Genomic DNA, 57,084 nt, shown 5'->3' on the forward strand with positions numbered 1-57,084 from the left:
CGCATTGGGTCTGCTGAGCTGGGCAGGTTTCCTCGGCTGTACGGCTTACTTTGCCTGTCCGCAAGGTGGGTTAAAAGGGCTGCTTATTTCGACCTGTACGGTCATGAGCGGCGTGGTGTGGGCGCTGGTGATTATTCACGGTAGCGCGCTGGCGCCGCAGCTGGAAGTGGTTAGCTATATCATGACCGGCGTCGTGGCGTTTTTGATGTGTATCCAGGCGCGCCAGCTGATTCTCTCTTTTGTGCCGGGTACTTTTATCGGCGCGTGTGCGACGTTTGCCGCCGGCGGCGACTGGCGTTTAGTTGTGCCTTCACTCGCGCTGGGCCTGGTATTTGGCTATGCCATGAAAAATAGCGGCCTGTGGCTGGCGACCCGGGCGGAGAAAAATAAATCTCTGGCTAATCAAAGTCGCGAATCTTTTTAACCTATCCCACTTTTTTATCACCAAAGAGCCCGTCGGGCTCTTTGGCTGTTTTTTCTGCCAAGTATTACCTCATCATAAATCTTCCCGCCATTTTGTTTTTCCTTATATATCCGCAACTTTAACTGTACCGGGAGTTAGTGAATCGATTTTGTTAGCACATTTAAACAAATGATATTTTTTGTTTTAAAATTGTTAATATAATTAAAGTGAAGTAAAAAAATATAACTCGTCGCACTCATGGATGGCTGGTGCTCTTCAGTAGCTATACCGATATGCAGAGGAGTTTTATAATGAAAACAATTAGATATGCTTCGCTTGCAGCCCTGTTTATATTACCCTCGTTTATTAGCCCTGCGATCGCCGAACAGACCGTGGCTGGCGTCGTCCATTTTTACGGACGGGTGGTGGAAGCACCTTGCCAGCTCGATGCAATCAATAATCAGGTTATTATGGATTGCCCGCGGGCGGAGACGATTAAAATTTCCGCTCAGCAGCTTGAGAAAGGGAATATCCGCAACGAAAATATCCGTTCTGCGCAATTACGCTATATTAATCCGCAACGGACCCTCGCCATTCTGGATGTTGATTATCGGTAACCCTCTGCCCCCGGGCTTTCGCCCCGGGGGCTATCGTGCCATATTATCCTCCTGTATTCCTTTCAAGACGTATGCCGACAGGAGGAGAAATGGCTGTTCAACCTGAAGTGGTTCTCGGCGATATTACCAGGCTTGAGGTCGATGTTATCGTCAACGCGGCTAATCCGTCGCTGCTTGGCGGCGGCGGGGTGGACGGGGCGATTCACCGCGCGGCAGGGCCGGAACTGCTGGCTGCCTGTAAAGTTGTGCGGCAACAGCAGGGAGAGTGTCCGCCGGGTCATGCGGTGATTACGGCGGCAGGAAATCTGCCCGCCAGCGCGGTGATTCACGCCGTAGGGCCGGTCTGGCACGGCGGTGACAGGCAGGAGGCGGAATTACTGGCTGACGTTTACAAAAATAGCCTGCTGCTGGCCTCGGCAAATAATTACCGATCCATCGCATTTCCTGCTATCAGCACCGGCGTATATGGTTACCCTAAACAGGCTGCCGCGGAGATAGCCGTGCGGACGGTAACTGCCTTTCTCACTCGCTACAATCCGCTGGAGCGCGTTTATTTCGTTTGTTTTGATAGCGAAACCGCCGGCATCTATACCCAATTACTCGAGGCGAGTCGCGCGCAACTCGGCCATCAGAATAAGATATGATAGTTTCCTGCGAAGGCGGGAAACTATCATAACGGGAGAGTCATCGGTGACTGAAGGGAAGGTTCTACAAAAACAACGGCTTCGCCGGATGGAAATTGTTGCCGCGGCACAAAAATGTTTCGCGGAAAAGGGCCTGCATGGCGCCTCCGTAGCGGATATTGCGCGTCAGGCTGGCCTTAGCGTAGGCCAGCTATATCGCGTTTTCGCCAGCAAAGAAGAGATCATCGAAGTTATCGTCAGCGAGATCGTGAATGCCAGAGTGGGTGAAATGGTTGCCGGGAATCATGATTTAGCCCGCATGGCTTCAGTTTTAGCCGGCGTGCTCCCCGCGACCGAGTCTACGAAAAACGATAATTATCTGCTGATGGAAATTAACGCCGAGGCGTCCCGAAATCCGCGCCTGCGTGAAATTATGATCCAGGCCGATCGTCGCCTGAAAGAGGAGGGCGGACGGCTTACCCGCCACTACCATCCTGAGATGACCGCGGAGCAAATTAGCGTCGCCTGCGAATTTATCGCGATATTAACGGAAGGGGCGGCATACCGTTGCGACCTGGCGACGGCCCCGACGGTAGATAAAGAGGCGATGGAGAGCCTGTACCGCGATGTCTTTCAGCTGTTGTTTGCGCAAAAATAGCGCTGCTATGTGCATTCCACACAGCAGCTCCCTGTTTTAACTGGCGGAAATTTGCGGCTTAGCCGTCTTTTGCTGGAATTTTCCGGAAAAAAGAAAGCGCAACAGCGGTATCCGCAGATGAATTTCATACAGCACCAGTGCAATCCCGACAACAAAAACCAGCCCGGTGATAAATCCAAGGGTATTTGATTGAATGACCGGGGTTATCCATGCCCCGTAGAGCAGGGTCAGAGGGTGGTGCACCAGGTAGATAAATAGCGATGCGTTGACGAAGTAGGTCACCCGCGCGGACTGGAAATTTAACAAACGGTGGCCAAGCGAAAAGACCACGTTGACCATCCATAGCCCCAGCACCATCGTAATCACGTACTCCGTTTCGTACATCCAGCCATCGCCCGAGCCGTACTGCTGATTCAGTCGGTAGGCGATAAATCCCAGTAAAGCCGCCACAAAGCACCACGGCGAGGGAGTCGTGAACATCGTCTTCAGCCGCGCGTTAATAAACGTCTGGGCGCCCAGGATAAAGAAAGGCAGGTAGAACAGCGTTTGCATCACGATAAAGTTGAACAGACCGTTGCTGAGAATGGGTGGATAGAGGATAAAAATAGTGCGGCGGATGACCGCGTACAGCACGCCCAGAGCGAGAAAAATCATCGACAGCTGGCCTAATGTGACGGTGTCACCAAAGGTGGGCGCAGCGGCAGAACGTGGTCGCGTCAGCCATTTGAACATCACCACGCCCAGCGACGTCAGGACCACCAGCACCAACAAAAACCACAGATGAGAGATCAGCTCCCAGGCGAGGGTGTTGAACTTGTCATAGCCTGACAGCGTATGCCAGTTATCCGCTTTACCGTTGACGTACTGCAGCATAATAAACTGCGGCAGGGTCAGGAGCGGGATCGCCGTTAACATGGGAATGCCGACGCGCTCAACGCGTACTTTCCACCATTTTTTCAGCGGATAGCGCAGAAAAAGCATGTAGGAAAAATAGCCGGAAATCACAAAGAAGACCTGCATGCGAAAGGCATGGATGAAGTCGTTAAATAACGTCAGCCACCACGAGGGCTCGGCGCTGTTAACATGCCAGCTGTGGCTGGAGTAAATGAGCGAAATGTGAAAAGGGATGCCCAATAGCATCAGCCAGGCGCGGATGCTATCGAAAAAATATTCACGCTGTACCGGAGTATTATTCATACAATATCACTACATTCTCAGACAATTCGTCTTATCACTCAACGTGATAACGTTTAAATTCTCTGCAACCCTACATGAACTCTGGTTAACTGTCTCCAGGATAAGCACGCAAAGTGCAAACGGGGCAGTAACTGTGTATTCCCTGTGCCGCGATGCCGAACAATGCAGGGATTATGTTGTCGGAATGCCTGAGTTTCCATTAAAATAGATCGGATCGATTTAAGCACACAAAGGGGGAAGTGCTTACTTATATGAAACATAAACCACAGATGATGAAAATGCGTTGGTTAAGCGCAGCCGTAATGTTGTCCCTGTGTACTTCATCTGCATGGGCATTCAGCATTGATGACGTCGCAAAAGAGGCACAAACGTTAGCCGGCAAAGGCTTTGAAGCGCCTAAAAGTAACCTGCCCTCTGCCTTCCGCGACATGAAGTATGCGGACTATCAGCAAATTCAGTTTAATCACGACAAAGCCTATTGGAATAATCTGAAAAGCCCGTTCAAGCTCGAGTTCTATCACCAGGGAATGTATTTCGATACGCCGGTCACCATTAATGAAGTGACGGCAACCAGCGTACGTAAAATTAAATATAGCCCGGACTATTTTAATTTTGGCAACGTTCAGCACGATAAAGACACGGTTAAAGACCTCGGTTTTGCGGGCTTTAAGGTTCTGTATCCGATCAACAGCAAAGACAAGAACGATGAGATCGTCAGCATGCTCGGAGCCAGCTATTTCCGCGTGCTCGGTCAGGGCCAGGTATATGGGCTTTCTGCCCGCGGACTGGCTATCGATACCGCGCTGCCGTCCGGAGAAGAGTTCCCGCGCTTCCGTGAGTTCTGGATTGAGCGTCCTAAAGCCACCGATAAACGCCTGACGATTTATGCGCTGCTTGATTCCCCGCGCGCAACCGGCGCCTATCGCTTTGTGATCATGCCCGGTCGCGATACCGTGGTGGACGTGCAGTCTAAGGTCTATCTGCGTGACAAAGTCGGTAAACTGGGCGTGGCGCCGTTAACCAGCATGTTCCTGTTCGGGCCGCATCAGCCGTCTCCGACCACCAACTACCGCCCGGCGCTGCACGACTCCAACGGGCTGTCCATTCTTGCCGGTAACGGTGAGTGGATCTGGCGTCCGCTCAATAACCCGAAACACCTGGCCGTCAGCAGCTACGCAATGGAAAACCCGCAGGGGTTTGGCCTGCTGCAGCGCGGCCGTCAGTTCTCGCGTTTTGAAGACCTCGACGACCGCTACGATCTGCGCCCAAGCGCGTGGATTACGCCGAAAGGTGATTGGGGCAAAGGGAAAATCGAACTGGTCGAGATCCCAACCAACGATGAAACCAACGATAACATCGTCACCTACTGGACGCCGGATCAGCTGCCGGAACCCGGCAAAGAGATGAACTTCAAATACACCATCACTTTCAGCCGTGACGAAGACAAACTGCATGCGCCGGATAACGCTTACGTTATGCAGACCCGCCGTTCTACCGGCGACGTCAAGCAATCGAACCTGATCCGCCAGCCTGATGGCACCATTGCCTTTATTGTCGATTTCACCGGCGCCGAGATGAAAAAGCTGCCCGCAGATACGCCAGTGACTGCCCAGGCCAGCATCGGCGATAACGCTGAAATCGTCGAAAATACCGTGCGCTACAACCCAGTAACGAAAGGCTGGCGTATGATCCTGCGCGTCAAAGTGAAAGATCCTAAGAAAACCACGGATATGCGCGCAGCCCTGGTCAATACCGACCAGACGCTGAGCGAAACCTGGAGCTATCAGCTGCCTGCCAATGAATAAGATAACGAAGTACATCGACGCATTGCCGCTGTCGGATGCAGAAAAACGCGCGTTACCTGACGCAAGTCTGCAGGCCGTACATCAAGCACTGGACGCTGAACATCACGTTTACCACCGCGAAGACGACTCCCCGCTGGGGTCGGTAAAATCGCGGCTGGAGCACAGCTGGCCAGATTCACTGGCCGGTAACCAGCTGGTTAAGGATGACGAAGGGCGCACTCAGCTCAACGCCATGCCGAAAGCAAAACGCTCCTCCATGTTTCCGGACCCCTGGCGGACTAACCCGGTCGGGCGCTTCTGGGATCGGCTGCGCGGACGCGACGTGACGCCGCGCTATCTTTCTCGCCTGAGCCAGGAAGAGCAGGAGAGCGAGCAGAAATGGCGTACCGTCGGCTCTATCCGCCGCTACATTCTTCTGCTGCTGACGCTGGCGCAGACCGTGGTGGCGACGTGGTACATGAAAACCATTTTGCCCTACCAGGGCTGGGCGCTGATTAACCCGGCGGATATGGTGGGGCAGAACCTGTGGATCTCCTTTATGCAGCTGCTGCCCTATGTGCTGCAGTCGGGGATCCTGATCCTGTTCGCCGTGCTTTTTTGCTGGGTCTCAGCGGGATTCTGGACCGCGCTGATGGGCTTCCTGCAGCTGCTCATCGGGCGTGATAAGTACAGTATCTCAGCCTCGACCGTCGGGAATGAGCCGTTGAACCCGGAGCATCGCACGGCGCTGATCATGCCGATCTGCAACGAAGACGTTGACCGCGTATTCGCCGGCCTGCGTGCGACCTGGGAGTCGGTAAAGGCCAGCGGCAACGCCGAGCACTTTGATGTCTATATCCTGAGCGATAGCTACAACCCGGATATCTGCGTGGCAGAGCAAAAGGCGTGGATGGAGCTCATTGCCGAAGTGCAGGGCGAAGGGCAGATCTTCTATCGCCGCCGCCGCCGCCGCGTGAAGCGCAAAAGCGGTAACATTGATGACTTCTGCCGCCGTTGGGGTAGCCAGTATAGCTACATGGTGGTGCTGGATGCCGACTCCGTCATGAGCGGTGAGTGCCTGAGCGGCCTGGTGCGCCTGATGGAAGCGAACCCGAATGCCGGCATCATCCAGTCATCGCCTCGCGCGTCGGGCATGGATACGCTGTATGCTCGCTGTCAGCAATTTGCCACCCGCGTCTACGGCCCGCTGTTTACCGCCGGGCTGCACTTCTGGCAGCTGGGCGAATCGCACTACTGGGGACACAACGCCATTATCCGGGTGAAACCGTTTATTGAGCACTGTGCCCTCGCGCCGCTGCCGGGTGAGGGTAACTTCGCGGGTTCCATTCTGTCGCACGACTTCGTCGAAGCCGCATTGATGCGTCGCGCCGGATGGGGGGTCTGGATTGCTTACGATCTCCCCGGATCTTATGAAGAGCTGCCGCCGAACCTGCTGGACGAGCTGAAGCGCGATCGCCGCTGGTGTCAGGGAAACCTGATGAACTTCCGCCTGTTCCTGGTTAAAGGGATGCACCCGGTTCACCGCGCGGTGTTCCTGACCGGCGTGATGTCATACCTGTCGGCGCCGCTGTGGTTTATGTTCCTTGCGCTCTCAACTGCCCTGCAGGTGGTGCATGCGTTGACCGAACCGCAGTACTTTCTGCAGCCGCGGCAGCTGTTCCCGGTCTGGCCGCAGTGGCGTCCGGAGCTGGCCATTGCCCTGTTTGCTTCCACCATGGTGCTGCTGTTTCTGCCGAAGCTGCTGAGTATTATCCTGGTGTGGTGTAAAGGGCCAAAAGAGTACGGCGGATTTATCCGCGTGACCCTTTCTCTGCTGCTGGAGGTGCTCTTTTCGGTGCTGCTGGCGCCGGTGCGTATGCTGTTCCATACCGTATTTGTGGTCAGCGCGTTCCTCGGCTGGGAAGTGGTGTGGAACTCGCCGCAGCGTGATGACGACTCTACCCCGTGGGGCGAAGCGTTTATGCGTCACGGCTCGCAGATGCTGTTGGGTCTGGTCTGGGCGGTGGGCATGGCATGGCTGGATCTGCGCTTCCTGTTCTGGCTGGCGCCGATTGTGGTGTCGCTGATTCTGTCGCCGTTCGTGTCGGCCATTTCCAGCCGCGCCACCATCGGCCTGCGCACTAAACGCTGGAAGCTGTTCCTGATCCCGGAAGAGTACTCCCCGCCGCAGGTGCTTAAAGATACTGACGCTTACCTGACGCTTAACCGTCAGCGTTCGCTGGACGACGGCTTTATGCATGCGGTATTTAACCCGTCGTTTAACGCGCTGGCAACGGCGATGGCCACCGCGCGCCACCGTCACGGGCATATTCTGGATATCGCTCGCGAACGTCACGTTGAGCAGGCGCTGAACGAGACGCCGGATAAACTAAACCGCGATCGTCGTCTGGTATTGCTGAGCGACCCGGTCACGATGTCACGCTTGCACTATCGCGTGTGGGCCGCGCCGGAGAAATACTCTTCGTGGGTCGGCGCCTATCAGCAGCTGACGTTGAATCCGCTGGCGTTAAAAACGAAGTAAGCCGTACGTTAAGGAAAATACCGGCAATGGCGCCGGTATTTTTTTACCTGAAAATCGAGGTTGTTGATGAGAGTTTTACTGGTTATCGCAATGACGCTGTTTCTCAGCGGCTGCGGGAGTATTATCAGCCGCACAGTGCCTGGCCAGGGCCATGGAAACCAGTACTATCCCGGCGTTCAGTGGGATGTTCGTGATTCAGCATGGCGCTATATCACTATTCTCGATCTGCCCTTTTCGCTGGTGTTTGATACGCTACTGCTGCCGCTTGACGCCAGCCATGGCCCCTATAACTAATTAGCGTTCATCCCATTCATCGGCGGCAGCCTGGCCCTCCTCGGTATCGAGAGAGGGTTCAAGCTGAAACTCGCCTTCATCCCATTCGTGCAGCGTGTTTTCTTCCAGCCACTCCTGGCGAAGCTCAATCTCATCATAATCACCGTCAAAGACGCTCTGCGCAGCCTGACCGCTGAGGACCGGCAGACATTCGCCCTGTTCATCCTCGTCGGCGAAAAATTCGGCCTGCCAGGCAATATCACCGTCCTGGAGTACGTACTTCTGGATATTTAACTGCTCAATGCTGGCGCTCTCTTCGTCGCTATCGGGATTATTAGCCAGAAACTCCTCGCGGGCTGCATCGATTGCTTCTTCAAGCGTGGCATAGAACATCGAATCCTTTGGCATGGCTAACCTCCTAAGATGAATAGAAATGAACACGATTCAATCTATAGAAGGCGGTTGGCAATGCGTCAAGGAGGTGAACGCCACACGGACATTAATTTACCGAATGCGTGCCGGAACCCGGATTGTCCGTTGCCCGGGGGCGGCGGGAGCGACCGAGGGTCAAGGTCGAGTAGACCGCATTGAACAGCACCACACCGGCGGTGACTAAAAAGACTGCCCGGAAGCCGTAGTTGGCGGAAACCGATGCGCCGATGAGCGGACCCGTGACGTTGCCGATATCGCGGAACGACTGGTTATAGCTGAATATTCTGCCCGAGATTTGGCTGGTGGAGTTGTACACCAGCAGCGTTTGCACTGCCGGCAGCAGCGCGCCGTCGGCGGCACCTAACAGGAAGCGCAGGATACCCAGCTGCAGCGGCGTCTGGACGAACGACATGGGAATCAGGAGCAGGACAGAAATCACCAGCGCGACGATCAGGATTTTTTCCGGACCGATACGGTCGCCGAGTTTACCGAGGCGAGGGGCGCTAAGCAGGGCGGCAATACCGGGGACTGAAGCTATCATGCCGCTGATAAACGCAATATTACTGACGTTGCCGGCGAGATCGCGCACGTAAAGCGTCAAAATCGGCGCGATGGAACCGGTAGCCACCTGGATAATCAGCGATGTCACAAACAGACTCAGCACCAGTTTCGGATTTTTAAGCGACGTGAAAACGTCTTTCGCGCTGAGCATCTCTTTTTTACTGACGGCGACAAAGTTCTCGCGGATGAGAAAAAGGGTAAATAAGAAACAAATAAACAGCACGCCTGCCGTCATAAAGAAGACGGTACGCAATCCCCAGTGATCGGCCAGGAAACCGCCGGCCAGCGGCCCCAGCAGCGCGCCGCTGACCGCCCCGGTAGAGAGGGTCCCCAGCGCCCAGCCGCTCTTATGACGGGGAATTTGCGTCGCTATCAGCGCATTGGCGTTAGGAATAAATCCGCCGAGCAGACCTAACAGCGCGCGCAGGATCAGAAACTGCCAGATATTCTGCGCCAGGCCCATCAGCAGCATAACGATTGCCATACCGAGGGCCGAGCGCAGCAGCATAATTTTGCGTCCTTTGCGGTCCGCGAGACCGCCCCAGAAGGGAGAGGCCACGGCGGAAAATAAAAAGGTAATGCTGAAAACCAGCCCTGACCACATATTGAGGGCGCTATGGCCGGTTACGCCGAGTTGTTCGACGTAGAGCGGGAGGAACGGCATCACCAGGCTAAAGGCGGCGCCGGTTAAAAAGCAGCCGAGCCAGGTGACGGTGAGATTACGTTTCCAGTTAATGGGGGTATCAGCAGAGGGCATAGGTTTCCACTGGCCTGCCGCGCAGGTCAAATAATTGAAAATATGAGCCTGCTAATTATGCGCCTGAGAAATGGTTGCCGCAATGGAGGAGAGCTTTTAAAGCTAAAGGAGGGCCCTGAACGGCGGGGCTTACCCCGCATCCGGATTCAGATGCGGGGTCATTGCGCGAGCGCGCGCCGGGAGGCGCTAGTAACGAGAAGGAACGCCTTCAGGACGCGTTTTAAAGCGGCGATGCATCCACATATACTGTTCCGGCGCCATCAATATGCACTTCTCTACCACTTTGTTCATCCAGACGGCGGTAGTCTCCGCATCGTCCAGCGGCGGATCGCACTCCGGCGGCAGGATAATCAGCTCATAGCCTTTACCGTCCGGTTTACGGCGCGGCACGAACGGCACAACGCAGGCTTTAGACATCTTTGCCAGCATCCAGGTGCCCGAGGTGGTCGCGGCCTGGTCAACGGCGAAAAACGGCACAAATACGCTGGCGGCCGGGCCATAGTCGTGATCCGGCGCATACCAGATCACTTCACCCTTTTTCAGCGCGCGGATCATGCCTTTCAGATCTTTACGATCGATCATGTCTTTGTTGGAGCGCAGGCGTCCCCATGTCTGCAGCCAGTCGATAACCGGGTTATCGTTTGGACGATAAACGCCAATGCCCGGCTCGTTGATACCGAACATGCGCGCGCCCATCTCCAGCGTGAGGAAATGAATGCCAATCAGCAAAATGCCGCGCTTTTGCGCCTGAACATCACGGATATGCTCGACGCCGATGGAGTCAGTCCAGCGCGCAATACGCTTCGTCGGCCAGAACCAGGCCATGCCGGTTTCCATTAACCCCATGCCGACGGATTCAAAGTTTGCCACGACCATGCGGTGACGCTCTTGCTCGCTCTTATCGGGAAAACAGAGCTCCAGATTCCGGTTGGCTATTTTGGCCCGGCGCTTCATTAGCCGCATGGCGAGGCGGCCAAGACCGGTTCCGAGGCGATAAATCAGCGGATAAGGCAGCTGAACAACCAACCAGAGCAGGCCGATCCCGAGCCAAAGCAACCAGTAACGCGGGTGCAGCAACGCTGCGGAAAATTTAGGTAAATGGGTCATCTCATACCTGTTTAATTAAGCAACGTGTTCTATTATCGCATTTTTTTATGCCTCAGCCAAAATACCGGCCGCAGATGGCATTTAATGTTAACGCAAGCAAATATGGGTGAGAAAAATGTAGCGCAAAATGTGGGGATGTAAATTAAGCGTGTTTGCTATATGATGCCCGCCGTTTATTTTACTCATTGACTATGCCGAGCAGGTACACCATGCCAGTGTTACATAACCGCATTTCAAATGAGACGTTAAAGGCGCAAATGTTGGCTGAGACCGAGCCGCGCACGACGATCTCGTTTTATAAATATTTCACTATTATCGACCCAAAAGCCACGCGCGATGCGCTGTGGATTGCGTTGACTAAGCTGAACGTCTTTGGCCGAATTTATCTGGCTCACGAAGGTATTAACGCGCAAATTAGCGTTCCGCAAAGCCGGGTCGATGCGCTGCGCGAATTCTTATACGCTTTTGATCCTGCCCTGAATGGTCTGCGCCTGAATATCGCCCTCGATGATGACGGTAAATCCTTCTGGGTTCTGCGTCTCAAGGTACGCGATCGGATCGTCGCGGATGGGATTGACGATCCGACGTTTGATGCATCGGACGTGGGCGATTATTTAAAGGCTGCGGAAGTCAACGCGATGCTGGACGACCCGGATGCGGTCTTTATTGATATGCGTAACCATTACGAATATGAGGTCGGCCATTTCGAGAATGCGCTGGAGATCCCGGCGGATACGTTTCGCGACCAGCTGCCGAAGGCCGTTGAGATGATGCAGGAACATAAAGATAAAAATATCGTGATGTACTGCACCGGCGGTATCCGCTGCGAAAAAGCCAGCGCGTGGATGAAGCACAATGGGTTCACTAAGGTCTCGCATATTGAGGGCGGGATTATCGAGTACGCGCGACGCGCGCGCGAACAGGGGCTGCCGGTTCGCTTTATCGGTAAGAACTTTGTCTTCGATGAGCGTATGGGAGAGCGTATCTCAGATGATGTTATCGCCCATTGCCATCAGTGCGGCGCCCCCTGCGACAGCCATACCAACTGCCTGAACGATGGTTGCCACCTGCTGTTTATTCAGTGTCCTGCCTGCGCGGAGAAATTCGCCGGCTGCTGTAGCGAAGCCTGCATGGAAGAGCATAAGCTGCCGGAAGAGGAGCAGCGAAAACTGCGCGCCGGCCGCGAGAATGGCAATAAGATCTTTAATAAATCTCGCGGTCGGTTGAATACGAAGCTGGGGATCCCGGATCCTGAGCCTTCAGAAAAACCATAGCCAGATAAGATCGATAAACGCCAGCAGAAGCCACAGCGCCAGATAAATCATAAAATGTTCGCGGACGTTGTTAACCAGTAATTCGAACAGGCGACGCATCATCTCTCTCATCATTCACGGCCTCAAGCGAGGCCGTTTCTTTAGCGTGGTTGTCAGGTTGTACGGCGGGCGCTTATTTCTTAAACCGCGCCAGTGAAAACGGGGATATATCAAACCCAAAGGGTTCTTCAAGCGCAAACCGTGTGGCCAGTTCACCGAGTACCGGTGCGAACTTAAAGCCGTGCCCGCTCAGGCCGGTAATCAATAGCGTATCCGGCTGGCCGGGCAGCGTATCAATGATAAAGTCCTCGTCGGCGGTGTTGTCATAGGTACAGGATGCGCCATGCAGGCAGCCGCCGATACCGGGCAACACATTACGCAAGAAGCTAAAAGCTTCAGAGCCGTCCGTTGCAACGGCACCAAACGGCTTACGCTCTTCCGGCGTGGAAATAGGCTGCCCGCCGTTATGCTTGCCGATTTTCAATTCGTTATCTTCTGCCGGGAAACCGTAAAACTGATCGCCATTCGCTAACTCACCGGTAAACGCCGGGAAATTATTTTTGCTGCTGTAGCGGCCATCCGCCTGAAACCAGGCGAAAATTTTACGTACCGGCTGGACAGGGAGTTCTGGCATCAGCCGGGTAACCCAGGTACCGGCGCTAACCAGCAGTTTTTTGCCGCTGTACTCACCATCAATCGTCTCGACGGTTACGCCGTTCGGCGCGTGGTGAATGGCCGATACCGGGCAGTTGAAGAGCTGTGCGGCGCCCGCTTCGCGTGCCAGACGGATCCAGCTTTCAACGGCCAGTTCGCTGCGCAGTATGCCGGATGCGGGTTCAAATATCGCCCGATAATCATCAGGAATACGAATTTCCGGCCAGCGAGTCATCACCGTCTGCGCATCCATTTCTTCGATATTGAGCTGGAACTCGCGCGCGCTGCTGGCAACATTGCGCAGAAAGTCGGAACCGGCAGGCCCGAGGTTAATCACTCCTGTACGTTCAAAGACGGCTTCACCGCTGGCGGCGGCAAACTCATCCCATAGCTGTTGCGCGCGCAGTACCAGGGGGACATATCTTTCGCCTTCGCCGTAGGCGTGACGAATGAGGCGGGTGCTGCCGTGATGGCTGCCTTCCTGATGCGGCGGCTGATGGGCATCAATCATCAGTACGTTGAGCCCTGCCTGCCGCGCATAATAGCCTGCGGCAGCGCCGACCGAGCCGCTACCGATAATGATAAGATCGTATTGCATGGTGAGTTCCAGGTTATTGCTTTATTAGCAGGGTAATTAACAACCTGCTGTTATACAAGCCCGAAAATAATTCAGGCACCCGAGGGTGCCTGTTAAGTGAATATTCTGACATTAGCGCTAAATTTTAATGCCTTCGATACTCATTTTCCTGGTATTCGCCAGATTCAATCTTCGCAATACCTGCTTCCAGAATCGAAATAAACTGACGTGCGACGTCCGTCGTTAGCCATAGCGTCTGGCCAATCTCTGCGTCTCTACTGCTTTCTTGAGCGGGGTTTTGGTAGTGCAGGCGCAACATCAGCGCATCGTAACTATCAACGGTGCTGATGTCCCATCCGACGAGGGGATGGGTCTGGATGACTTCATTATTCTTTTCCATCATAACCCCTTATTCATATGTTAAAAGACAACAGTTCTCGAGGTTTAATGCGTGTTTTTTGAAGCAAGTTAATTATATCAGTAGTCAAGAATAAACTCGAGAAATTAAATGAAATAGAGACACATACGCGCCCATGTGCTGATTTTTTAGGCAAATCAGGGAGGGTTATTTGTTATTTATGAAGGTGCTAAGGAAAAGCAATAGGGGAGAGTCTGACTATGAAAAAAATAAAAAAGCCGGGGCGACCCGGCAAAAAATTGCACAATGAGGGAGCAAATTTAATTGACTAGTCGCGGACAAACCAGTCGTCAGCGCTTTCCCAGGTTTCTTGCAGGATTTCGCTAATCCGGTCTTTGTCTTCTTTCAGGCCGCCGATAACCGACAGATTGTTATTAGCTGCGTACCGAACCGTTACCTGACTTGAGGTAGAGGGAAACTGCTGTTCGATACGACGCGAGAGTTCATTGTTCAGCGCATCTAAGGCGCCGTTGGGTAAGGCTGTTGATTTGGCGATAGAGACTTCAATACGCATAATTGCCCCCTGGATAATGTACTGTTTATTTATACAGTACACTTTGAAGATTTACAACAGGGGGCGGGCTATTTATTTTTTCATCGTCCAGCGCACGGTTTCCCCGGCAAGGAACGGCACCAGCGCGTCGCCTGGCAGGGCGATACTCTCGACCACCTGGCTCTCTTCGCGCACCAGCTCCACGTAGCCCTCATTGACCGGCAGGCCATAGAAGCGGGGGCCGTTAAGCGAACAGAAGGCTTCAAAGTGTTGCAGGGCGTTCATCTCCTCAAATACCGTGGCGTAGCTGCCCAGCGCGGTCGGCGCGTTAAAACAGCCTGCGCATCCGCAGCTGGCTTCCTTACGATGGCGGGCATGGGGAGCGGAATCCGTGCCGAGGAAAGCGCGGTCAAAACCGCTGGCAACCAGTTCGCGCAGCGCCTGCTGGTGAATATTGCGTTTCAGGATCGGCAGGCAATAAAGGTGGGGACGCACGCCGCCAACCAGCATATGGTTGCGGTTGAACATCAGGTGCTGCGGGGTGATGGTGGCCGCCAGCAGCTCGTTACCGTCGCGTACGTATTCAGCGGCATCTTTGGTCGTGATGTGTTCGAAGACCACCTTCAGGCCTGGCAGGCGCTGACGCAGCGGCTCCATGACCGTTTCAATAAAGCGAGCTTCCCGGTCAAAAATATCGATATCAGCATGGGTGACCTCACCGTGAACCAGCAGAGGCATCCCCAGCTTTTCCATGCGTTCCAGCACCGGCATAATGGCATCCGTACTGGTGACGCCGTGGCTGGAGTTGGTGGTGGCGTTGGCCGGATAGAGCTTGGCGGCAGTGAATACGCCTTCGTTAAATCCGCGCTCCAGCTCAGCCGGGTCGAGCGTATCCGTCAGATAGCAGGTCATCAGCGGCGTAAAATCATGGCCCGCAGGGATCGCATCAACGATACGCTGGCGATAGGCGAGGGCGGCTTCGACGGTAGTGACAGGCGGTACCAGGTTCGGCATCACGATCGCCCGGCCATAAAATTCACTGGTATAAGGCACGACGGTTTTTAACATATCGTCATCGCGCAGATGGATATGCCAGTCGTCAGGGCGGCGGATTTTCAATACCTGGGATTGTGCTGTCATGGAAGGCTCCGGCTAATAGGTTCAGTCATCAGGGCTGTTTTTGCCGGGCACTAAGGATAAGCGTAAACGTTTTCCTTTGCATCAACTTCCGTAAAAAATCGGGCGCTTCAGCGCCCGAGCTATCAGTTGGTGAACGGGATAATAATCTCGCCGGGCTTCACTTCAATCCCTTTAGCATACTTTTTCGCCAGCGCTTCACCGGTGCTGGCATCCTCGCGCAGGACGTAGGCAGGCTGCTGATTGAAGTAGCTACGCAGGGACTGATTCAGGTAAGGGATCAGCGTCTGTACGACAGACTGGAGCTTTTCCGGCTGAACTTTCGCATCGACGACTTCCATCTCCTGCAAGAAAATGGCCCCCTTTTCTTTATTGAAAGCCGGCAGCGCTTTGAGCTTCAGATCGATGGTCGCTTTCTGGTTCCCGAAAAGTGAATTCAGATCTAAATTGGCCACGCCGCTTAACGTGACTTTGTTTGGTTCTTCACGGCCAATAGCGCTGGTAAGATTTTGCAGTTCAATATGGGCATCCGCTACGCCTGGCAGGCCAATATCCTTAGCGAAGTGGTTACGTTTCTGCAGCGCCTGATTGATTTCCTGCTCGCTCACGGAATATTGCGTGAGCTGATTACAGGCGCTAAGCAGGCCGCTAACGATAAGTGCGGCTGCGATAAACATCTTTTTCATTGGATTCCTTAATGTCATGCCATGGGTTCATCCTGACACAAAGCAGCATGGCCCGCCAGCGCAGGAGGTGCTAGCGGAAAAGACTGAAAAAGAGGCGTTCGGCAGCGAAGGGCCAAACCATCCGCTGCCTTGAGGTTAAATAGCCATTGAGGAAAGCAGGTTGATCTGCGTCTGTTTGGCCATGTTGTCACGATAGGCGGCCACCCGACTCGGCCAGTTCACGCCGGCAACCAGCGTCAGATTCCTCAGCAGAGGAAAGAGCTGAATATCATCTTCAGAGAGTTCTCCGTTGACGGCGTTTGGCTGGACAATCAGTTTATCCAGCGCCCGCAGATCGTCGCTGATGTTCTTCACCAGACCGGGAGAATGGGCAAGATGGTCGGCAAAGCTGCCGATAGCCGCCTCTTTCTTTTTCACAAAATAGGCGCGCGCCTCTGGCGTGGCGAATTCATCAAACGCGGATTTGGCAAAGCGGGGGATCAGCAGGCGGTTCGCGTAGCCGTTGACCTTCCGCAGCCAGGTTTCCACCGCCGGATTACGCGGGCCGGTAAGGAGCGGTTTGCCGTCCAGCTTATCGACATAGTGCACGATATCCATGCTTTCCGGCATATAGCGGCTATCGTCTTTTTGCAGGATTGGCGCCATTTTCTGGCCGATCATTCGGGTGGGGGTTAATTCATCATCGTTCAGGAGCACAATCAGTTCGACGGGGATATTTTTCAGGCCGAAAATCATGCGGGCTTTAAGGCAGAACGGGCAGTGATCGTAGATATATAACTTCACGTTTCTCCTCCATTGTTGCTGAACATCCTCAATTCAGTATGGAGGAGAAACGAAGGCCCGGCAAATCAGGTTCGCGGCTCCAGCATTCCAGAGGCCGAACGTTTTGGACTGAACTGCCACCACAGCGCAATAAACGTCGCGAGGCCGATAATGCCCAGCATCAGCCACGGCAGTTCAGGCTGACCGACGGCCTTACCGGCATCGAACAGCCAGCCGCCGCCTGCGTAGCCGAAAGCGCCGCCGAAGGCCAGGCCTAACCGGCTAAAGCCCATATAGCTGCCGCGCGCTCTGGCATCCGCCAGCGACGCCCCCAGCGTTTCACGCGCGGGTTCAGCGATGATTGACCCCATATAAAATACGCAGATCAGCGTAAACAGCTGCTGCAAATTGCTGCTCAGGCCAATTGGCATCATCGCGAGCGTCATGATCAGCAGGCCGGCCATCAGGCGCTGCTCCAGGCGAAAACGCTTTTCGCTCCAGCGGGCAATCGGATACAGCAGCGTTAGCGAAATGGTCGCTTCAATGGCGTACATCCATTTGACCGCCGCCGGAGAACCCGCAATATCATTAACCATAATCGGCAGCATCAGCATCACCTGCACCGCCAGCATGTAATACCCGGTCAGCGTCAGCACATAGGTGACAAAGCGTTTGTCGCGCAGCACGCGCCCCAGTCCTTCACGAACCGGCGTTTTGACCGTCGACAGCTTCCATGCGGGAAGATACCAGGCGTTGAATGCCGCACAGGCGATAAACAGCGCCGCCCCGGCGCTGCACACCAGGCGAAAATCATATTGCAGCAGCCAGCTGCCCAGCAGCGCGCCGATCACCGCTCCTGCGCTGTCCTGCATCATCAGGATAGAGAAGAAACGTCCGCGCTGGTGCGGGCGTACCAGCTTGACCACCAGCGCCGCCCGCGGGGGATCGAACAGCGTGCCGCCGAGGCCTGAAAGAATACAGGAGAGCCACAGCACCCAGGGTTCATGAGCGACGGCCATCGCTGCGAAGCCGGCCGCGCGCATCAGCATACCGGTAACGATCATCGGCTTGGCGCCAAAACGGTCGGCAATGGCGCCGCCAAATATTCCTAAGCCTTGCTGCACCAGCTGACGCAGGCCGAGCGCAATCCCGACCATCAGCGCAGCCCACCCCATCTGGTCGACAAAGCGAATGGAGATAAGCGGGAACACAACGAAAAAGCCGAGTACGACCAGCATGTTATCGACTAACAGGAAATATTTACCCAGGCTCCTTGCCTGCGATACGCGGGACATTTCCCCTCCAGGGAAAAATAAGAATAAGCTCTGACATTTTGCGGGGTTAATGGCTATTTTCCCAGCGCGCTCGCGACAATATTTTTTTATCAAAATGCAAGAACGATAGAGGCTATTCATCGAAAAGCAGAGATGGTGCAGAAAATGGTATGTTGCTGTTTTCACACCGCCGTGCAGGACAGGTATAGTAAAGTCAGCAAGTATTGCGTCAGGGGAACAGGAGAGGGGAATGTTTGGCTATCGCAGTAACGTACCGAAGGTGCGTTTGACGACGGACCGGCTGGTGGTTCGGCTGGTGCACGATCGTGACGCCTGGCGTCTGGCCGATTATTACGCGGAAAATAAAGGGTTCTTAAAACCCTGGGAACCGGTGCGCGATGACAGCCACTGTTATCCTTCCGGCTGGCAGGCGCGTTTATCGATGATTTCTGAGTTTCATAAGCAGGGCTCGGCGTTCTATTTTGCTCTGCTTGACCCGGAAGAAAAAGAGATCATCGGCGTGGCGAATTTTTCGAACGTGGTGCGCGGATCGTTTCATGCCTGCTATCTCGGCTACTCCATCGGGGAGAAATGGCAAGGGCAGGGGCTGATGTATGAAGCGCTGACGTCGGCCATTCGCTATATGCAGCGCACGCAACATATCCATCGCATAATGGCAAACTATATGCCGCATAATCAGCGCAGCGGCGATTTGCTGGCGCGTCTGGGCTTTGAAAAAGAGGGTTACGCCAAAGATTACCTGCTCATTGATGGGCAGTGGCGCGATCACGTACTGACGGCGTTGAAGACACCGGACTGGACCCCGGGTCGCTAAGGAGACATCATGAAATATCAGTTAACCGCGCATGAGGCGCGGGTCATTGGCTGCCTGCTGGAAAAGCAGGTCACCACGCCGGAGCAGTACCCCCTGTCGGTCAACGCGGTGGTCACCGCCTGTAACCAGAAAACAAACCGTGAACCGGTAATGTCGCTCAGCGAAAGTGAAGTTCAGGATCTGCTCGATACGCTAGTCAAGCGCCATTATTTGCGTACGGTCAGCGGTTTCGGCAATCGGGTGACCAAGTATGAACAACGCTTCTGCAACTCTGAATTCGGCGATCTGAAATTCACGCCGGCGGAAGTCGCTATCGTGACCACACTGCTGCTGCGCGGGGCGCAGACGCCTGGCGAACTCCGCGGTCGCGCGCAGCGAATGCATGAATTCAGCGATATGGCCGAGGTTGAAAGCGTCCTCGAAAACCTGGCTTCGCGAGAAGATGGCCCCTACGTTGCGCGTCTGCCGCGGGAGCCTGGCAAGCGTGAAAGCCGCTATATGCATCTGTTCTGCGATGATATGGATTCACTGATTACCGTCGTGGAGGCCGTGTCGCCGCCCGGCGACGATCTTCAGATGCGCGTTGAGGCGCTGGAGGCGGAAGTTGCCGAGCTGAAAGCGCGTCTCGATTCACTGCTGGCTCACCTGGGAGATTAAGCATGTCGGCGAAACTACGTATAGGAGTGGTTGGCCTGGGCGGTATCGCGCAAAAGGCGTGGTTACCGGTGCTGGGGGCCGCCGATGACTGGACGCTACAGGCGGCGTGGTCGCCCGGGAAAGAGAAAGCGCTGCGTATCTGTGAAACCTGGCGTATTCCCTATGCGGATTCTCTGGAACAGCTGGCGGCGCAGTGTGATGCCGTATTCGTGCATACTTCAACGGCTTCACATTATGAAGTGGTTTCCCGCCTGCTCAATGCCGGAGTGCATGTCTGCGTTGATAAACCGCTGGCGGATAAACTCAGCGATGCGGAGGCGCTGGTTGAGCTGGCCGCTCGCCGTCATCTCACGCTAATGGTCGGGTTTAACCGCCGTTTTGCCCCCCTCTATCGCGAGCTGAAGGCCCAGCTCGGGAGCGCTGCGTCGCTGCGGATGGATAAGCACCGTAGCGACAGCGTGGGCCACGATCTGCGCTTCACGCTGTTGGATGACTATCTGCACGTCGTCGATACCGCGCTATGGCTGGCGGGCGATAAAGCGCGTTTAAACGGCGGTACGCTGCACACCACCGCTCAAGGGGAGATGCTGTATGCCGAACACCATTTCAGTTGCGGAATGATGCAGATAACCACCAGTATGCACCGCCGCGCCGGAAGCCAGCGGGAGTGGGTACAGGCGGTGACCGACGGCGGATTATATGAAGTCCGGGACATGCGGGAGTGGCAGGAGGAGCGGGGACGCGGAGTGATCCAGCGCCCGATCCCTGGCTGGCAGACCACCCTTGAGCAGCGTGGATTTACCGGCTGCGCGCGGCATTTTATCGAATGCGTGCAAAATCAGACGGTTCCTGAAACGTCCGGCGAGCAGGCGCTGCTTGCTCAGCGCGTTATAGAGAAACTGTGGCGCGAAGCGATGAGCGAATAATCCGTTGTAACAACTGACAGTAGTAATTCATTATGAACCCGGTAGACTATCGCCACTTTCCAGCGCCCGCATTTGCGGGCGTTTTACTCCAGGGTTGTGGAATAACACGTTAATGAATCTTTTAAAATCACTGGCGGCCGTCAGTTCGATGACCATGTTCTCGCGCGTGCTGGGCTTTGCGCGCGATGCGATTGTGGCGCGTATTTTTGGCGCGGGGATGGCCACCGACGCCTTCTTCGTTGCTTTTAAACTCCCGAACCTTTTACGGCGTATTTTTGCTGAAGGCGCTTTCTCACAGGCTTTTGTGCCGATTCTGGCGGAGTATAAAAGCAAGCAGGGTGAAGATGCGACCCGGGTTTTCGTCGCCTATGTTTCGGGGCTGCTGACGCTGGTGCTGGCGCTGGTCACCGTCGCCGGTTTGCTGGCGGCACCGTGGGTGATTACTATCACCGCGCCGGGATTTGCCAATACGCCCGAAAAGTTCGCCCTGACCACGCAGCTTTTGCGCATCACTTTTCCCTATATTCTGTTGATCTCCCTGGCTTCACTCGTGGGCGCCATCCTGAATACCTGGAACCGCTTTTCGGTGCCTGCTTTTGCCCCGACCTTCCTGAACGTCAGCATGATTGGTTTTGCGCTGTTTGCCGCGCCCTATTTTAATCCGCCGATGCTGGCAATGGCGTGGGCGGTAACGGTTGGCGGTATTTTGCAGCTCGCCTGGCAGCTGCCGCATCTGAAAAAAATCGGCATGCTGGTGCTGCCGCGGGTCAACCTTAAAGATGCTGGCGCAGTGCGGGTGGTAAAACAGATGGGCCCGGCGATTCTCGGCGTCTCCGTCAGCCAAATCTCGCTGATCATTAACACGATTTTTGCCTCATTCCTCGTTTCCGGCTCCGTATCGTGGATGTACTACGCCGATCGTCTGATGGAGTTTCCGTCCGGCGTACTGGGCGTGGCGCTGGGGACCATTTTGCTGCCTTCGCTGTCTAAAAGCTTCGCCAGCGGCAATCACGATGAATATTGCCGTTTGATGGACTGGGGATTACGCCTGTGCTTCCTGCTTGCGCTACCGAGCGCGGTGGCATTAGGGATCCTGGCCAAGCCGCTGACGGTCGCGTTATTCCAGTACGGGAAATTTACCGCTTTTGATGCCGCGATGACCCAGCGCGCGCTGGTGGCATATTCTGTCGGGCTGATGGGGCTCATCGTCGTGAAGGTGCTGGCTCCCGGATTCTATTCGCGGCAGGACATTAAAACGCCGGTGAAAATTGCCATCGTCACGCTGATCATGACGCAGGTGATGAACCTCGCCTTTATTGGCCCCCTGAAGCACGCTGGTCTGTCGTTGTCGATTGGTCTGGCCGCCTGCCTGAACGCCGCGCTGCTCTACTGGCAGCTGCGGAAACAGAAAATTTTTACGCCTCAGCCGGGCTGGTTCCTGTTCCTGCTGCGCCTGGTCATCGCGGTGATTATTATGTCAGCGGCGCTGCTGGGCGTGATGTACCTGATGCCGGAGTGGTCGCAGGGGACGATGCCGTTCCGCCTGCTGCGCTTGATGGTGGTCGTGGTGGCCGGCGTTGTCGCCTATTTCGCGACGCTGCTGCTGCTGGGCTTTCGCGTGAAAGAGTTTGCTCGTCGCACGGTTTGAGTTGTTCTGATGAAAGAAAAGCCGCTCTGCAGGAATTGCACAGCGGCTTTTTTTACCTGACGGTTCGCTCTTTATCTGGCGGTTCGCTGCGTCGATACGACCCTGGCGCTTTCCAGCAGGCGGATCCCAAGGGCAATCGCACCGGTTACGACGGCGAGGGTCACCACGCCGCTCCAGCCTGCGATCACATACAGTTTGCTTCCCAGTACTGAACCCAGCGACATCCCAATAAACACGCCGGTGAACAGCAGCGCATTGAGGCGTCCGCGCGCCTGCGGCTCCAGGCCATACACCAGGTTCTGGTGCGCTACGAGGCTGGATTGCAGCCCCAGGTCAAAACCGACGGCCGAGATGGCAATCAGGATTAGCTGACCATGCGGCGGTAGCGCAGGCAGCAAAAACATCAGGGCAAACGAAACCGTCACCAGCGCCGCGCCCATTTGCGTGACTTTTTCTGCGCCGAACTTGTCGGCCAGGCCGCCGGCCAGCGGTGCGGCAAGCGCCCCGGCAGCCCCTGCAATACCGAAGCCACCGGCTACCGCGCTGCCCATCTGATAGTGCGCCAACAGCATGACCGCAAGCGTAGACCAGAAGGCACTAAAGGCGATAGAGAGGAATCCCTGGGCGAATGCGGCGCGACGCAGTGCCGGATAGCGTTTCCACAGATGCGCCATCGATTTCATCAGCTGCGGGTAGCTGAGGGTTGAGTGAATTTCGAAGCGCGGCAGCACGCGCCACATCACCACGCCAATCATCGCAATGCTGACCGCAGCCGCCTGATACATTACCCGCCAGCCGAATAGCGCCCCCACCAGACCACTAACGGTTCGCGACAGCAGGATCCCCAGCAGCAGGCCGGTCATCACCGTACCCACCATTTTCCCCTGCTTGCCCGCGGGAGCCAGAATCGCGGCTGCCGGTACGATATCCTGCGCCATGGTCGCGGCCATACCGATAAGCAGGCTGACAATCAGCAGGGAGCTTAGCTGACCGGTAAGGCTGCAGAGCAGCAACAGGACGGCCAGCGCGGCGCTTTTCATCAGGATCAGCTTTCTGCGGTCGTGGCGGTCGCCAAGCGGGAGAAGGAAAAGTATGCCCAGCGCGTAGCCGGCCTGGGTCAGGGTCGGAACCAGACCCATACCCTCAACGCTCAAATGGAGGTTAGCCCCCATCAGCGGCAGCAGCGGTTGCGCGTAATAGATTGAGGCGACGCTGAAGCCCGCGCCCAGCGCAAGGATGAAAATGACCCACCCGGCGGTGCGGGAGGTGAGTGGAGTTGGTGTCATGGTGGATTCCTCTTAGAAGCGATGGCGCTATTTTTCCCGTAATCCGGCTGGCGCGGTAGATAGCCCGGTGGTAAAACGGTTATACGCTAAACGTATAGGCAAAATATAAATGAAGAAGCAAGAGCGTATAGATCGTATCGAACTGATGCGTACGTTCATTCGTATCGTGGAGGCCGGCTCTCTCTCCGCCGCCGCGGTACAGATGAATACGACCCAGGCGACGGTAAGTCGACGGCTTCAGTCTCTGGAGGGGCTGCTTGGCGCAAAGCTGATTCTGCGCACGACTCACGCGATGAAGCTGACCGATGACGGTGAGCGCTGTTATCAGCATGCCCGCCAGGTCGTCGATGCCTGGCTGGCGCTGGAGGACGACCTGCGGATCACCGATGACCGGCCGGTGGGGATTTTAAGGGTGCGGGCCCCGCATGCGTTTGGTCAGCAACAGCTGCTGGGGCCGCTGGTGGATTTTTTGCAGCGCTATCCCCAGCTGGCGGTTGAATGGATGCTGAACGATAAGACGGTCGATTTTCTGAGCGATGGTATCGACTGCGCGATTCGCGTGGGGGCTGAGGTGGATCCGGCTACGGTATCGGTACTGCTGGCCGAGGTTCCCCGCAGCGTGGTGGCCTCCCCATCGCTGCTGGCGAACTTGCCGCCGTTAAGCGCGCCGCAGGAGATGTCGTTGCTGCCGTGGATAGCCATCAGCACGTTCTATCAGCATGAGGTGAGGCTGCAGTCGCAGGTGGATGAGCAGCTTATTACCTTTGCCATCGCGCCGTGTCTGAGTACCGATAGCGTGCATGTGGCGCGTAATACCGCGCTGGCGGGGCTGGGCGCGGCGATTGTGTCGAGCTGGGCGGTAGCGGACGATATTGCCGCCGGGCGGCTGGTGGAACTGTTCCCGCAGTGGCGAGCCTCACCGCTGCCGGTACACCTGGTGTATCCCTGGGCGCGCTACTATCCGACGCGGTTGCGTAAGTTTCTCGATCTGATGCGTGAGGTCATGCCGCAGATTGCGGGGATGCAGCGTCCGGAAGGGGAATAAAAAAAGACCGGCGCGGGGGCCGGTCTTGTCGAGGTGACGTTACTCTACGGGCTGCGGACGGGTAGGTCCGGCAGCGGCTTTGTGCGTGGCGCTATGACCGCCAGCAGAACCTTTGCCGTCAAAATCAAAGTTCGGGCGAACCCACTCGCTTTGACGAGGCGCTTCAGGTACGTAGTCTGGCGCTGGGGCGCGGGTCATCGGCGCCGTGGCGTGACGATTGGCGACCTTAACGACCGGCGCAGCCGTGACAACAGGTTGAGTCGCAACGACCGGCTCCGCCGCTGGTGCAGGTTCAACCACCGGTTCGGAAACAACAGGCGCTTCCTCAACAACCACCGCCGTCTCTTCAACCGCCACAGGTTCAGCGACCGCAGCTTCCGGTTCGACAGCTTCTTGCGCAACGACGTCAACGGCTTCTGCGACAACTTCTTCGGCCACGGCTTCATCGGCTTCGGCAATCAGCTGCGGCTGTTCATCAACCGGGGCGGCGATAGCCTCCGGATGCGTGGTTTCTACGACCGGAACTTCAGGTTCGTTAATCACCGCCACAGGCTCGGTAGTGGCCACTGGCTCGACTGCGCTTTCTGCGGCGACAGCCGGGGCAATGACGTCAGAGACAGCCGGCTCAGCGGCAGCCACTGGCGCGACGACGGGCTCAGCCGCAGTGGTTGAGAACTCCTGAACCTGCACGTCTTCCTGCTGCTGGTCCTGAGGGCGAACGACCGGGTAGCGGATCCACACTTTACCAGACGCCATTTCCGGCGATGCGCAGGCTACGGTCAGCGGCATCGGGGATTGCGTCGGGTAACGCTCATCACGGTAGCGACGACGGCGCTGGCCGCTGACGCGCAGGTGACGAGGGGAACGACGTGAACGACGCGGCATACCGTTAGATTCGCGGGCTTCACCGTTCTCATCATGTTCCGCAGTGGTTTCAACAACCGCCGGCAGGTCGACTTTCGCCAGTTCAGTGCGCGGCGCTGCGGCTTCCGGCTGGACGACCGGCGCTTCGGCGACCTGAGGCGCGGCTACCGGCTCGACAGCCTGTTCAGCGGCAGCAGATTCAATACGCACCTTCTGCGCCAGCTGGCGAGGTTTACGACGCGGCATCGTCTGCACGCGCTCTTCCTGCTCGCTCTCCTGAACAACCGGCTCTTCGCGGGTTTGCGCTTTGGCTTCCTGCTGAACCTGACGTTTATCATCGTTACGACGGCGATTACGTTCGCGGCGCGGCTGCTGCTCGTCGCGCGCTTTGCCTTTTTCGCTATCTTCGACCGTTGTCTGGCGGATTTCGCGCGGCTCAGCGTTCTGCTGCTGCTTCTCACGACGGTTGCGGCGGTTTTCTTCACGAGACTCGCGGCCTTCGCTGTTCTCGGCACGACTATCGCGGTTCTCGCGGCTATCGCGATTATCCCGGTTGTCGCGGCGGTCATTGCGATCGCGGCGGTTGTTGGAACGCGGTTTACGACGCTCCTGCTGACGCTCGGATTTCTCTTCCGCTTTTTTCTCAACCTGAACTTCCGCCGGTTTAGTCTCTTCCTCGCTGGAGAACACTTTTTTCAGCGCGCTGAAGAAGCGGGCAACCAGGCCAGGCTGCGCCGGCGCTGCCGCCTTCGGTGCGGATGCGGCAGGCGCAACGGTAGCCGCGGCTCTGGCCGGCTCTTCCTGGGCCGGAGCCGGAGGCGCGTCAGGCATGACAAAAGCAGCCAGCGCCGGTTGTTCCGGGAGTTTACGCTCGGCTGGCTCTTCATCAGAAGGCATGGCCATCTCTTCTTCGTGCAGTTTCGGCAGCAGATAGCTCAGCGTGGAGGTCTCTTCGCCTTTACGCACGCGCAGAACAGAGTAGTGCGGCGTTTCCATCTGGTCGTTTGGCACGATAATAACGCGCACATCGGCCTGACGGGTTTCAATCGCGCTTACCGCGGCACGTTTTTCGTTCAGCAGGTAAGAGGCAATCGGCACCGGTACGATAGCGTGAACTTCTTTGGTGTTCTCTTTCAGCGCTTCTTCTTCGATCAAACGCAGAATAGAAAGCGACAGCGATTCGTTATCGCGCACGGTACCCGTTCCGCTACAGCGCGGGCAGACGTGATGGCTGGACTCCCCGAGCGACGGGCTCAGGCGCTGACGCGACATCTCCAGCAGTCCAAAGCGGGAAATATGGCTGATCTGGATGCGCGCTCTGTCCTGACGGACGGCTTCGCGCAGGCGGTTTTCTACCGCACGCTGGTGGCGAACCGGGGTCATATCGATGAAGTCGATAACGATCAGGCCGCCAAGGTCGCGCAGACGCAGCTGACGAGCGATTTCATCGGCTGCTTCAAGGTTGGTATTAAACGCCGTTTCTTCGATGTCGCCGCCGCGGGTGGCGCGTGCGGAGTTGATATCGATAGCGGTCAGCGCTTCGGTGCTGTCGATAACGATAGAACCGCCGGAAGGCAGACGCACTTCACGCTGGAAAGCGGACTCAATCTGCGATTCGATTTGATAGTGGCTGAACAGCGGGATTTCCCCGGTGTACAGTTTGATTTTGCTGCTGAAATCCGGACGACCCAGCGCCGCAATGTGCTGGCGAGCCAGCTCAAGCACCTTCGGGTTGTCGATAAGGATTTCGCCGATATCCTGACGCAGATAGTCGCGGAAAGCGCGCACGATGACGTTGCTTTCCTGATGGATCAGGAACGGAGCAGGGCGGCTGTCTGCGGCTTTCTGGATGGCTTCCCAGTGCTTCAGGCGGAAGCTTAAGTCCCACTGCAGCGCTTCGGCGGATTTGCCGACGCCAGCGGTGCGAACGATAAGTCCCATGCCGTCCGGCAGCTCAAGGCTGGCCAGCGCTTCTTTGAGTTCGGTGCGATCGTCACCCTCGATGCGGCGTGAAATACCGCCAGCGCGTGGGTTATTCGGCATCAGCACCAGATAGCTACCCGCCAGGCTGATAAAGGTGGTCAGCGCGGCGCCTTTATTGCCACGCTCTTCTTTATCGATCTGGACAATCACTTCCTGGCCTTCACGCAGCACGTCCTTGATGTTTGGACGACCGTGAGAATTGTAGTTGGCAGGGAAGTATTCGCGGGCAATTTCTTTGAGAGGGAGGAAACCATGACGCTCGGCACCATAATCAACAAATGCGGCTTCGAGGCTAGGTTCAATACGAGTGATTTTGCCTTTGTAGATGTTCGCTTTTTTCTGTTCGTGCCCGGGGCTTTCGATATCCAGGTCGTACAGGCGCTGCCCATCAACAAGGGCGACGCGCAACTCTTCCTGCTGAGTTGCGTTGATTAACATTCTTTTCATCGTAACTTACTCATTATTCTTACATTGACGACTAAGCTACGGGCAGAGTAACGCCTTACCGGGGAAAACCGATGGCCTCGTGTCTGTTTCACGTCGCCAACCTCACGGCTGTCGCGCGCTTAAGAGGCGCAGAGTGTCGGTCGCCTGTATTTCAAACGGAAACACAGCGCACTTATCAGGGGAACTGCCTGGGATGTATCACCAGAGAAGATTCCATTTATACCCATCGTTTTTCATGCAGCAGGCGTGGCGGCTTAACCTGCTCACCTTAATCATTTGATCCAGATGAGCGCCGGGATATCCCAGTGTGAACGCCTTCCTGCGACGTGAAATCCATAGAGCCTGTACCGGTAAGGACTGCAACCCGCAGCCCGCTAACTGTCTGAAAGATCAATACGTCTTACGCCATTGCTGCGTTGATGATCGGTCAGACAAAATTGGTCATTCCGCTAATTTCTTGTTCTAACAAGTTTCAGCACGGAATACTGCATCATTATTCCATTGCTAAGCTCGTTATAGCAAGTTGACTTTCACCTTTTATCACCCGGTTACTCACAGTTTTTTCACCCGCGTATACAGATTGTTCTAATAACAAACAAAACGATGATGAAGCGTACTGTGAAATCCGGATGATGATAAATATAAGCATATAAAAATGAGTGGCGCTAATGCGTCGGGCTATTTAGAATCGCGCACCATGAAAACTGAGATCCCAAGCGTAAAAATGGTTGCCATTGCTGATGATGAAGCCGGGCAACGTATCGACAACTTTTTGCGTACGCAGCTGAAGGGCGTACCGAAGAGCATGATTTATCGCATCTTGCGTAAAGGCGAGGTGCGGGTTAACAAAAAGCGCGTGAAGCCGGAATATAAGCTGGAAGCCGGCGACGAAGTGCGCATCCCGCCGGTTCGCGTCTCTGAGAAAGAAGAAGAGGCGGTCTCTCCACACCTGCAAAAAGTAGCCGCGCTGGCCGATGTGATTTTATATGAAGACGATCATATCCTGGTGCTTAACAAGCCTTCCGGAACGGCGGTACACGGCGGCAGCGGATTGAGCTTTGGCGTAATTGAAGGTCTGCGCGCGCTGCGTCCGGAAGCGCGTTTCCTGGAGCTGGTGCATCGCCTGGATCGCGACACCTCCGGCGTGCTGCTGGTCGCCAAAAAGCGCTCCGCGCTGCGTTCCCTGCACGAGCAGCTGCGCGACAAAGGAATGCAGAAGGATTACCTGGCGCTGGTGCGCGGGCAGTGGCAGTCGCATACTAAAGTGGTGCAGGCGCCGCTGCTGAAAAATATTCTGCAGAGCGGTGAGCGCATTGTGCGGGTTAACCAGGAGGGGAAACCGTCGGAGACGCGCTTTAAAGTTGAAGAGCGTTATACCCATGCGACGCTGGTGCGCTGCAGCCCGGTGACCGGTCGTACGCATCAAATCCGCGTGCATACGCAATACGCCGGCCACCCTATTGCTTTTGACGACCGCTACGGCGACCGTGAATTTGATAAGCAGCTGGCGGGCACCGGCCTTAACCGGCTGTTTCTGCATGCGGCGGCGCTGAAGTTTACCCATCCGGGTAGCGGGGAGATTATGCGCATTGAAGCCCCCTTAGATAATCAGCTTAAGCGCTGCCTGCAGGTCTTGCGTAACGCGAAATGACCGCGCTCAGGCTCAGGGTTTGAGCCACCTGGCAAGCCAGGGGAAAACTTCATCCTGCTGTTGTTGATTAAAAACGTGGCCCAGTTCCGGCCACGTTTTTGTTTCCAGCTTATCCTGCGCGTTTTGCGACGCCCACACTTTATGCACTTTTGCGAAGGCGTCGTTAACGGCTTCCGCCGGGAAGAGCTTATCTTGTCCGCCGCTGTAAATAAGCATCGGTTTTGGCGCGGCAATGCTGGCGATATCGGGAATATCGAGGCGTCCGGATAAGCCAGGGTGAAGCATATAAAACGCCGACTGGCCGCGCAAAACGTTGTTGCCAGGCTGCATCAGGCCGTTCCAGGTTCCAAACCAGGAGATAACCGCAGTCGCGGCGACTTTGTCAGACAGGGCGGCCAGCTGCCAGGCGCGAAAACCGCCCATTGAGAAACCCACGACCCCAATGCGTTGACTATCAACCGTTTTTAAAGTGCTGAGGAAATCGACGGTACGCAGATCTTCATAGGCAACTTCACCTGCCAGCGAGCGCCCCAGGTTAAAGTAGTTGCTGGCGAGGGCCTGCTGCTGCTCGTAGACCATCGGCCCTCGGTCCCCCCAACCCGGGCTATCAATGGCGATGACGACATAGCCGCGCTGCGCCAGTTCATCGCCGATAAACCGACCGCTGAAAAATTTATCCGCCCACGCCTCGGCGCTGGCCAGCCGTGCGGCGTCGTTCCACGGACGGATTAGCTTCTCCTTACCGATATCAAACTTTGAGCCATGGTCGTGCAGCAGAACAATTGCCGGGTGAGGGCCGGGGGAATTTGGCGTCAACATCAGCGCGGCAATCCTGTTATCGTCGGTTACGTTGAAGGCCAGCTTCTCGGCGGTATACGCGCCTCGATTTTCTCTTATCAGCGTTTGCGGCGCGAAGGGGAGTGTCGACGCCGGGGTTAGCAGAGACTGCCGAAGCAGCGTACGGGCCTGCTGTCGCCATTGCTCAAAATCACGGTAGTGGCCAGAGAGCCACGAGTCCGGGTAGGTCATCTGCGCTTTCAGCTGCTGCCAGGAGGCGGGGAGATTGCCCTCTACGATGCCCTGGCGCTGCCAGTCATGGGCATTAACGCCGGCGGCGGCCAGCAGGGTGAGGGTCAAAAGCGTAGCGCGGGTTGGCATAGTGGCTCCATTTAAAAATAAAACAACGTTTCATAATGGATTCTAATGGCGCGGGTAAAATAAACTGTGACAGGCGATGCATTAATTAAGTTGGGGTAAACCTGCTCTGCTCCGTTGGGCAGCGGGTAAAACGCGTTGTAAAGCGGCGGCACGCGGCCTCAGGAAGAGACCGCGTGGGATCGGGAGGCCTTTATCATGTTTACGTGAGCAGGGGATTCAACGCTTCCCGGCGCAGCATCTGGCACAGGGCAATGAGCGGCAAACCGACCAGCGCGTTGGGATCTCGCCCCTCAAGCCGTTCGAATAGCGTGATGCCTAAACCTTCGCTTTTAAAGCTTCCGGCGCACTGCAGCGGGTTTTCCTTGCGGATATAGCTCTCAATTTCCTGGTCGCTTAAACGGCGGAAATGAACGTCGAAAGGTTCGCATTCCGTTTGTAGATGACCGTTGGCGGAATTGTACAGCGCCAGGCCGGTATAGAACGTGACGATGGTGCCGCTGGCCTTTCTCAGCTGGCGATGGGCGTTTTCTTCCGTATGCGGTTTGCCGGTAATTTCACCGTCCAGGACACAAACCTGATCGGAGCCTATAATGAGGTGCTTTGGGTAGCGTGCGGCAAGGGCCTGCGCCTTTGCCTGCGCCAGACGCATCACCAGCTGGCGGGCAGGTTCGCCGGGCAGCGGGGTTTCATCAACGTTCGGCGCAGCGCATTCAAAAGGCACCGACAGTTTTTCCAGCAGCATTCGCCGCCACGGCGAGGTTGACGCGAGGATTAGTTCAGACATATTTTTTCATCCACATATAGCGCTTCGCAGAGCATCATTTTAAACTATGCGCCGCAATGTGTGCGAATAAATGGCAAAAGGCAACCTGAGGCTGCCTTTTTCTTTGACTCTATGACGTTACAAAGTTAATATGCGCGCCCTATGCAAAAGGTAAAATTACCCCTGACTCTCGATCCGGTTCGCACGGCTCAAAAACGCTTAGATTACCAAGGTATCTATACCCGTGATCAGGCTGTGCGTGTCGCTGATTCTGTTGTCAGCGTGGACAGCGATGTGGAATGCAGCATGTCGTTCGCTATCGATAACCAGCGTCTTGCCGTTTTAAGCGGCGATGCGACAGTGTCGGTAACCCTCGAATGTCAGCGTTGCGGGAAACCGTTCCCCCATCATGTTCACACAACGTATTGTTTCAGCCCCGTCAGAAATGACGAACAGGCCGAAGCACTGCCGGAAGCGTATGAGCCGATTGAGGTTAACGAATTCGGTGAAATCGATCTGCTGGCGCTGGTTGAAGATGAAATCATCCTCGCCTTGCCCGTAGTTCCGGTGCATGATTCTGAACACTGTGAAGTGTCCGACGCGGACATGGTCTTTGGTGAACTGCCTGAAGAGGCACAAAAACCAAATCCATTTGCCGTATTAGCCAGCTTAAAGCATAAGTAATTGAGGAGTAAGGTCCATGGCCGTACAACAGAATAAACCAACCCGTTCCAAACGTGGCATGCGTCGTTCCCATGACGCGCTGACCGCAGTCACCAGCCTGTCTGTAGACAAAGCTTCTGGTGAAAAACACCTGCGTCACCACATCACTGCCGACGGTTTCTACCGCGGTCGCAAGGTTATCGCTAAGTAATCACGCATTACTCCATGGATTTCGCGTTGCAAGAAGACGCAAGCGAGAGAAGCACCAGGAGCATAGCTCACTATGTGACTGGTGTGAACGAGCGCAGTCAACGCACTTGCCGCGTGAAAGACGAAGAGTAAAAGCGTGATGAAGCTTAGTGAGGATCTCCCCGGGTAACTGGGGAATAACCGAACCGAGCAGCGACGATACCTTGACACGTCTAACCCTGGCGTTAGATGTCATGGGCGGGGATTTTGGCCCTTCCGTGACAGTGCCTGCAGCATTGCAGGCACTGAACTCTAATTCACAACTCACACTTCTTTTAGTCGGCGATCCCGACACTATCGCGCCATTACTTGCCAAAGCTGATTTTGAACAACGTTCACGTCTGCAGGTTATCCCTGCGCAGTCAGTTATTGCCAGTGATGCTCGACCCGCGCAAGCGATTCGCGCCAGTCGCGGTAGCTCAATGCGCATTGCGCTTGAGTTAGTGAAAGAAGGGCGGGCGGAGGCCTGCGTCAGTGCGGGTAATACCGGAGCGCTGATGGGGCTGGCGAAGCTGCTGCTTAAGCCCATTGAGGGGATTGAGCGCCCTGCGCTGGTTACTATGTTGCCGCATCAGCTGAAGGGCAAAACGGTGGTGCTGGATTTAGGCGCTAACGTGGATTGCGATAGCACAATGCTGGTGCAGTTTGCCATCATGGGGGCGGTTCTTGCCGAAGAAGCGATCGGTATTAAGGATCCCCGCGTTGCGCTTCTGAATATCGGCGAAGAAGAGATGAAAGGTCTCAGCAGCATTCGCGACGCGGCGGCGGTTTTGAAGACTCTGCCAACCCTCAACTATATTGGGTATCTGGAAGCCAACGAATTGTTGACGGGCAAGACGGATGTTTTGGTTTGTGATGGATTCACGGGCAACGTCACATTAAAAACGATGGAAGGTGTTGTCAGAATGTTCCTTTCACTGTTGAAATCACAGGGAGAGGGGAAAAAAAGGTCGTGGTGGCTGCTTTTATTAAAGCGTTGGTTACAAAAAAGCCTGTCGAGGCGATTCAGTCACCTCAACCCCGACCAGTATAATGGTGCCTGTCTGTTAGGATTACGCGGTTCCGTGATTAAAAGTCATGGGGCTGCCAATCAGCGCGCTTTTTGCGTCGCGATAGAGCAGGCAGTGCAGGCTGTGCAGCGGCAGGTTCCTCAGCGAATTGCCGCTCGCCTGGAATCTTTATACCCTGCAGGTTTCGAATTGCCTGAAGGCGGCAGAAGCGGAAATTCCCGGCCTCAAACCCGGATGACCGGCAACGACTGACGCCTCGCAGTTTGAGTTAACCCGGTATATTACCCAAGAGTGACTGAGCGTACATGTATACGAAGATTATTGGTACCGGCAGCTATCTGCCTGAGCACGTGCGTACGAACGCTGAACTGGAAAATATGGTCGATACGTCTGACGAGTGGATTGTTACTCGTACCGGTATCCGCGAGCGTCGTATTGCCGCACCGAATGAAACAGTTGCTACGATGGGCCTTGAAGCCGCTAAGAATGCGCTGGACATGGCGGGCGTCAAGCCGGAGCAAATTGGTCTGATTATTGTTGCGACCACCTCCGGTACCCATGCGTTTCCTAGCTCGGCATGCCAGATTCAATCAATGTTGGGTATTAAAGGCTGCCCGGCGTTTGACGTCGCTGCGGCCTGCGCGGGGTTCACCTACGCGCTTAGCGTTGCCGATCAATACGTAAAAAACGGTGCGGTGGATTACGCGCTGGTGATCGGCGCTGACGTGCTGGCGCGCACCTGCGATCCTGCCGATCGCGGAACCATTATTATTTTTGGCGATGGCGCCGGTGCCGTGGTGCTGGGTGCTTCTGAAGAGCCGGGCATCATCTCCACCCATCTGCACGCGGATGGCAGCTACGGCTCGCTGCTGACGCTGCCGAACGCCGATCGCGTCGAACCGGAAAACCCCATCTATCTGACGATGGCGGGTAATGAAGTCTTTAAGGTGGCGGTAACCGAGCTGGCGCACATCGTGGACGAGACTTTAGCTGCGAACAACCTCGAGCGCTCTGCGCTTGACTGGCTGGTGCCGCATCAGGCCAACCTGCGTATTATCAGCGCCACGGCGAAGAAGCTGGGCATGTCGATGGACAACGTGGTCGTCACGCTCGACAGACACGGCAATACGTCGGCGGCATCTGTTCCCTGTGCGCTGGATGAAGCCGTTCGCGATGGCCGCATTCAACGTGGTCAGCTTATTCTGCTGGAAGCCTTCGGTGGTGGTTTCACCTGGGGTTCCGCGCTGGTTCGTTTTTAGGATAAGGATTTAAACATGGCGCAATTTGCTTTTGTGTTCCCGGGACAGGGCTCTCAGAGTGTCGGGATGCTGTCAGATATGGCGGCCGCTTACCCGGTCATTGAAGAGACGTTCCGTGAAGCCTCTGCGGCGTTGGGTTACGATCTGTGGGCGCTTGCACAGCAGGGCCCGGCGGAAGAGTTGAACAAAACCTGGCAGACGCAGCCGGCTCTGCTGACCGCCTCCGTAGCGCTGTATCGCGTCTGGCAGCAGCAGGGCGGTAAAGCGCCCGCTTTGCTGGCGGGCCACAGCCTCGGCGAATACTCTGCGCTGGTATGCGCAGGCGTTATCGATTTTGCTGATGCCGTCCGCCTGGTTGAGATGCGCGGCAGGTTTATGCAGGAAGCGGTACCGGAAGGTACCGGTGCGATGTCCGCGATCATCGGGCTTGACGACGCTGCGATTGCCAAAGCCTGCGAAGAATCTGCTGAAGGGCAGGTGGTTTCTCCGGTAAACTTTAACTCGCCAGGACAGGTGGTTATTGCGGGTAACAAAGAGGCCGTCGAGCGCGCGGGAGCCGCCTGTAAGGCTGCGGGTGCGAAACGTGCCCTGCCGCTGCCGGTCAGCGTACCGTCCCACTGCGCGCTGATGAAGCCGGCGGCGGAAAAACTGGCGGTTGAGCTGCAGAAAATCACCTTTAACGCGCCGACGATTGCGGTGGTAAACAACGTCGACGTGAAAAGTGAAACGGCGCCTGATGCTATCCGTGATGCCCTGGTTCGCCAGCTGTATAGTCCGGTTCAGTGGACCAAAACCGTTGAGTTTATGGCATCACAGGGCGTAGAGCATCTGTATGAAGTTGGTCCGGGTAAAGTCCTCACCGGTCTGACTAAACGTATTGTTGACACCCTGACCGCTTCCGCGCTTAACGAGCCGGCGGCGATGTCTGCGGCGCTTGAGCAATAAAAGAGGAAAACCATGAGTTTTGAAGGAAAAATCGCGCTGGTTACCGGTGCAAGTCGCGGGATTGGCCGCGCAATCGCTGAAACGCTCGTTGCCCGTGGCGCGAAAGTTATCGGTACTGCGACCAGCGAGAGCGGCGCGCAGGCGATCAGCGAATATTTAGGTGCTAACGGTAAAGGTCTGCTGCTGAATGTGACCGATCCTGCATCTATCGAATCTGTTCTGGGAAATATTCGCGCAGAATTTGGTGAAGTTGATATCCTGGTGAACAATGCCGGGATTACTCGTGATAACCTGTTAATGCGCATGAAAGATGATGAGTGGAACGATATTATCGAAACCAACCTGTCATCTGTTTTCCGTCTGTCAAAAGCGGTAATGCGCGCTATGATGAAAAAGCGTCATGGACGTATTATCACTATCGGTTCTGTGGTTGGTACCATGGGAAATGCGGGTCAGGCCAACTACGCTGCGGCGAAAGCGGGTCTGATTGGCTTCAGTAAATCACTGGCTCGCGAAGTTGCGTCCCGCGGTATTACTGTAAACGTTGTTGCTCCGGGCTTTATTGAAACGGACATGACGCGTGCGCTGACCGATGAGCAGCGTGCGGGTACGCTGGCGGCAGTTCCTGCGGGGCGCTTAGGCTCTCCAAATGAAATCGCCAGCGCGGTGGCATTTTTAGCCTCTGACGAAGCGAGTTACATCACCGGTGAAACTCTGCACGTCAACGGCGGAATGTATATGGTCTGACCGAGATTTGTGCAAAACGCTCAGGAACCGCGCAGTCTGTGCGGTTCACCGTAATGTTTTGTACAAAATGATTTGCGTTATGAGGGCAAACAGCCGCAAAATAGCGTAAAATCGTGGTAAGACCTGCCGGGATTTAGTTGCAAATTTTTCAACATTTTATACACTACGAAAACCATCGCGAAAGCGAGTTTTGATAGGAAATTTAAGAGTATGAGCACTATCGAAGAACGCGTTAAGAAAATTATCGGCGAACAGCTGGGCGTTAAGCAGGAAGAAGTTACCAACAATGCTTCCTTCGTTGAAGACCTGGGCGCTGATTCTCTTGACACCGTTGAGCTGGTAATGGCTCTGGAAGAAGAGTTTGATACTGAGATTCCGGACGAAGAAGCTGAGAAAATCACTACTGTTCAGGCTGCCATTGATTACATCAACGGCCACCAGGCGTAAGTGAACATCTCCAGGCGGTCATTCGACCGCCTGAGTTTTATCTATATTTTGTCCCACAAGAATCTATTTTCCCTCCCTGGAGGACAACCGTGTCTAAGCGTCGTGTAGTTGTGACCGGACTGGGCATGTTGTCTCCTGTCGGCAATACCGTAGAGTCTACCTGGAAAGCTCTCCTTGCCGGTCAGAGTGGCATCAGCCTGATCGACCATTTCGATACTAGCGCCTATGCAACGAAATTTGCTGGCTTAGTAAAGGATTTTAACTGTGATGACTTCATCTCGCGCAAAGAACAGCGCAAGATGGACGCCTTCATTCAATATGGAATTGTCGCTGGCATTCAGGCCATGCAGGATTCTGGCCTTGAAGTGACGGAAGAGAATGCTACCCGCATCGGTGCCGCTATTGGTTCCGGTATTGGCGGGCTTGGCCTGATCGAAGAAAACCACAGTTCGCTGGTAAAAGGCGGACCGCGTAAGATCAGCCCGTTCTTTGTTCCTTCCACAATCGTTAACATGGTGGCCGGGCATCTGACCATCATGTTTGGTCTGCGTGGACCAAGCATTTCCATCGCAACCGCCTGCACTTCTGGCGTACACAACATTGGTCACGCCGCGCGCGTTATCGCCTATGGTGATGCTGACGCAATGGTCGCCGGTGGTGCGGAAAAAGCCAGTACCCCGCTGGGCGTAGGCGGCTTTGGTGCAGCGCGCGCGCTGTCCACGCGCAATGACAACCCGCAGGCGGCAAGCCGTCCATGGGATAAAGAGCGTGACGGTTTCGTGCTCGGCGACGGCGCCGGCATGGTCGTGCTGGAAGAGTATGAGCACGCGAAAAAACGCGGCGCGAAAATCTATGCGGAAATCGTCGGCTTTGGTATGAGCAGCGATGCCTACCATATGACTTCGCCACCGGAAGATGGTGCTGGAGCCGCGCTGGCGATGGTGAACGCCATTCGCGATGCTGGCATTGAAGCTAGCCAGATTGGCTACGTCAACGCCCACGGCACCTCTACGCCGGCAGGCGATAAAGCAGAAGCGCAGGCGGTGAAATCCGTCTTCGGTGACGCTGCCAGCCGCGTCATGGTCAGCTCGACTAAGTCAATGACCGGCCACCTGCTGGGCGCCGCGGGCGCAGTAGAGTCTATCTACTCCATCCTCGCGCTGCGCGATGGCGCCGTTCCGCCAACCATCAACCTGGATAACCCGGATGACGGTTGCGATCTGGACTTCGTTCCGCACGAAGCGCGTCAGGTTAGCGATCTGGAGTATACCCTGTGTAACTCCTTCGGCTTCGGCGGCACTAACGGCTCGCTAATCTTTAAAAGGGTGTGATGCGCGCCTGACGCCGCGCCTTTGCTGACGTCAATGCTCATCGAAAAACTGGCCCGCTCGTCGGGCCTTTTTTTATTCAGTTTTCTCCGCTTGTTCAATGTATCTCCTCCTGCGAAACTAACCGGCCAGCGATAAGGAGACTTTTATGTATTTGATAAATGGCGCTGAAAGTGAAACGCTTGCGGTGAACGATCGCAGCGTTCAGTTCGGCGATGGCTGCTTTACCACGGCGCGCATCGTCAGAGGCCGGGTTCAGCTGCTGTCAGCCCATCTGGCCCGCCTGCAGAAGGCCTGTGAACAGCTCTTTATCCCCTACGACGACTGGGCGCTATTAGCGCACGAGATGGCGCATCTGGCGCAGCCCCATCAGGATGGCGTGCTGAAGGTCATCATCACGCGCGGGGCGGGGGGGCGCGGATACAGCGCTGCCGGATGCGTGAATCCCGTGAGAATCCTCAGCGTATCGCCCTGGCCGGAGCACTATCTTCGCTGGCGCGAGGAGGGGATCTCCGTGACGTTGAGCCCTGTCAGGCTGGGACGCAATCCCTCGCTCGCCGGCCTCAAACACCTTAATCGGCTGGAGCAGGTGCTGATTCGTTCTCATCTTGAGCAGACGGACGCCGATGAAGCGCTGGTCCTTGACAGCGACGGGTGGCTTACGGAATGCTGTGCCGCGAACTTATTCTGGCGTAAAGGATCCGACGTCTTTACCCCGCGCCTCGATCGGGCGGGGGTCAACGGTATTATGCGCCAGTACATTCTCGCTAAGCTGGCACCATCGCCGTTTCGCGTTGTCGAAGCCACCATGCGCCCCGAGGCGTTACGCGAAGCCGACGAGGTCCTTGTCTGTAACGCATTAATGCCGCTGGTGCCTGTTCGCCGCTGGAACGATAAACGTTGGTCCACGCGCGAGCTTTATCATTTTTTAGCCCCCTTGTGTGAGCTGTCTGATTAGCCATGAAGAAAATGTTACGTTTCATTCTGCTGTTGGTGGTGGTGCTGGGCATCGCCGCGGGCATCGGTATGTGGAAAGTTCGCCAGCTGGCGGACAGTAAGTTACTGATTAAAGAAGAGACCATCTTTACCCTTGAGGCCGGAACGGGGCGCCTGGCGCTTGGGCAACAACTGTATAGCGATAAAGTCATTAACCGCCCTCGGGTGTTCCAGTGGCTGCTGCGCATCAAGCCTGAGCTTTCCCACTTTAAAGCCGGGACCTATCGCTTCACGCCTGATATGACGGTACGCCAGATGCTGCAGCTGCTGGCCAGCGGTAAAGAGGCGCAGTTTCCGCTGCGCTTCGTTGAAGGTATGCGGGTGAGTGACTACCTGCGTCAGCTGCGCGATGCGCCTTACGTCAAGCATACGCTGGCGGATGATAGCTATGAAACCGTGGCGAAGGCCCTTGAACTGGAACATCCCGATTGGGTCGAAGGCTGGTTCTGGCCGGATACCTGGATGTATACCGCCAATACCAGCGATGTGGCGATCCTTAAGCGCGCGCATCAGAAGATGGTTGCCGCGGTCGATAAAGCCTGGGAAGGGCGGATGGAGAATCTGCCGTATCATGATAAGAATCAGCTGCTGACGATGGCCTCTATCATTGAAAAAGAGACGGCGCTGCCGGAAGAGCGCGACCGCGTCGCATCGGTATTTATCAATCGTTTACGTATCGGCATGCGTCTGCAAACCGATCCCACCGTGATTTACGGGATGGGGGAGAGTTATAATGGCAAATTGACGCGTAAAGATCTGGAAACGCCGACTGCTTACAATACCTATGCCATTAACGGTATGCCGCCCGGACCCATCGCCGTACCGGGCGAGGCCTCGCTGAACGCCGCCGCGCATCCGGCGAAAACGCCGTATCTTTATTTTGTCGCGGACGGCAAGGGCGGGCATACGTTTAATACCAACCTGGCCAGCCATAACCGCTCGGTTCAGGATTATTTGAAAGTACTTAAGGAAAAAAATGCGCAGTAACTATATCGTCATCGAGGGCCTGGAGGGCGCAGGGAAAACCACCGCGCGTGAATGTGTGGTAGAGACGCTAAAACAGCTGGGCGTTAGCGATATGGTGTTTACCCGCGAACCGGGCGGCACCATTCTGGCCGAGAAGCTGCGCAGCCTGGTGCTGGATATTCAGTCCACCGGCGATGAAGTGATTAATGATAAAGCGGAAGTGCTGATGTTTTACGCGGCGCGCGTACAGCTGGTAGAGACGGTGATTAAACCCGCTCTGGCGCGCGGTCAATGGGTCATTGGCGATCGTCACGATCTCTCGACCCAGGCCTATCAGGGCGGCGGTCGCGGTATCGACCAGACGATGCTGGCGACCCTGCGTGACGCGGTACTGGGAGACTTTCGTCCCCATCTGACGCTTTATCTTGATGTGACTCCGGAGGTGGGCCTGAAGCGCGCCCGCGCCCGCGGCGAACTTGACCGAATTGAGCAGGAGTCGCTGGATTTCTTTAATCGAACTCGCGCGCGCTACCTTGAACTGGCGGCGCAGGATCCCACCATCCGTACCGTTGACGCCACCCAGCCGCTGGAGGCCGTCGAGCGCGACATCCGTGCGGTGGTCAATCAGTGGGTTGCGGAGCAACTCCCATGAAATGGTATCCGTGGTTACGCCCGCCCTTTGAACAGCTGGTTGCCAGCTATCAGGCGGGACGGGGCCACCATGCGCTGATGGTCCAGGCGCTGCCGGGCATGGGGAGCGATGCGCTGATTTACGCGCTTTGTCGCTTTCTGATGTGTCGCCAGCCGGAAGGGCATAAAAGCTGCGGTCATTGCCACAGCTGTCAGCTGATGCAGGCCGGTACCCATCCTGATTATTATGCGTTGACCCCGGAAAAGGGGAAGAGCTCGCTCGGGATCGATGCCGTGCGCGAGGTGAGCGAAAAGCTTTATGAGCACGCCCGGCTTGGCGGCGCGAAGGTGGTGTGGATAGGCGATGCCGCTATGCTGACGGATGCGGCGGCAAACGCGCTGCTGAAAACGCTGGAGGAGCCGCCGGAGAATACCTGGTTCTTCCTGGCCTGTCAGGAGCCAGCGCGCCTGCTGGCAACGCTGCGCAGCCGCTGTCGTTTGTATCACCTTGCTCCGCCTTCAGAACGCTACGCGCTGGCGTGGTTAGAGCGGGAAGTGACGATGTCACAAGACGCGCTGCTCGCGGCGCTGCGGCTGAGCGCCAACGCGCCAGCGGCAGCGCTGGATCTGCTGCAGGATTCTCACTGGGCACCGCGCCAGCAGCTTTGTCAGATCCTGGGTAATATTTTAACTCACGGCGACTGGCTGACGCTGTTGCCGATTTTGAACCATGAACAGGCAGCGATTCGCCTGCACTGGCTGGCATCGCTGCTGGTCGATGCGCAAAAAAGGCAGCAGGGGATTACGCTTATCAGCAATCCGGACGCCTGGCCACTGGTCAATCAGCTGGCCGCTGCGCTGCCGGCGGCGCGCCTGCAGGCGATTGCGCGTGACGTCAGCGCCTGCCGCGAACAGCTGTTGAGCGTTGTCGGCATTAATCGCGAACTGCTGCTAACCGAGCGCCTTCTGCGCTGGGAACATTACCTGCAACCCGGGGCGGTTCTTCCCGTATCCCACCTCTGAGAGAGACATCATGTTTTTAGTCGACTCCCATTGCCATCTCGATGGCCTGGATTATCAAACGCTGCATAAAGATGTGGACGATGTACTGGCAAAGGCTTCCGCGCGCGATGTGAAATTTTGCCTGGCCGTGGCGACGACGCTGCCGGGATACCGCGGTATGCGCGAGCTGGTGGGGCAGCGTCACGACGTCGTTTTTTCCTGCGGCGTCCATCCGTTAAACCAGGATGAAGAGTATGACGTTGAAGAGCTGCGCAAACTCGCAGCAGAGGACGGCGTCGTCGCGATGGGCGAGACCGGGCTCGATTATTTCTACACGCCGGAAACAAAAGCGCGTCAGCAGGCGTCGTTTCGCGATCATATCCGTATAGGCCGGGAGCTGAATAAGCCGGTTATTGTTCACACCCGCGATGCCCGCGCCGATACGCTGGAAATTTTACGCGAAGAAAAAGTGACGGATTGCGGTGGCGTACTACACTGTTTCACTGAGGATAGGGAGACAGCGGGTAAGCTGCTGGATATGGGGTTCTATATCTCGTTTTCCGGCATTGTGACGTTCCGTAATGCGGAGCAGCTTCGCGATGCTGCGCGCTATGTACCTCTCGATCGCCTGCTGGTGGAGACCGATTCGCCGTATCTGGCGCCGGTACCGCATCGCGGCAAAGAGAACCAGCCGGCGATGGTCAGGGACGTCGCCGAGTATATGGCGGTCCTCAAGGGCGTATCGCTGGAGCAGCTGGCACAACAGACGACTGAAAATTTCGCGACGCTTTTTCATATTGACCCCTCCCGGCTGCAACCTCTCTGATATTGCTTATTATTTTAAGGCTCGTAATTAATAGCTAAAGCGAGTAAAGTTCACCGCCACAAATGGGGCGGTGAAGGTTTTTTGGCAACATTCAGACACGAGTTATGTAAATCAATGTCAGTTTTTAATGGGTGTCTGATTGAAACGTGATAGCCGTCAAACAATCATCCCGGTAATTATTTTACTCTGTGTAATAAATAAAGGGCGCTTAGATGTCCTGTCCACGGCGCGGTTCTCCCCCCGGGCCAATGCGTGAAAACGTAAAAAAGCACCAAATACTCAGGAGCACTCTCAATTATGTTTAAGAATGCATTTGCTAACCTGCAGAAGGTCGGTAAATCGCTGATGCTGCCGGTATCCGTACTGCCTATCGCAGGTATCCTGCTGGGCGTCGGTTCCGCAAACTTCAGCTGGCTGCCAGCCGTAGTTTCCCACGTCATGGCGGAAGCGGGCGGTTCGGTCTTCGCTAACATGCCGCTGATTTTTGCTATCGGTGTCGCACTTGGCTTCACCAATAACGACGGCGTATCCGCTCTGGCATCGGTCGTCGCTTACGGCATCATGGTGAAAACCATGGCCGTGGTTGCACCTCTGGTTCTGCATTTACCTGCTGAAGAGATTGCGGCTAAACACCTGGCGGATACCGGCGTCCTCGGCGGTATCATCTCCGGTGCTATCGCAGCCTACATGTTCAACCGCTTCTATCGCATTAAGCTGCCTGAGTATCTGGGCTTCTTTGCGGGCAAGCGTTTTGTGCCAATTATCTCCGGCCTGGCAGCGATCTTCACTGGCGTGATCCTGTCCTTTATCTGGCCGCCGATCGGTACCGCAATCCAGACTTTCTCCCAGTGGGCCGCTTACCAGAACCCGGTTGTTGCGTTCGGTATCTACGGCTTCATTGAGCGCTGCCTGGTGCCGTTTGGTCTGCACCACATCTGGAACGTTCCTTTCCAGATGCAGATTGGTGAATACACCAACGCAGCAGGTCAGGTCTTCCACGGTGATATTCCGCGCTATATGGCAGGCGACCCGACTGCGGGCAAACTGTCCGGCGGCTTCCTGTTCAAAATGTACGGTCTGCCGGCCGCCGCTATCGCTATCTGGCACTCTGCTAAACCAGAAAACCGCGCGAAAGTGGGCGGTATCATGATCTCCGCAGCGCTGACCTCGTTCCTGACCGGTATTACCGAGCCGATCGAGTTCTCGTTCATGTTCGTTGCGCCGATCCTGTACATCATCCACGCGATTCTGGCAGGTCTGGCCTTCCCGATCTGTATCCTGCTGGGTATGCGTGACGGTACGTCGTTCTCTCACGGCCTGATCGACTTCATCGTTCTGTCTGGCAACAGCAGCAAGCTGTGGCTGTTCCCGATCGTCGGTATCTGCTACGCGATTGTTTACTACGTGGTGTTCCGCGTGCTGATCAAAGCGCTGGATCTGAAAACCCCGGGTCGTGAAGACGCCACCGAAGACAGCAAAGCTGGCGCGACCAGCGAAATGGCTCCGGCTCTGATTGCCGCGTTCGGCGGTAAAGAGAACATTACTAACCTCGACGCATGTATCACTCGTCTGCGCGTGAGCGTGGCGGATGTGGCGAAAGTTGATCAGGCTGGCCTGAAAAAACTGGGTGCCGCAGGCGTGGTTGTTGCAGGTTCAGGCGTTCAGGCTATTTTCGGTACCAAATCCGATAACCTGAAAACTGAAATGGATGAATACATCCGCAACAGCTAAGTTGTGATATGGGGAGACTAAGGCAGCCTACGGGCTGCCTTTTTTAATGGCCGCAGGCGTTAAAAGCGCGCCCGCGGCTTTCGTCACGTTAAGCAGAGATCAGAACTGATAGCTGGCCGTAATGCTGACGTTGCGCGGTTCGCCGTAGACAATGGAACCATCGACGTTGGTGTCGTAGGTTTTGTCGAACAGGTTATTGACGTTACCCTGCACAGCAAAATTTTTAGTGACCTGGTAGCGAGTGAACACATCCACCAGCGCGTAGCTGCCTTGTTCCGCACGGAACGTCCCGTACGGCGTCGCGGTATCTTTATACACCCGGTTCTGCCAGTTAACGCCGCCGCCGACGGTCAGTTCAGGCATTACCGGCAGACGGTAGCGGGTGAACAGCTTGACGCTGGTACGCGGCAGGTTGGGATTCACCGCATTGCCTTCATTGTCTTCAGCGACAAAACGCGTCGCCCCAAAGGTCATCTGCCAGTTATCGGTAATCGCCCCGTTGATTTCGAACTCCACCCCTTTGCTTACGGTACCGTCGACGGTTTTATAGGCTGCTTCGCCGTTACTGCCGGGGATTTGCCCGCCGGTCGCCTGGCCGAGGTTATCCTGCTCGATGCGGAATAGGGCGAGCGTCGTCGTTAACCGGCTGTCCATCCAGTCCGACTTCAGGCCCACTTCATAGTTGTTTCCGGTAACCGGGGTCAGGTATTTACCGGAACTATCGCGCTTATTCTGCGGCTGGAAGACCGAGGTATAGCTGGTGTAGGCCGACCAGCTGTCGTTGATGTCGTAAACCAGCCCGGCGTACGGGGTGGTATGGTTTTTCTCCATCGTGTAGGTCAGCGTCTCGATGCTCCAGTTGTTATAGCGGACGCCAAGAATCAGATGCAGCGGGTCAAGCAGGGAAAAACGCGTCGCCGCGTACAGCGACTTCATTCGCGTGGTATCGTCCTGCGCCAGGCTCTGCGGGCCCCAGCTGGTTTCCGGGAATGTCGCGCTATTGAAGCTATAGAAGTTACCAACTTCATCGGGGAAGACGTTTGCCCACGAACTGAAATAGCGGTTGTTTTGTTTACTGTAGCTGGTGCCGATCATCAGGTTGTGCTGGCGACCAAACAGGTCGTAGCCGCCGTCGGCGAACAGGTCAACGGCGTCGACTTTACGTTTGCCGCTATTCCAGCCGGTACCGCCGACGTAATCATAGCCCGGGCCGTAGCTGTTATAGGGGCCCACCAGCATTCCGGTCGCTTTGTTGACGTACGCGTCCACGTACATCATCTTGCTGTCGAACGTGATCTCAGAATGGGTGGCATTCAGCGTTGCCTGCCAGGTATCGGCAAAGCGCTGTTTCAGCGTGACGAAGACCTTGTTGATCTCTTTGTCGTTATAGGCCCAGTCGGGCGCGGTGCTGTGGGCGCGGTCATAGTGGTTCTTGCTGCCATCGGTATTCCAGCGAGGCAGGCCACCCCATGTCGGGCTATTCACGTCGATACGCTGATACTCGTAGCCAGCGGATAAAGCGGACGACGTACCGAGATCGGCATCAAGAATGCCGGAGAAGAACGTTTTTTCGCTGTTATAGCGATCCAGCCACGAGTCATTATTTTGATAACCGGCGATAATGCGCGCCCGTACGCTGCCATCGTCAGTCAGCGGGCTTTGCATATCAGCAACGTAGCGCTGCTTATTCCAGCTGCCGTACTCCGCAGAGACATTTCCCTTGAACTCCCGACTGGTCGCGTGCTTGCGGATCATATTGACCGACGCGGCAGGGTTGCCGGTACCGGTCAGCAAGCCGTTGGCGCCGCGTACGACCTCAACCCGTTCGAAGAGGGCCATATCGGAAAGCGCGTCGCCCAGATTCCAGCGAGATTCAAACCAGGTCGGAATGCCATCGACCATATAATTGTCGATCTCAAAACCGCGGGAATAATAGCTGGTGCGGTCTGAGTCCGCCTGGCTGCTGCTGATCCCCATGGTATGGTCCATGACGTCGCCCAGCGTTTGCAGCTGCTGATCCCGCATCCGCTGTTCGGTAATGATACTGACCGATTGCGGGATATCGCGCTGGGCCATCTCCATTTTAGTCCCGGCTGAGGTGGTTCTGACGCTGTAGTCCTGCTCTTGTGTCTCCGAGGCGCTATCTGCGGAACCTTCTACAATAATAGTGTCTTCGGACGTGCCGGCTGCCTGACTGAGGTTGGGAAAGATCGCCAGCGCGATACCCATAGCAAGCAGGGACGGCGCGTTACGCCCATCCCGAAAGTTGGTGGAGAGAGACATCATAAACCCTTGATCGTATGATTGTTGTTATTTGCTGCGGCGCGATAGCCGCGGTAGATCGTCAGTGCACTGCATTTTCTTTGAATACAAATGAGAAATATACGCATTAATATTTAATATGTAAACAAGTGGGAAAACGGCTGTACCCGGGTCTTGTTGACCGGTACCGGGGGGCATACAGCGAAGAAACGCTTAATCCGTCAGCAGCTAAGCGCTTGCTCGCGTAAGAAAAAACGCATTCAGGTTGAAAGAGGGGGAGTAACTCGCTCATACTCTTAGGGGAATCCTGTGCATCCGCGTTTACCTGCAGAGGCAGGCCAGAGCACGGTATAAAAATTATTAAGGAATCAGTCATGGCAGAAGAAACGATTTTCAGCAAAATCATTCGCCGGGAGATCCCGTCGGATGTGGTTTATCAGGATGAGCTCGTGACCGCTTTTCGCGACATCTCTCCGCAGGCGCCAACCCATATTCTGATCGTTCCCAATATCCTGATTCCCACCGTCAACGATGTGACCGCAGAGCACGAGCTTGCCCTGGGACGCATGATGACCGTCGCGGCGAAAATCGCCCGCGATGAGGGGCTTGCCGACGATGGCTATCGCCTGATCGTCAACTGCAATCGCCACGGGGGCCAGGAGGTCTACCATGTCCATATGCACCTGCTGGGCGGCCGTCCGTTAGGCCCGATGCTGGCTCATAAAGGTTAACATTCATGCGCGCAGCCCACTTCGGCGCACTTCTGGCCGTGACGTTACTGGCCGGGTGCAGTTCGCATCCGGAAATTCCGGTCAGCGATCAGCAAAGTCTGGTGATGGAATCAAACGTACTGGCAGCGGGCATCAGCGCTGAAGTACCGACGGTGACCGCATCCGAGATTCAGGCGACGGCGACCACCCGATTGTTCAATGAACGCCAGGTACCGGTGACCGTGCATTATCGCTTTTTCTGGTATGACGCCAGAGGGCTGGAAATGCATCCGCTGGAGTCCGCGCGCAGCATAACGGTGCCTGCGCACTCTTCCGTTACGCTTTATGGCAGCGCCAATATTCTGGGGGCGCACAAGGCCCGACTTTATCTTTATCTGTAAGAGGTAATCGTAATGATTAAACTATGTCGCTATGCATTAGTTACCGCACTGGCGATATTCCTTGCCGGATGCGTGGGCCAACGTCAGGAACCCGCTCCCGTTGAGGAAGCGCAGCCGAAGCCGCAGCAGCCCGTTCAGCCGCAGCCGACTGTGCCGACTATTCCCGTGATACCTACGCAGCCGGGTCCGATTGAACACGGCGAGCAGCCAGCGCAGCCGGCGCCGCGCGTGCGTCATTTTGACTGGAATTCTGCGGTGCAGCCGATGATTGGGCAGATGCTGCAGGCCAGCGGCGTAAATGCGGGCAGCATTTTGCTGGTCGACAGCGTCAATAACCGCACCAACGGCACGTTGAATGCGGGAGAGGCCACCACGGCGCTGCGCAACGCGCTGGAAGGCAATGGAAAATTCACCCTAGTCTCGCAGCAGCAGCTGGGCGTAGCCAAACAGCAGCTTGGCCTGTCGCCGCAGGATAGCCTTGGCAGCCGCAGTAAAGCGATGGGCATTGCGCGTACCGTTGGCGCACAGTACGTGCTCTATTCCAACGCGACCGGCAACGTTAATTCCCCTGAGCTGAAAATGCAGCTAATGCTGGTCCAGACCGGCGAAATTATCTGGTCAGGCAAAGGTGCTGTTCAGCAACAATAAGCTCACGCGCGACGAAGTGCTGTCGCGCTTTTTCCCGCGCTATACGCCTGTCGCCGCGCCGCCCCAAAACGGGCTGAGCGGCGGCAGCTGCATTCTCAGCGATGGTCGGCAAAAGCGGGTGCTGCGCCAGCCGCACGATCCGCATGCGCCGGCCTGCGACTTTCGCCGTCAATATCACGTTCTGTCACGCCTTCCCGATTCGTTAGCGCCCGCGCCGGTGTTTTATTCTCCCGCCTGGATGGTGGTGGAATATTGCTCAGGCGATGTGGTTAACGCATTACCGGAGTGTCCGGCGCTCGCAGGGTTACTGTATCATCTGCACCAGCAGCCGCGCTTTGGCTGGCGTATCGCGCTGCGGCCGCTGCTTGAGCGGTACTGGCAACAGTGCAGCCCCGCGCGGCGCACACCGCAGTGGCTACGCTGGCACAAACGGCTGCTGCGTCGCGGCGAGCCCCGGCCGCTGCGTCTCGCCCCGTTACATATGGATGTCCATGCGGGCAACATCGTTCACGGCGAGGCGGGACTGCGGCTGATTGACTGGGAATATGCGGGCGATGGCGATGTTGCGCTGGAGCTGGCGGCGGTGTGGATCGAGCCCGCCGCGCATCGTCGGCTAGCCGCAGAATACGCGAGGCAGGCGAGCATCGATGAGCTTCAGCTCTGGCGGCAAATTCAGCGCTGGCGTCCGTGGGTGCAACTGCTGATGGCGGGCTGGTACGAGCGACGCTGGCAGCAAACCGGCGACCGACAGTTTATTGCGCTGGCGGATGAGGTATGGCGCCAGTTAGACAAAAAGTAAAAGGATAAGAGAGGTGGATGTGGGCCCGGTAATGTTGGATGTCGAAGGTTTTGAACTGGATGCGGAAGAGCGTGAGATTCTGGCGCATCCTTTGGTTGGCGGGCTGATCCTGTTTACCCGCAACTATCACGATCCGGCGCAGCTGCGTGAGCTGGTCCGCCAGATCCGCGAGGCCTCGCGCAACCATCTGGTGGTGGCGGTAGATCAGGAAGGCGGGCGCGTACAGCGTTTCCGCGAGGGCTTTACCCGCCTTCCCGCGGCGCAATCTTTCGCCGCGCTGCTCGGCATGGAGGAGGGCGGTAAGCTGGCCGCAGAGGCCGGCTGGCTCATGGCCAGCGAAATGATCGCCATGGATATTGATATCAGCTTTGCGCCGGTTCTGGACGTTGGGCATATCAGCGCCGCTATTGGCGAGCGATCCTATCACGACGATCCCGACAAAGCCCTGGCGATAGCTCGTCATTTTATTGACGGCATGCACGCCGCGGGAATGAAAACCACCGGTAAGCACTTTCCCGGACACGGCGCGGTGACGGCCGATTCCCATAAAGAGACGCCGCGCGATCCGCGCGCGGAAGCGGAAATTCGCGCCAGAGATATGGCCATCTTCCGTACGCTGATTGGCGAGCAGCGGCTTGATGCGATCATGCCCGCCCACGTCATCTACAGCGACGTTGACCCGCGTCCGGCCAGCGGATCTGCGCACTGGCTAAAAACGGTTCTGCGCGGTGAGCTGGGATTTGAAGGGGTGATTTTCTCTGACGATCTGTCGATGGAAGGGGCGGCGATTATGGGCAGCTACGCCGAGCGCGGCCAGGCATCGCTGGATGCGGGTTGCGATATGATCCTTGTCTGCAATAATCGTAAGGGTGCGGTCAGCGTGCTGGATAACCTGTCGCCGATCAAAGCAGAACGTGTTACGAAATTGTATCATAAAGGTTCCTTTAGCCGTCAGGCGTTAAGGGATTCCGCCCGCTGGAAGACGATCAGCGCGCAGCTTGAGCAGCTTCACGCGCGCTGGCAAGAGGCGAAATCCGCGTAATAAACCTGAAAGGCGTTGTTGTCTGGTGAGGATGCGATGATTATCTATTTACATGGTTTTGACTCAAACAGCCCCGGTAACCATGAGAAGGTGCTTCAGCTTCAGTTTATTGACCCCGATGTTCGGTTGATTAGCTACAGCACGCGGCATCCCAAACATGATATGCAGCACTTATTAAAAGAGGTCGATAAGATGCTGCAGCTGAGCGCCGACGATCGGCCGCTGATTTGCGGCGTGGGTCTCGGCGGCTTCTGGGCGGAGCGAATTGGCTTTCTTTGCGATATCCGCCAGGCCATTTTTAACCCGAACCTGTTTCCCAATGAAAACATGGAAGGGAAAATTGATCGGCCGGAAGAGTATGCGGATATTGCCACCAAATGCGTGAATAATTTCCGCGAAAAAAACCGCGATCGCTGCCTGGTGGTGCTATCTCGTCAGGACGAAGCGCTGAATAGCCAGCGTTCGGCGGACCTGCTGCACCATTACTATGAGATAATCTGGGATGAAGAGCAGACCCACAAGTTCAAGAATATCTCCCCGCATCTCCAGCGCATAAAAGCCTTCAAAACCCTCGGCTAAACGCGCGCCGGCCCGCAATGTGAAAACATCGCGGGCTTTTTTTTATTCATTTTTGCGATTCTGCGCTCAAAAAATATGCGGTAAAACTTGATGCATATCAATTTTGGTATGACCAATGCACCGTTCATGTTATTCTCGATCTCGCTGAATGGTTTCACTGCCGTAACCTGTTGTTAATTAAAGGTTATATGTATAACTTTTAATTAACAATTGGTTAATAATTTTAGGGGGTCGCGTGACTACGCCATTGAAAAAAATAGTGATTGTGGGTGGTGGTGCCGGTGGGCTGGAGCTGGCTACCCAGTTGGGTAAAAAGCTGGGCCGTAATAAAAAGGCCAAAATCACGCTGGTTGATCGTAACCACAGCCACCTGTGGAAACCGCTGCTGCATGAAGTGGCGACCGGTTCACTTGATGAAGGTGTAGACGCGCTGAGCTACCTTGCTCACGCCCGTAACCACGACTTCCAGTTTCAGCTGGGATCGGTGGCGGATATTAACCGTGAAACCAAAACGATCACCCTCGCCGAGCTGCATAACGAGAAGGGCGAGCTGCTGGTGCCCGAGCGTAAGCTGCCTTACGACACGCTGGTCATGGCGCTGGGAAGTACGTCGAACGACTTCAACACGCCTGGCGTGAAAGAGAACTGCATCTTCCTCGATAATCCGCATCAGGCGCGTCGTTTCCATCAGGAAATGCTGGATCTGTTCCTCAAGTATTCGGCGAACCTCGGGGCGAACGGCAAGGTGAATATCGCCATCGTCGGCGGCGGCGCGACCGGCGTTGAGCTGTCGGCCGAGCTGCACAATGCGGTGAAACAGCTGCACAGCTACGGCTACAAAGGTCTGACTAACGAAGCTCTGAACGTGACGCTGGTTGAAGCTGGCGAGCGTATTCTGCCCGCGCTGCCGCCGCGCATTTCCGGCGCCGCGCACAGCGAGCTAACCAAGCTTGGCGTTCGCGTATTGACCAAAACCATGGTCACCAGCGCCGATGCAAACGGTCTGCACACGAAAGAAGGCGAATTTATCAACGCTGACCTGATGGTCTGGGCGGCCGGGATTAAGGCGCCGGACTTTATGAAAGAGATTGGCGGTCTGGAGACTAACCGTATTAACCAGCTGGTGGTCGAACCGACGCTGCAAACGACGCGCGATGCGGATATTTACGCCATCGGCGACTGCGCGTCCTGCGCCCGCCCGGAAGGCGGTTTTGTTCCACCGCGCGCTCAGGCTGCGCACCAGATGGCGACCTGCGCCCTGCACAATATTCTGGCGCAGATGAAAGGTAAGCCGCTGAAAGCTTATACCTATAAAGATCACGGTTCGCTGGTGTCGCTCTCTAACTATTCCACCGTGGGCAGCCTGATGGGCAACCTGATGCGCGGTTCAATGATGATCGAAGGTCGCATTGCGCGCTTCGTCTATATCTCGCTGTATCGCATGCACCAGATTGCGCTGCACGGCTACTTTAAAACCGGTCTGATGATGCTGGTAGGACGTATCAACCGCATTATTCGTCCGCGCCTGAAGCTGCATTAATGTCTCTGGGCGGCAAAGCCAGAAGGTTTTGTCCGCCCGTTTGCTTTTCGCATTAAGAGACTCATAACCAGAATATCCTCCTTTCCTTGCCGGAAAACCCTCTCAGATTCCTCCGAATCCCGTTGATTTGCCACACGTTCACGCACTTTTCATCCGCTTTCTTATTTGCAAGCCTGATGCCTGGATTGCAAAATTACGGGCAATAGCAACGAAGGAGGAAGTCCCGTGAATAAATCAATGTTGGCGGGTATAGGAATTGGCGTGGCTGCCGCGCTGGGCGTCGCAGCCGTTGCCGGTCTTAACGTGTTAGATCGCGGCCCGCAGTATGCACAGGTAGTATCCAGTACGCCGATAAAAGAGAGCGTCAAAACCCCGCGCCAGGAGTGCCGGAACGTCACCGTGACCCATCGTCGACCGGTGCAGGATGAAAACCGCATCGCCGGATCCGTGCTGGGCGCGGTAGCCGGCGGGGTTATTGGCCATCAGTTCGGCGGCGGACGCGGCCGCGACGTTGCCACCGTCGTGGGCGCGCTGGGCGGCGGCTATGCCGGTAACCAGATTCAGGGCTCAATGCAGGAAGGGGATACCTACACCACGACGCAGCAGCGCTGCAAAACGGTGTACGATAAATCAGAAAAAATGCTCGGCTACGATGTCACTTACAAAATCGGCGACCAGCAGGGCAAAATCCGTATGGATCGCGACCCTGGTACGCAAATCCCGCTGGACAGCAATGGCCAACTGATTCTGACTAACAAAGCGTAAAAAAGATGTGTATCTTTATTCGCCCCTCAGGCTCTCTGGCTGAGGGGCTTTTTTATCAGAAGCTCAAAGCGTAGTTCAGGCCGAAGGTGCGTCCGCGACCTTTATACTCGTAGAGAGAGCTGCTGCCGTAGGTCGGGCTATACAGCAGCGGCGCGCGCTGGCCCCAGACGGTGACATAATCTTCATTGAGCAGGTTCTCAATGCTGAAGGTCAGCTTGCCGAGAGGGAGCGCGTAGCTGCCGATAAAGTCTACCGTATTGTAGCCGTCGAGCTTGTTGCCGCTGGCATCGCTGATATCAAACACCTGCTGGCTTTGCACCCGCAGCGACCACGGCTCCGGCGCCCAGCCCACCCACGCGGTGGCTTTTGACGGCGAGGCGAGAGTGACGTCCCACTTCTGCCAGCTACCGTCGCTTTTCACCTGCGATTTCAGCACGTTAAAGTTAGCTCCGGCGCTCCAGTCGCTGTTCGGGAAGTAGTAGTCCACCGCGCCCTCTACGCCATAAATACGGCGTTTATCGGACTGCACATCGATGGTCATATCGGTACGGTTAACGACGATCGTTTTATCGGAGGTCGAGTAGTAAGCCGCCAGCTGAGTGCGCAGATTATCACCGGTGTAGCGCCAGCCCAGTTCGTACGAGTTAACTTTAATTCCCTGCAGCGGCGAATCGCCAACGTTCACGCTTGAGATAAGCGGAAGATGGCCGTTGACCGCCGCGCCGTACTTTCCGATGCCGTAGTATTTGCCCGGATCCGGCAGCTCAACGCCCTGAGAGAAGTTAAACCAGGTCTGCTGGCGATCGGTGAGATGGGCGACAATCCCGGCGTTAAACAGGAAGTTGTCGTAATCGGTTTTTCCGCCCGGAATGGCATCCGCTGAGCTGACCTTGCCGCTGGCGACATCCTGCTGCTGGGCATAGCCGACAAAATCATCGACCCGGTTTTCCGTCCACTGATAACGTACGCCGCCGCTGATAGTGAAGATGTCGTTCAGGTCATAGCTGGACTGCAGGAACGGCGCCAGGTTGGTAATGCTGTAGCCGGGATAACGGCCGGTGGTGTAGATAGCCTGGTTATTCAGACCGCCGGAAGACATAGACTGGCCCAAATCGAAGAACATCTGATTGGCGTTGAAGGTTTCGTGGTCGGCGTCCACTCCCCAGGTCAGATCCCAGCCATCCAGCGGCTGGCTATTCAGGGTGATCTTCGCGCCGTACTGATCGGTATCCTGCTTTGAAGAGGAGAAGCTGCTGACCTGGCCTTTGCTGAGCGTAGGGAAAGGGTAAAAAGTCAGGGATTCATCACGATAATAGACCTGGCTGACCAGATTCTGGCCGAGGAAATCGGCATCGGAATACTGCAGGCTTATCAGGTGACGTTCGGTGCCGGGGACGCGGTCGGAGTTCAGGCCATCGGTGGTAAAGGCTTTGCCGTCGCCGGTCACCGCCGACATATTTTTCCCGAGGTACAGACCGTAATCGTCGCCCTGGCTTTTATAGTACTGGGTTACCAGCTGCAGCTGACGGTTCTCGTCAATCTCAATGGTTCCCGTTCCCATCACATCCAGGCGGTCGGAATGCTGAAGCCCGGTCTGGGTATTATCAAGGATCAGCGCATCATTATTGCCATCATACCAGCCGCCAAAACGCTGATAGGCGACCGATAAACGGCCGGAAGCGTGGTCGGTACCGCCGCTGACCGCTGCCGCCACGCGTTCATCATGATCGTTGCTGTTGGCAAAACCGGTTTTGCTCCCCAGCTCCAGATCGACCTGACGCTCCTGCTGGCCCTTTTTGGTGACGATATTAATAAGGCCGCCGGTACTACCGCCGCCGTACAGCGATGTGGCGCCGGAGATCACCTCGATATGCTCAATGTTAAACGGATCGATAGAATCCAGCTGGCGGCTGTCGGTACGGGAGGAGTTAAGGCGAACGCCGTCAATCAGCACGACGATCGCGCGGCCGCGCATATTCATGCCGTAGTTGGTGCGTCCCTGGCTGCTGACGTCGATGCCGGGGATCAGCTGCGCCAGCACGTCTTTAAATTCTTTTCCGCCCTGAACTTGCTGTTCAATTTCCTGGCCTTCGATAACCCAGGTGGTCTGGGCCATTTCAGCGACGGTGCGGTGCGTTCGGTTTGCGCTGACGATCATGCTGTCATCAGCGGCCCAGGCGGGCAGGGCGGTTGCCAGCAGCAGTGGGTTAAGCACCCAGAGACGCTTGTTCATGCTCATTCCTTTTATGAGTTTATGCCCCTCATTCTTCAAGTTGCAGGTGTGTTGACTGCGGATTACTCGGCCCATCCATGGGCCTCGCCCCTACGGGGCCAGCGCTAGCGCAGATCAAGGCACAAGCGCCATGTCCTGCAACTCGAATTATTTAGGGCTTACGATATCGTTGTTTTCGTTATTCGGTACGGGCGTACCGGTTGTTACATGGTGAAATATACAGAAACGTTTAACACCGAATTTTGCCCGTATTGATTATTGTTATCAATATCATTCTCGCGAAATGAACAAAATAAATGACTGAAAACATTGCGTTATGTAGGGATAAAGGGGAGGGGAACCGGTGGGGAGCCCACCGGTAAGCGAGGTCTTAGCGCTGAAGAACCTGGGGCCACAGACGCAGCGTGGTTTCGGCGATTTGCATGATTTTAGTGAAGTCGGCGCCTTCGCGGGCGCTGATCGACATGCCTTGTAATATGCAGTTAAGGAACTGCGCCAGCTGACGTACGTCGCCGTCTGGCGGCAGCTCGCCGCGCAGCTGCCGCTGCTGGAGAAACTGCGTTAGCGTTTGTTCCTGCATCGCGTGCCGGGACTTAACGGTATTGGCGATATCGGTGGACGCCGCCGCCAGCGCTGCGGAGGTATTAATCATAAAGCAGCCTGCCGGCGTTTCTTTGCTGGTAAAGCAAGTCGCGACGGCGGTGAAGTAGTCGCGTAATGCTCGATCGACGCTTTTCTCTTCGTCAAAGAGGAGCGCTTCGTGCCTGGCGGCAAAACGCGCGATGTAGCGATCCAGCACCGCGCGAAACAACCCCTCTTTATTCACAAATTCCGCGTAGAGCGTAGGCGCTTTTGCGCCCGTCGCCTCCACTAAATCGGCGAGAGAGGTCGCTTCATAGCCGTGCTGCCAGAAGAGTGTCATGGCCTTATCCAGCGCCGCTTCCCTGTCGAACACTTTAGGTCGGCCACGGCTTTTTTTTGTGCAACTTTGAACGTCAGTTGTCATGGTGCCGCTGTACCTGTGTTGGTTTGTTGAAAGGGCATTATAAAAATAAACCTTACGTGCTACCAGCGATGTTGCTCTAAAAATAAATAATTCATATATGTATGAATTTTAAGCTGTTTATAAATAGTTAAACGGTCGTTATAAAAATATTTTGACGTGTGATGTAGATCACATTATCATTTCCCTATCGATCGTTAATTAAATGCGTTCGCCCCTACAAAAACATTCATCTGCACAGGTATAACAATCATGAAAAACGTTAAAACACTCGCTATCGCCGCTGTTCTTAGCTCACTCTCTTTCGCCAGCTTCGCCGCTGTAGAAGTTCAGTCAACGCCGGCGGGTCAGCATAAAATCGGTACCGTTTCCGCCTCAGCCGGGACCAACCTGGGTTCGCTGGAAGATCAGCTGGCGCAAAAAGCGGAAGAGATGGGCGCAACCTCTTACCGTATTACGTCCGTAACCGGTCCTAACACCCTTCACGGGACTGCGGTTATCTACAAATAATTGTTGCGCTACCCCTGTTATGCCACTGACTACGCGCGGATCTGACCCCCTTCAGCAGTCCGCATAAAGTAAGAAGTACGTTGTTCTCTGACGAGAGGCGGTGCCCACCCCTTATATGGCGCCGCAACCCGCAGAAAAGCAGGACTCTGTTTGATTATTGCCATAAAAAAACCGCCTCAGTGAACTGAAGGCGGTTTTTTTTCGTCGGCAGTTTAGCGAACTAGAGCGACTGCTCCGTTACGCGATGGTGGCGGGTGACGTC

57 protein-coding genes (2 of these 57 running past the window's edge) are annotated in these 57,084 nt (G+C 55.7%); 37 read left to right on the forward strand and 20 right to left on the reverse strand.

The genetic code is table 11. The features are described 5' to 3' along the window. The 4 genes from F8562_RS26755 to F8562_RS26770 all read left to right on the forward strand — a co-directional run. On the forward strand, positions 1-424 hold the 3' portion of the coding sequence (locus tag F8562_RS26755) for a DUF1097 domain-containing protein (RefSeq protein WP_014228820.1). 68 nt of this gene lie to the left of the window's left edge; the window shows 424 of its 492 coding nt (coding positions 69-492); its start codon lies beyond the left edge, outside the window; its stop codon occupies positions 422-424. A gap of 290 nt (positions 425-714) precedes the next feature. Next, a complete protein-coding gene (locus tag F8562_RS26760) occupies positions 715-1,020 on the forward strand; it encodes a type 1 fimbrial protein (protein ID WP_014228821.1) in 306 nt (101 codons plus the stop codon). An 89-nt stretch (positions 1,021-1,109) separates the two neighbouring features. Then, on the forward strand, positions 1,110-1,664 hold the full coding sequence (gene ymdB, locus F8562_RS26765; RefSeq protein WP_014228822.1) for an O-acetyl-ADP-ribose deacetylase: 555 nt from the start codon (positions 1,110-1,112) through the stop codon (positions 1,662-1,664). Positions 1,665-1,710: 46 nt separating this feature from the next. Continuing rightward, the gene (locus F8562_RS26770) at positions 1,711-2,301 is read left to right on the forward strand and encodes a TetR/AcrR family transcriptional regulator (RefSeq protein ID WP_032719702.1); all 591 of its coding nucleotides are present in this window, start codon (positions 1,711-1,713) and stop codon (positions 2,299-2,301) included. Between the two features lie 36 nt (positions 2,302-2,337). Here F8562_RS26770 and mdoC read toward each other — a convergent pair whose 3' ends face one another. Then, the gene (gene mdoC / locus F8562_RS26775) at positions 2,338-3,498 is read right to left on the reverse strand and encodes a glucans biosynthesis protein MdoC (protein WP_004849851.1); all 1,161 of its coding nucleotides are present in this window, start codon (positions 3,496-3,498) and stop codon (positions 2,338-2,340) included. Between the two features lie 251 nt (positions 3,499-3,749). On the opposite strand from mdoC, the gene mdoG reads away from it, so the two are divergent. From mdoG to F8562_RS26790, 3 genes are all read left to right on the forward strand, one after another. Beyond that, the gene (mdoG, locus tag F8562_RS26780; protein WP_004101027.1) at positions 3,750-5,303 is read left to right on the forward strand and encodes a glucans biosynthesis protein MdoG; all 1,554 of its coding nucleotides are present in this window, start codon (positions 3,750-3,752) and stop codon (positions 5,301-5,303) included. After that, positions 5,296-7,824: a glucans biosynthesis glucosyltransferase MdoH gene (gene mdoH / locus F8562_RS26785; protein ID WP_014228826.1), complete on the forward strand. Its 2,529-nt coding sequence runs from the start codon at positions 5,296-5,298 to the stop codon at positions 7,822-7,824. The genes mdoG and mdoH overlap by 8 nt, the downstream gene beginning before the upstream one ends. Before the next feature lie 66 nt (positions 7,825-7,890). Next, on the forward strand, positions 7,891-8,118 hold the full coding sequence (locus tag F8562_RS26790; RefSeq protein WP_004849859.1) for a YceK/YidQ family lipoprotein: 228 nt from the start codon (positions 7,891-7,893) through the stop codon (positions 8,116-8,118). Here the strand turns inward: F8562_RS26790 and F8562_RS26795 are convergent, their stop codons facing one another. From F8562_RS26795 to F8562_RS26805, 3 genes are all read right to left on the reverse strand, one after another. Further along, positions 8,119-8,505, reverse strand: coding sequence for a MysB family protein (locus F8562_RS26795; RefSeq protein ID WP_004137236.1), 387 nt, complete (start codon positions 8,503-8,505; stop codon positions 8,119-8,121). Positions 8,506-8,596: 91 nt separating this feature from the next. Next, the gene (mdtG, locus tag F8562_RS26800; protein ID WP_014228827.1) at positions 8,597-9,847 is read right to left on the reverse strand and encodes a multidrug efflux MFS transporter MdtG; all 1,251 of its coding nucleotides are present in this window, start codon (positions 9,845-9,847) and stop codon (positions 8,597-8,599) included. Between the two features lie 186 nt (positions 9,848-10,033). Continuing rightward, positions 10,034-10,954 (reverse strand): Kdo(2)-lipid IV(A) acyltransferase, encoded by a 921-nt coding sequence (locus F8562_RS26805; RefSeq protein ID WP_004849864.1) that lies wholly within the window; start codon positions 10,952-10,954, stop codon positions 10,034-10,036. 209 nt (positions 10,955-11,163) lie between these two features. Between F8562_RS26805 and F8562_RS26810 the strand changes: the two genes are divergently transcribed. After that, positions 11,164-12,228, forward strand: coding sequence for a rhodanese-related sulfurtransferase (locus tag F8562_RS26810; RefSeq protein WP_032692823.1), 1,065 nt, complete (start codon positions 11,164-11,166; stop codon positions 12,226-12,228). On the opposite strand, the gene F8562_RS26815 is transcribed toward F8562_RS26810, so the two are convergent. The 8 genes from F8562_RS26815 to mdtH form a co-directional block, all read right to left on the reverse strand. Next, positions 12,214-12,327: a YceO family protein gene (locus tag F8562_RS26815; protein ID WP_004101037.1), complete on the reverse strand. Its 114-nt coding sequence runs from the start codon at positions 12,325-12,327 to the stop codon at positions 12,214-12,216. The genes F8562_RS26810 and F8562_RS26815 overlap by 15 nt on opposite strands. A gap of 73 nt (positions 12,328-12,400) precedes the next feature. Next, entirely contained in the window at positions 12,401-13,519 is a 1,119-nt protein-coding gene (gene solA / locus F8562_RS26820; RefSeq protein WP_014838078.1) for an N-methyl-L-tryptophan oxidase, read from the reverse strand. A gap of 124 nt (positions 13,520-13,643) precedes the next feature. Then, positions 13,644-13,898: a biofilm formation regulator BssS gene (gene bssS / locus F8562_RS26825; protein WP_004101039.1), complete on the reverse strand. Its 255-nt coding sequence runs from the start codon at positions 13,896-13,898 to the stop codon at positions 13,644-13,646. A 286-nt stretch (positions 13,899-14,184) separates the two neighbouring features. After that, positions 14,185-14,430, reverse strand: a complete 246-nt coding sequence (gene dinI / locus F8562_RS26830; protein ID WP_004101040.1) for a DNA damage-inducible protein I — start codon at positions 14,428-14,430, stop codon at positions 14,185-14,187. Between the two features lie 72 nt (positions 14,431-14,502). Next, positions 14,503-15,549, reverse strand: coding sequence for a dihydroorotase (gene pyrC, locus F8562_RS26835; protein ID WP_014838079.1), 1,047 nt, complete (start codon positions 15,547-15,549; stop codon positions 14,503-14,505). Positions 15,550-15,671: 122 nt separating this feature from the next. Next, positions 15,672-16,232, reverse strand: coding sequence for a lipoprotein (locus F8562_RS26840; protein ID WP_004849873.1), 561 nt, complete (start codon positions 16,230-16,232; stop codon positions 15,672-15,674). A 135-nt stretch (positions 16,233-16,367) separates the two neighbouring features. Further along, positions 16,368-17,015, reverse strand: a complete 648-nt coding sequence (grxB, locus tag F8562_RS26845; protein WP_004849875.1) for a glutaredoxin 2 — start codon at positions 17,013-17,015, stop codon at positions 16,368-16,370. Positions 17,016-17,080: 65 nt separating this feature from the next. Continuing rightward, a complete protein-coding gene (gene mdtH, locus F8562_RS26850) occupies positions 17,081-18,289 on the reverse strand; it encodes a multidrug efflux MFS transporter MdtH (protein WP_004849878.1) in 1,209 nt (402 codons plus the stop codon). A gap of 229 nt (positions 18,290-18,518) precedes the next feature. Here mdtH and rimJ point away from each other — a divergent pair, with 229 nt between their 5' ends. The 4 genes from rimJ to murJ all read left to right on the forward strand — a co-directional run bounded on the left by rimJ (position 18,519) and on the right by murJ (position 22,334). After that, positions 18,519-19,103: a ribosomal protein S5-alanine N-acetyltransferase gene (gene rimJ, locus F8562_RS26855; RefSeq protein WP_014838081.1), complete on the forward strand. Its 585-nt coding sequence runs from the start codon at positions 18,519-18,521 to the stop codon at positions 19,101-19,103. A gap of 9 nt (positions 19,104-19,112) precedes the next feature. Beyond that, positions 19,113-19,760 carry a YceH family protein gene (locus F8562_RS26860; protein ID WP_014228831.1) on the forward strand — a complete coding sequence of 216 codons (648 nt, stop codon included), beginning with the start codon at positions 19,113-19,115 and terminating at the stop codon, positions 19,758-19,760. Positions 19,761-19,762: 2 nt separating this feature from the next. After that, positions 19,763-20,686 (forward strand): Gfo/Idh/MocA family protein, encoded by a 924-nt coding sequence (locus F8562_RS26865; protein ID WP_014228832.1) that lies wholly within the window; start codon positions 19,763-19,765, stop codon positions 20,684-20,686. A gap of 112 nt (positions 20,687-20,798) precedes the next feature. Next, complete coding sequence (murJ, locus tag F8562_RS26870) at positions 20,799-22,334, forward strand: murein biosynthesis integral membrane protein MurJ (RefSeq protein ID WP_014838082.1); 1,536 nt, start codon at positions 20,799-20,801, stop codon at positions 22,332-22,334. Positions 22,335-22,405: 71 nt separating this feature from the next. On the opposite strand, the gene F8562_RS26875 is transcribed toward murJ, so the two are convergent. Continuing rightward, complete coding sequence (locus F8562_RS26875; protein ID WP_014838083.1) at positions 22,406-23,620, reverse strand: MFS transporter; 1,215 nt, start codon at positions 23,618-23,620, stop codon at positions 22,406-22,408. A gap of 109 nt (positions 23,621-23,729) precedes the next feature. On the opposite strand from F8562_RS26875, the gene F8562_RS26880 reads away from it, so the two are divergent. Next, positions 23,730-24,665, forward strand: coding sequence for a LysR family transcriptional regulator (locus tag F8562_RS26880; protein ID WP_004849886.1), 936 nt, complete (start codon positions 23,730-23,732; stop codon positions 24,663-24,665). A 39-nt stretch (positions 24,666-24,704) separates the two neighbouring features. Here F8562_RS26880 and rne read toward each other — a convergent pair whose 3' ends face one another. Then, positions 24,705-27,959, reverse strand: coding sequence for a ribonuclease E (gene rne, locus F8562_RS26885; protein WP_014838084.1), 3,255 nt, complete (start codon positions 27,957-27,959; stop codon positions 24,705-24,707). Positions 27,960-28,656: 697 nt separating this feature from the next. On the opposite strand from rne, the gene rluC reads away from it, so the two are divergent. Continuing rightward, positions 28,657-29,610: a 23S rRNA pseudouridine(955/2504/2580) synthase RluC gene (rluC, locus tag F8562_RS26890; RefSeq protein WP_014228836.1), complete on the forward strand. Its 954-nt coding sequence runs from the start codon at positions 28,657-28,659 to the stop codon at positions 29,608-29,610. 12 nt (positions 29,611-29,622) lie between these two features. Here the strand turns inward: rluC and F8562_RS26895 are convergent, their stop codons facing one another. Then, positions 29,623-30,768, reverse strand: a complete 1,146-nt coding sequence (locus F8562_RS26895) for a dienelactone hydrolase family protein (RefSeq protein WP_014838085.1) — start codon at positions 30,766-30,768, stop codon at positions 29,623-29,625. Positions 30,769-30,967: 199 nt separating this feature from the next. Then, entirely contained in the window at positions 30,968-31,552 is a 585-nt protein-coding gene (locus tag F8562_RS26900) for a Maf family protein (protein ID WP_014838086.1), read from the reverse strand. A 141-nt stretch (positions 31,553-31,693) separates the two neighbouring features. Here F8562_RS26900 and yceD point away from each other — a divergent pair, with 141 nt between their 5' ends. The 14 genes from yceD (at position 31,694) to ptsG (ending at position 44,330) form a co-directional block, all read left to right on the forward strand. Then, positions 31,694-32,215: a 23S rRNA accumulation protein YceD gene (gene yceD / locus F8562_RS26905; RefSeq protein WP_004849895.1), complete on the forward strand. Its 522-nt coding sequence runs from the start codon at positions 31,694-31,696 to the stop codon at positions 32,213-32,215. A 16-nt stretch (positions 32,216-32,231) separates the two neighbouring features. Further along, the gene (gene rpmF, locus F8562_RS26910; RefSeq protein WP_004101077.1) at positions 32,232-32,405 is read left to right on the forward strand and encodes a 50S ribosomal protein L32; all 174 of its coding nucleotides are present in this window, start codon (positions 32,232-32,234) and stop codon (positions 32,403-32,405) included. Positions 32,406-32,607: 202 nt separating this feature from the next. Beyond that, entirely contained in the window at positions 32,608-33,705 is a 1,098-nt protein-coding gene (gene plsX, locus F8562_RS26915) for a phosphate acyltransferase PlsX (RefSeq protein ID WP_071846169.1), read from the forward strand. A gap of 53 nt (positions 33,706-33,758) precedes the next feature. Continuing rightward, complete coding sequence (locus tag F8562_RS26920) at positions 33,759-34,712, forward strand: beta-ketoacyl-ACP synthase III (protein WP_014228840.1); 954 nt, start codon at positions 33,759-33,761, stop codon at positions 34,710-34,712. A 15-nt stretch (positions 34,713-34,727) separates the two neighbouring features. After that, positions 34,728-35,657, forward strand: a complete 930-nt coding sequence (fabD, locus tag F8562_RS26925; protein ID WP_032719690.1) for an ACP S-malonyltransferase — start codon at positions 34,728-34,730, stop codon at positions 35,655-35,657. 12 nt (positions 35,658-35,669) lie between these two features. Further along, positions 35,670-36,404: a 3-oxoacyl-ACP reductase FabG gene (gene fabG, locus F8562_RS26930; protein WP_014838089.1), complete on the forward strand. Its 735-nt coding sequence runs from the start codon at positions 35,670-35,672 to the stop codon at positions 36,402-36,404. Positions 36,405-36,614: 210 nt separating this feature from the next. Next, positions 36,615-36,851: an acyl carrier protein gene (gene acpP, locus F8562_RS26935; RefSeq protein ID WP_000103754.1), complete on the forward strand. Its 237-nt coding sequence runs from the start codon at positions 36,615-36,617 to the stop codon at positions 36,849-36,851. Positions 36,852-36,940: 89 nt separating this feature from the next. Beyond that, positions 36,941-38,182 carry a beta-ketoacyl-ACP synthase II gene (gene fabF, locus F8562_RS26940; protein WP_071886325.1) on the forward strand — a complete coding sequence of 414 codons (1,242 nt, stop codon included), beginning with the start codon at positions 36,941-36,943 and terminating at the stop codon, positions 38,180-38,182. Between the two features lie 145 nt (positions 38,183-38,327). Then, entirely contained in the window at positions 38,328-39,137 is an 810-nt protein-coding gene (gene pabC, locus F8562_RS26945) for an aminodeoxychorismate lyase (RefSeq protein ID WP_014838091.1), read from the forward strand. Between the two features lie 2 nt (positions 39,138-39,139). Then, positions 39,140-40,162, forward strand: a complete 1,023-nt coding sequence (gene yceG / locus F8562_RS26950) for a cell division protein YceG (protein ID WP_014838092.1) — start codon at positions 39,140-39,142, stop codon at positions 40,160-40,162. Next, positions 40,152-40,793, forward strand: a complete 642-nt coding sequence (gene tmk, locus F8562_RS26955) for a dTMP kinase (protein ID WP_004849914.1) — start codon at positions 40,152-40,154, stop codon at positions 40,791-40,793. The genes yceG and tmk overlap by 11 nt, the downstream gene beginning before the upstream one ends. Beyond that, positions 40,790-41,794: a DNA polymerase III subunit delta' gene (gene holB / locus F8562_RS26960; protein ID WP_014228843.1), complete on the forward strand. Its 1,005-nt coding sequence runs from the start codon at positions 40,790-40,792 to the stop codon at positions 41,792-41,794. The genes tmk and holB overlap by 4 nt, the downstream gene beginning before the upstream one ends. A 10-nt stretch (positions 41,795-41,804) precedes the next feature. Further along, positions 41,805-42,599, forward strand: coding sequence for a metal-dependent hydrolase (locus tag F8562_RS26965; protein ID WP_004849918.1), 795 nt, complete (start codon positions 41,805-41,807; stop codon positions 42,597-42,599). 297 nt (positions 42,600-42,896) lie between these two features. After that, the gene (gene ptsG / locus F8562_RS26970) at positions 42,897-44,330 is read left to right on the forward strand and encodes a PTS glucose transporter subunit IIBC (protein WP_014228844.1); all 1,434 of its coding nucleotides are present in this window, start codon (positions 42,897-42,899) and stop codon (positions 44,328-44,330) included. A 99-nt stretch (positions 44,331-44,429) separates the two neighbouring features. On the opposite strand, the gene fhuE is transcribed toward ptsG, so the two are convergent. Further along, positions 44,430-46,613, reverse strand: a complete 2,184-nt coding sequence (fhuE, locus tag F8562_RS26975) for a ferric-rhodotorulic acid/ferric-coprogen receptor FhuE (protein WP_014838093.1) — start codon at positions 46,611-46,613, stop codon at positions 44,430-44,432. Between the two features lie 353 nt (positions 46,614-46,966). On the opposite strand from fhuE, the gene hinT reads away from it, so the two are divergent. From hinT to F8562_RS27020, 8 genes are all read left to right on the forward strand, one after another. Next, on the forward strand, positions 46,967-47,323 hold the full coding sequence (hinT, locus tag F8562_RS26985; protein ID WP_004849924.1) for a purine nucleoside phosphoramidase: 357 nt from the start codon (positions 46,967-46,969) through the stop codon (positions 47,321-47,323). 5 nt (positions 47,324-47,328) lie between these two features. Beyond that, complete coding sequence (locus tag F8562_RS26990) at positions 47,329-47,703, forward strand: YcfL family protein (protein WP_014228846.1); 375 nt, start codon at positions 47,329-47,331, stop codon at positions 47,701-47,703. A 12-nt stretch (positions 47,704-47,715) separates the two neighbouring features. After that, positions 47,716-48,351, forward strand: coding sequence for a penicillin-binding protein activator LpoB (gene lpoB, locus F8562_RS26995; RefSeq protein WP_014228847.1), 636 nt, complete (start codon positions 47,716-47,718; stop codon positions 48,349-48,351). Continuing rightward, on the forward strand, positions 48,332-49,150 hold the full coding sequence (gene thiK, locus F8562_RS27000) for a thiamine kinase (RefSeq protein WP_014228848.1): 819 nt from the start codon (positions 48,332-48,334) through the stop codon (positions 49,148-49,150). Before lpoB ends, thiK begins: the two co-directional genes overlap by 20 nt. 31 nt (positions 49,151-49,181) lie before the next feature. Further along, complete coding sequence (nagZ, locus tag F8562_RS27005) at positions 49,182-50,192, forward strand: beta-N-acetylhexosaminidase (RefSeq protein WP_029946910.1); 1,011 nt, start codon at positions 49,182-49,184, stop codon at positions 50,190-50,192. Between the two features lie 36 nt (positions 50,193-50,228). Continuing rightward, positions 50,229-50,771, forward strand: a complete 543-nt coding sequence (ycfP, locus tag F8562_RS27010) for an alpha/beta hydrolase YcfP (RefSeq protein ID WP_004849931.1) — start codon at positions 50,229-50,231, stop codon at positions 50,769-50,771. Positions 50,772-51,006: 235 nt separating this feature from the next. Further along, entirely contained in the window at positions 51,007-52,311 is a 1,305-nt protein-coding gene (locus F8562_RS27015) for an NAD(P)/FAD-dependent oxidoreductase (protein WP_089046448.1), read from the forward strand. Positions 52,312-52,536: 225 nt separating this feature from the next. Then, positions 52,537-53,076, forward strand: coding sequence for a glycine zipper 2TM domain-containing protein (locus F8562_RS27020; RefSeq protein ID WP_004131424.1), 540 nt, complete (start codon positions 52,537-52,539; stop codon positions 53,074-53,076). A gap of 55 nt (positions 53,077-53,131) precedes the next feature. Here the strand turns inward: F8562_RS27020 and F8562_RS27025 are convergent, their stop codons facing one another. Then, on the reverse strand, positions 53,132-55,309 hold the full coding sequence (locus F8562_RS27025) for a TonB-dependent siderophore receptor (protein ID WP_014228851.1): 2,178 nt from the start codon (positions 55,307-55,309) through the stop codon (positions 53,132-53,134). A 370-nt stretch (positions 55,310-55,679) separates the two neighbouring features. Further along, positions 55,680-56,315 carry a TetR/AcrR family transcriptional regulator gene (locus F8562_RS27030; protein WP_004849937.1) on the reverse strand — a complete coding sequence of 212 codons (636 nt, stop codon included), beginning with the start codon at positions 56,313-56,315 and terminating at the stop codon, positions 55,680-55,682. 249 nt (positions 56,316-56,564) lie between these two features. Here F8562_RS27030 and bhsA point away from each other — a divergent pair, with 249 nt between their 5' ends. Then, on the forward strand, positions 56,565-56,822 hold the full coding sequence (gene bhsA / locus F8562_RS27035) for a multiple stress resistance protein BhsA (protein WP_004131427.1): 258 nt from the start codon (positions 56,565-56,567) through the stop codon (positions 56,820-56,822). A 220-nt stretch (positions 56,823-57,042) separates the two neighbouring features. On the opposite strand, the gene ldtC is transcribed toward bhsA, so the two are convergent. Continuing rightward, on the reverse strand, positions 57,043-57,084 hold the 3' portion of the coding sequence (gene ldtC, locus F8562_RS27040) for a L,D-transpeptidase LdtC (RefSeq protein ID WP_014838097.1). The gene runs 918 nt beyond the window's last position; the window shows 42 of its 960 coding nt (coding positions 919-960); the start codon falls outside the window, past its right edge — the gene reads right to left on this strand; the stop codon is at positions 57,043-57,045.

Source organism: Klebsiella sp. RCJ4 (assembly GCF_009025755.1).
Taxonomy (GTDB): Bacteria; Pseudomonadota; Gammaproteobacteria; order Enterobacterales; family Enterobacteriaceae; genus Klebsiella; species Klebsiella michiganensis.

Coding starts and splice junctions, on each gene's coding strand:
- F8562_RS26760 (WP_014228821.1), top strand. CDS start 715: ATGAAAACAATTAGATATGCTTCGCTTGCAGCCCTGTTTATATTACCC.
- ymdB (WP_014228822.1), top strand. CDS start 1,110: ATGGCTGTTCAACCTGAAGTGGTTCTCGGCGATATTACCAGGCTTGAG.
- mdoC (WP_004849851.1), bottom strand. CDS start 3,498: ATGAATAATACTCCGGTACAGCGTGAATATTTTTTCGATAGCATCCGC.
- mdoG (WP_004101027.1), top strand. CDS start 3,750: ATGAAACATAAACCACAGATGATGAAAATGCGTTGGTTAAGCGCAGCC.
- mdoH (WP_014228826.1), top strand. CDS start 5,296: ATGAATAAGATAACGAAGTACATCGACGCATTGCCGCTGTCGGATGCA.
- F8562_RS26790 (WP_004849859.1), top strand. CDS start 7,891: ATGAGAGTTTTACTGGTTATCGCAATGACGCTGTTTCTCAGCGGCTGC.
- F8562_RS26795 (WP_004137236.1), bottom strand. CDS start 8,505: ATGCCAAAGGATTCGATGTTCTATGCCACGCTTGAAGAAGCAATCGAT.
- mdtG (WP_014228827.1), bottom strand. CDS start 9,847: ATGCCCTCTGCTGATACCCCCATTAACTGGAAACGTAATCTCACCGTC.
- F8562_RS26805 (WP_004849864.1), bottom strand. CDS start 10,954: ATGACCCATTTACCTAAATTTTCCGCAGCGTTGCTGCACCCGCGTTAC.
- F8562_RS26810 (WP_032692823.1), top strand. CDS start 11,164: ATGCCAGTGTTACATAACCGCATTTCAAATGAGACGTTAAAGGCGCAA.
- F8562_RS26815 (WP_004101037.1), bottom strand. CDS start 12,327: ATGCGTCGCCTGTTCGAATTACTGGTTAACAACGTCCGCGAACATTTT.
- solA (WP_014838078.1), bottom strand. CDS start 13,519: ATGCAATACGATCTTATCATTATCGGTAGCGGCTCGGTCGGCGCTGCC.
- bssS (WP_004101039.1), bottom strand. CDS start 13,898: ATGGAAAAGAATAATGAAGTCATCCAGACCCATCCCCTCGTCGGATGG.
- dinI (WP_004101040.1), bottom strand. CDS start 14,430: ATGCGTATTGAAGTCTCTATCGCCAAATCAACAGCCTTACCCAACGGC.
- pyrC (WP_014838079.1), bottom strand. CDS start 15,549: ATGACAGCACAATCCCAGGTATTGAAAATCCGCCGCCCTGACGACTGG.
- F8562_RS26840 (WP_004849873.1), bottom strand. CDS start 16,232: ATGAAAAAGATGTTTATCGCAGCCGCACTTATCGTTAGCGGCCTGCTT.
- mdtH (WP_004849878.1), bottom strand. CDS start 18,289: ATGTCCCGCGTATCGCAGGCAAGGAGCCTGGGTAAATATTTCCTGTTA.
- rimJ (WP_014838081.1), top strand. CDS start 18,519: ATGTTTGGCTATCGCAGTAACGTACCGAAGGTGCGTTTGACGACGGAC.
- F8562_RS26860 (WP_014228831.1), top strand. CDS start 19,113: ATGAAATATCAGTTAACCGCGCATGAGGCGCGGGTCATTGGCTGCCTG.
- F8562_RS26865 (WP_014228832.1), top strand. CDS start 19,763: ATGTCGGCGAAACTACGTATAGGAGTGGTTGGCCTGGGCGGTATCGCG.
- murJ (WP_014838082.1), top strand. CDS start 20,799: ATGAATCTTTTAAAATCACTGGCGGCCGTCAGTTCGATGACCATGTTC.
- F8562_RS26875 (WP_014838083.1), bottom strand. CDS start 23,620: ATGACACCAACTCCACTCACCTCCCGCACCGCCGGGTGGGTCATTTTC.
- F8562_RS26880 (WP_004849886.1), top strand. CDS start 23,730: ATGAAGAAGCAAGAGCGTATAGATCGTATCGAACTGATGCGTACGTTC.
- rne (WP_014838084.1), bottom strand. CDS start 27,959: ATGAAAAGAATGTTAATCAACGCAACTCAGCAGGAAGAGTTGCGCGTC.
- rluC (WP_014228836.1), top strand. CDS start 28,657: ATGAAAACTGAGATCCCAAGCGTAAAAATGGTTGCCATTGCTGATGAT.
- F8562_RS26895 (WP_014838085.1), bottom strand. CDS start 30,768: ATGCCAACCCGCGCTACGCTTTTGACCCTCACCCTGCTGGCCGCCGCC.
- F8562_RS26900 (WP_014838086.1), bottom strand. CDS start 31,552: ATGTCTGAACTAATCCTCGCGTCAACCTCGCCGTGGCGGCGAATGCTG.
- yceD (WP_004849895.1), top strand. CDS start 31,694: ATGCAAAAGGTAAAATTACCCCTGACTCTCGATCCGGTTCGCACGGCT.
- rpmF (WP_004101077.1), top strand. CDS start 32,232: ATGGCCGTACAACAGAATAAACCAACCCGTTCCAAACGTGGCATGCGT.
- F8562_RS26920 (WP_014228840.1), top strand. CDS start 33,759: ATGTATACGAAGATTATTGGTACCGGCAGCTATCTGCCTGAGCACGTG.
- fabD (WP_032719690.1), top strand. CDS start 34,728: ATGGCGCAATTTGCTTTTGTGTTCCCGGGACAGGGCTCTCAGAGTGTC.
- fabG (WP_014838089.1), top strand. CDS start 35,670: ATGAGTTTTGAAGGAAAAATCGCGCTGGTTACCGGTGCAAGTCGCGGG.
- acpP (WP_000103754.1), top strand. CDS start 36,615: ATGAGCACTATCGAAGAACGCGTTAAGAAAATTATCGGCGAACAGCTG.
- pabC (WP_014838091.1), top strand. CDS start 38,328: ATGTATTTGATAAATGGCGCTGAAAGTGAAACGCTTGCGGTGAACGAT.
- yceG (WP_014838092.1), top strand. CDS start 39,140: ATGAAGAAAATGTTACGTTTCATTCTGCTGTTGGTGGTGGTGCTGGGC.
- tmk (WP_004849914.1), top strand. CDS start 40,152: ATGCGCAGTAACTATATCGTCATCGAGGGCCTGGAGGGCGCAGGGAAA.
- holB (WP_014228843.1), top strand. CDS start 40,790: ATGAAATGGTATCCGTGGTTACGCCCGCCCTTTGAACAGCTGGTTGCC.
- F8562_RS26965 (WP_004849918.1), top strand. CDS start 41,805: ATGTTTTTAGTCGACTCCCATTGCCATCTCGATGGCCTGGATTATCAA.
- ptsG (WP_014228844.1), top strand. CDS start 42,897: ATGTTTAAGAATGCATTTGCTAACCTGCAGAAGGTCGGTAAATCGCTG.
- fhuE (WP_014838093.1), bottom strand. CDS start 46,613: ATGTCTCTCTCCACCAACTTTCGGGATGGGCGTAACGCGCCGTCCCTG.
- hinT (WP_004849924.1), top strand. CDS start 46,967: ATGGCAGAAGAAACGATTTTCAGCAAAATCATTCGCCGGGAGATCCCG.
- F8562_RS26990 (WP_014228846.1), top strand. CDS start 47,329: ATGCGCGCAGCCCACTTCGGCGCACTTCTGGCCGTGACGTTACTGGCC.
- lpoB (WP_014228847.1), top strand. CDS start 47,716: ATGATTAAACTATGTCGCTATGCATTAGTTACCGCACTGGCGATATTC.
- nagZ (WP_029946910.1), top strand. CDS start 49,182: ATGTTGGATGTCGAAGGTTTTGAACTGGATGCGGAAGAGCGTGAGATT.
- ycfP (WP_004849931.1), top strand. CDS start 50,229: ATGATTATCTATTTACATGGTTTTGACTCAAACAGCCCCGGTAACCAT.
- F8562_RS27025 (WP_014228851.1), bottom strand. CDS start 55,309: ATGAACAAGCGTCTCTGGGTGCTTAACCCACTGCTGCTGGCAACCGCC.
- F8562_RS27030 (WP_004849937.1), bottom strand. CDS start 56,315: ATGACAACTGACGTTCAAAGTTGCACAAAAAAAAGCCGTGGCCGACCT.
- bhsA (WP_004131427.1), top strand. CDS start 56,565: ATGAAAAACGTTAAAACACTCGCTATCGCCGCTGTTCTTAGCTCACTC.